Source organism: Chloroflexota bacterium, assembly GCA_026713825.1.
In the GTDB taxonomy this organism is placed as follows: domain Bacteria; phylum Chloroflexota; class Dehalococcoidia; order Lucifugimonadales; family UBA1127; genus UBA1127.
This window is the reverse complement of sequence record JAPONS010000007.1, coordinates 1-54140: the sequence shown is the minus strand read 5'-3', so window position 1 is coordinate 54140 and position 54140 is coordinate 1. Positions and strand designations below refer to the sequence as shown.

Annotated in this window: 57 protein-coding genes, 2 tRNA genes and 1 pseudogene; 30 read left to right on the top strand and 30 right to left on the bottom strand. The window is 64.4% G+C overall.

Annotated features, from left to right (window positions below; translation table 11 throughout):
- From OXC99_00485 to OXC99_00470, 4 genes are all read left to right on the top strand, one after another.
- Window positions 1-478, top strand: a 478-nt coding sequence (locus OXC99_00485) for a hypothetical protein (protein MCY4623476.1), incomplete at its 5' end; no start/stop codon positions are given.
- A gap of 151 nt (window positions 479-629) precedes the next feature.
- Window positions 630-875: a phosphopantetheine-binding protein gene (locus OXC99_00480; protein MCY4623475.1), complete on the top strand. Its 246-nt coding sequence runs from the start codon at window positions 630-632 to the stop codon at window positions 873-875.
- A 19-nt stretch (window positions 876-894) separates the two neighbouring features.
- Window positions 895-1785, top strand: a complete 891-nt coding sequence (locus OXC99_00475) for a 4'-phosphopantetheinyl transferase superfamily protein (protein MCY4623474.1) — start codon at window positions 895-897, stop codon at window positions 1783-1785.
- Window positions 1786-1826: 41 nt separating this feature from the next.
- Entirely contained in the window at window positions 1827-2735 is a 909-nt protein-coding gene (locus OXC99_00470) for an alpha/beta hydrolase (GenBank protein MCY4623473.1), read from the top strand.
- 560 nt (window positions 2736-3295) lie between these two features.
- Here OXC99_00470 and OXC99_00465 read toward each other — a convergent pair.
- Window positions 3296-3371 (bottom strand) — tRNA-Ala (locus OXC99_00465).
- Window positions 3372-3484: 113 nt separating this feature from the next.
- Between OXC99_00465 and OXC99_00460 the strand changes: the two genes are divergently transcribed.
- From OXC99_00460 to OXC99_00445, 4 genes are all read left to right on the top strand, one after another.
- Window positions 3485-4900 (top strand): amidase, encoded by a 1416-nt coding sequence (locus OXC99_00460; GenBank protein ID MCY4623472.1) that lies wholly within the window; start codon window positions 3485-3487, stop codon window positions 4898-4900.
- A 163-nt stretch (window positions 4901-5063) separates the two neighbouring features.
- Entirely contained in the window at window positions 5064-6353 is a 1290-nt protein-coding gene (gene serS, locus OXC99_00455; protein ID MCY4623471.1) for a serine--tRNA ligase, read from the top strand.
- A 48-nt stretch (window positions 6354-6401) separates the two neighbouring features.
- Window positions 6402-6489, top strand: a tRNA-Ser gene (locus tag OXC99_00450).
- 154 nt (window positions 6490-6643) lie between these two features.
- Window positions 6644-7189, top strand: coding sequence for a protein-tyrosine phosphatase family protein (locus OXC99_00445; GenBank protein ID MCY4623470.1), 546 nt, complete (start codon window positions 6644-6646; stop codon window positions 7187-7189).
- Window positions 7190-7195: 6 nt separating this feature from the next.
- On the opposite strand, the gene OXC99_00440 is transcribed toward OXC99_00445, so the two are convergent.
- On the bottom strand, window positions 7196-7579 hold the full coding sequence (locus OXC99_00440; protein ID MCY4623469.1) for a VOC family protein: 384 nt from the start codon (window positions 7577-7579) through the stop codon (window positions 7196-7198).
- Between the two features lie 83 nt (window positions 7580-7662).
- On the bottom strand, window positions 7663-9357 hold the full coding sequence (gene ggt / locus OXC99_00435; GenBank protein ID MCY4623468.1) for a gamma-glutamyltransferase: 1695 nt from the start codon (window positions 9355-9357) through the stop codon (window positions 7663-7665).
- A gap of 529 nt (window positions 9358-9886) precedes the next feature.
- Here ggt and OXC99_00430 point away from each other — a divergent pair.
- On the top strand, window positions 9887-10753 hold the full coding sequence (locus tag OXC99_00430) for an HNH endonuclease (GenBank protein ID MCY4623467.1): 867 nt from the start codon (window positions 9887-9889) through the stop codon (window positions 10751-10753).
- Here the strand turns inward: OXC99_00430 and dcm are convergent, their stop codons facing one another.
- Together dcm and vsr are read right to left on the bottom strand one after the other, a co-directional pair.
- A complete protein-coding gene (gene dcm, locus OXC99_00425; protein MCY4623466.1) occupies window positions 10754-11728 on the bottom strand; it encodes a DNA (cytosine-5-)-methyltransferase in 975 nt (324 codons plus the stop codon).
- On the bottom strand, window positions 11725-12135 hold the full coding sequence (vsr, locus tag OXC99_00420) for a DNA mismatch endonuclease Vsr (protein MCY4623465.1): 411 nt from the start codon (window positions 12133-12135) through the stop codon (window positions 11725-11727). Before vsr ends, dcm begins: the two co-directional genes overlap by 4 nt.
- 315 nt (window positions 12136-12450) lie before the next feature.
- Here vsr and OXC99_00415 point away from each other — a divergent pair, with 315 nt between their 5' ends.
- Entirely contained in the window at window positions 12451-13764 is a 1314-nt protein-coding gene (locus tag OXC99_00415; protein MCY4623464.1) for an MFS transporter, read from the top strand.
- Between the two features lie 86 nt (window positions 13765-13850).
- Here the strand turns inward: OXC99_00415 and OXC99_00410 are convergent, their stop codons facing one another.
- The gene (locus OXC99_00410) at window positions 13851-14018 is read right to left on the bottom strand and encodes a hypothetical protein (protein MCY4623463.1); all 168 of its coding nucleotides are present in this window, start codon (window positions 14016-14018) and stop codon (window positions 13851-13853) included.
- Window positions 14019-14082: 64 nt separating this feature from the next.
- Window positions 14083-14937 (bottom strand): amidohydrolase family protein, encoded by an 855-nt coding sequence (locus OXC99_00405; GenBank protein ID MCY4623462.1) that lies wholly within the window; start codon window positions 14935-14937, stop codon window positions 14083-14085.
- Window positions 14938-15120: 183 nt separating this feature from the next.
- Here OXC99_00405 and OXC99_00400 point away from each other — a divergent pair, with 183 nt between their 5' ends.
- From OXC99_00400 to OXC99_00345, 12 genes are all read left to right on the top strand, one after another.
- The gene (locus tag OXC99_00400; GenBank protein ID MCY4623461.1) at window positions 15121-15843 is read left to right on the top strand and encodes a 3-oxoacid CoA-transferase subunit A; all 723 of its coding nucleotides are present in this window, start codon (window positions 15121-15123) and stop codon (window positions 15841-15843) included.
- 86 nt (window positions 15844-15929) lie between these two features.
- A complete protein-coding gene (locus OXC99_00395; GenBank protein MCY4623460.1) occupies window positions 15930-16604 on the top strand; it encodes a 3-oxoacid CoA-transferase subunit B in 675 nt (224 codons plus the stop codon).
- A gap of 80 nt (window positions 16605-16684) precedes the next feature.
- Window positions 16685-17827, top strand: coding sequence for an acetyl-CoA acetyltransferase (locus OXC99_00390; protein ID MCY4623459.1), 1143 nt, complete (start codon window positions 16685-16687; stop codon window positions 17825-17827).
- Window positions 17828-17867: 40 nt separating this feature from the next.
- Entirely contained in the window at window positions 17868-18290 is a 423-nt protein-coding gene (locus OXC99_00385) for a Zn-ribbon domain-containing OB-fold protein (GenBank protein ID MCY4623458.1), read from the top strand.
- Window positions 18291-19322: 1032 nt separating this feature from the next.
- Window positions 19323-20474, top strand: coding sequence for an ADP-forming succinate--CoA ligase subunit beta (gene sucC / locus OXC99_00380; protein MCY4623457.1), 1152 nt, complete (start codon window positions 19323-19325; stop codon window positions 20472-20474).
- An 84-nt stretch (window positions 20475-20558) separates the two neighbouring features.
- Entirely contained in the window at window positions 20559-21440 is an 882-nt protein-coding gene (gene sucD, locus OXC99_00375; protein MCY4623456.1) for a succinate--CoA ligase subunit alpha, read from the top strand.
- Window positions 21441-21587: 147 nt separating this feature from the next.
- Complete coding sequence (locus OXC99_00370; protein ID MCY4623455.1) at window positions 21588-22763, top strand: DUF4349 domain-containing protein; 1176 nt, start codon at window positions 21588-21590, stop codon at window positions 22761-22763.
- 20 nt (window positions 22764-22783) lie between these two features.
- Window positions 22784-23314 carry an N-acetyltransferase gene (locus OXC99_00365; protein ID MCY4623454.1) on the top strand — a complete coding sequence of 177 codons (531 nt, stop codon included), beginning with the start codon at window positions 22784-22786 and terminating at the stop codon, window positions 23312-23314.
- Window positions 23315-23320: 6 nt separating this feature from the next.
- Window positions 23321-23842 carry an N-acetyltransferase gene (locus OXC99_00360; GenBank protein ID MCY4623453.1) on the top strand — a complete coding sequence of 174 codons (522 nt, stop codon included), beginning with the start codon at window positions 23321-23323 and terminating at the stop codon, window positions 23840-23842.
- A gap of 70 nt (window positions 23843-23912) precedes the next feature.
- Entirely contained in the window at window positions 23913-24335 is a 423-nt protein-coding gene (locus OXC99_00355) for a hypothetical protein (protein MCY4623452.1), read from the top strand.
- Window positions 24336-24377: 42 nt separating this feature from the next.
- The gene (locus OXC99_00350) at window positions 24378-25613 is read left to right on the top strand and encodes an MFS transporter (protein ID MCY4623451.1); all 1236 of its coding nucleotides are present in this window, start codon (window positions 24378-24380) and stop codon (window positions 25611-25613) included.
- Between the two features lie 167 nt (window positions 25614-25780).
- A complete protein-coding gene (locus OXC99_00345; protein ID MCY4623450.1) occupies window positions 25781-26332 on the top strand; it encodes an NYN domain-containing protein in 552 nt (183 codons plus the stop codon).
- A 2-nt stretch (window positions 26333-26334) separates the two neighbouring features.
- Here OXC99_00345 and gatA read toward each other — a convergent pair whose 3' ends face one another.
- From gatA to OXC99_00320, 5 genes are all read right to left on the bottom strand, one after another.
- Window positions 26335-27798 (bottom strand): Asp-tRNA(Asn)/Glu-tRNA(Gln) amidotransferase subunit GatA, encoded by a 1464-nt coding sequence (gene gatA / locus OXC99_00340; GenBank protein MCY4623449.1) that lies wholly within the window; start codon window positions 27796-27798, stop codon window positions 26335-26337.
- The gene (gene gatC, locus OXC99_00335) at window positions 27798-28088 is read right to left on the bottom strand and encodes an Asp-tRNA(Asn)/Glu-tRNA(Gln) amidotransferase subunit GatC (protein ID MCY4623448.1); all 291 of its coding nucleotides are present in this window, start codon (window positions 28086-28088) and stop codon (window positions 27798-27800) included. Before gatC ends, gatA begins: the two co-directional genes overlap by 1 nt.
- An 89-nt stretch (window positions 28089-28177) precedes the next feature.
- Window positions 28178-28591 carry a Holliday junction resolvase RuvX gene (ruvX, locus tag OXC99_00330; GenBank protein ID MCY4623447.1) on the bottom strand — a complete coding sequence of 138 codons (414 nt, stop codon included), beginning with the start codon at window positions 28589-28591 and terminating at the stop codon, window positions 28178-28180.
- A 4-nt stretch (window positions 28592-28595) separates the two neighbouring features.
- Window positions 28596-29246, bottom strand: coding sequence for a hypothetical protein (locus tag OXC99_00325; protein MCY4623446.1), 651 nt, complete (start codon window positions 29244-29246; stop codon window positions 28596-28598).
- Between the two features lie 53 nt (window positions 29247-29299).
- The gene (locus OXC99_00320) at window positions 29300-32302 is read right to left on the bottom strand and encodes an alanine--tRNA ligase (GenBank protein ID MCY4623445.1); all 3003 of its coding nucleotides are present in this window, start codon (window positions 32300-32302) and stop codon (window positions 29300-29302) included.
- A 221-nt stretch (window positions 32303-32523) separates the two neighbouring features.
- Here OXC99_00320 and OXC99_00315 point away from each other — a divergent pair, with 221 nt between their 5' ends.
- From OXC99_00315 to OXC99_00305, 3 genes are all read left to right on the top strand, one after another.
- The gene (locus OXC99_00315) at window positions 32524-33660 is read left to right on the top strand and encodes an amidohydrolase family protein (GenBank protein MCY4623444.1); all 1137 of its coding nucleotides are present in this window, start codon (window positions 32524-32526) and stop codon (window positions 33658-33660) included.
- A gap of 123 nt (window positions 33661-33783) precedes the next feature.
- Complete coding sequence (locus tag OXC99_00310) at window positions 33784-34827, top strand: aminotransferase class I/II-fold pyridoxal phosphate-dependent enzyme (GenBank protein MCY4623443.1); 1044 nt, start codon at window positions 33784-33786, stop codon at window positions 34825-34827.
- A gap of 77 nt (window positions 34828-34904) precedes the next feature.
- The gene (locus OXC99_00305; protein ID MCY4623442.1) at window positions 34905-35543 is read left to right on the top strand and encodes a hypothetical protein; all 639 of its coding nucleotides are present in this window, start codon (window positions 34905-34907) and stop codon (window positions 35541-35543) included.
- 3 nt (window positions 35544-35546) lie between these two features.
- On the opposite strand, the gene OXC99_00300 is transcribed toward OXC99_00305, so the two are convergent.
- From OXC99_00300 to OXC99_00280, 5 genes are all read right to left on the bottom strand, one after another.
- Window positions 35547-36638 carry a cobalamin-independent methionine synthase II family protein gene (locus OXC99_00300; protein ID MCY4623441.1) on the bottom strand — a complete coding sequence of 364 codons (1092 nt, stop codon included), beginning with the start codon at window positions 36636-36638 and terminating at the stop codon, window positions 35547-35549.
- A 75-nt stretch (window positions 36639-36713) separates the two neighbouring features.
- A complete protein-coding gene (locus tag OXC99_00295; protein MCY4623440.1) occupies window positions 36714-36863 on the bottom strand; it encodes a type II toxin-antitoxin system VapB family antitoxin in 150 nt (49 codons plus the stop codon).
- Between the two features lie 21 nt (window positions 36864-36884).
- Window positions 36885-37085, bottom strand: a complete 201-nt coding sequence (locus tag OXC99_00290; protein MCY4623439.1) for a DUF2283 domain-containing protein — start codon at window positions 37083-37085, stop codon at window positions 36885-36887.
- On the bottom strand, window positions 37082-37333 hold the full coding sequence (locus OXC99_00285) for a DUF4258 domain-containing protein (protein MCY4623438.1): 252 nt from the start codon (window positions 37331-37333) through the stop codon (window positions 37082-37084). Before OXC99_00285 ends, OXC99_00290 begins: the two co-directional genes overlap by 4 nt.
- Window positions 37334-37418: 85 nt before the next feature.
- Window positions 37419-38105, bottom strand: coding sequence for a biotin transporter BioY (locus tag OXC99_00280; protein MCY4623437.1), 687 nt, complete (start codon window positions 38103-38105; stop codon window positions 37419-37421).
- Window positions 38106-38294: 189 nt separating this feature from the next.
- Between OXC99_00280 and recA the strand changes: the two genes are divergently transcribed.
- From recA to OXC99_00255, 5 genes and pseudogenes are all read left to right on the top strand, one after another.
- Window positions 38295-39350, top strand: a complete 1056-nt coding sequence (gene recA / locus OXC99_00275; GenBank protein MCY4623436.1) for a recombinase RecA — start codon at window positions 38295-38297, stop codon at window positions 39348-39350.
- Between the two features lie 14 nt (window positions 39351-39364).
- Complete coding sequence (locus OXC99_00270; protein ID MCY4623435.1) at window positions 39365-39826, top strand: thioredoxin family protein; 462 nt, start codon at window positions 39365-39367, stop codon at window positions 39824-39826.
- A 15-nt stretch (window positions 39827-39841) separates the two neighbouring features.
- Window positions 39842-40120: pseudogene (locus OXC99_00265) on the top strand (thioredoxin family protein).
- A 96-nt stretch (window positions 40121-40216) separates the two neighbouring features.
- Entirely contained in the window at window positions 40217-41485 is a 1269-nt protein-coding gene (locus tag OXC99_00260) for a peptidase MA family metallohydrolase (GenBank protein MCY4623434.1), read from the top strand.
- A gap of 59 nt (window positions 41486-41544) precedes the next feature.
- Complete coding sequence (locus tag OXC99_00255) at window positions 41545-42666, top strand: amidohydrolase family protein (protein MCY4623433.1); 1122 nt, start codon at window positions 41545-41547, stop codon at window positions 42664-42666.
- Between the two features lie 562 nt (window positions 42667-43228).
- On the opposite strand, the gene OXC99_00250 is transcribed toward OXC99_00255, so the two are convergent.
- The 13 genes from OXC99_00250 to OXC99_00190 form a co-directional block, all read right to left on the bottom strand.
- Window positions 43229-43354: a hypothetical protein gene (locus OXC99_00250; protein MCY4623432.1), complete on the bottom strand. Its 126-nt coding sequence runs from the start codon at window positions 43352-43354 to the stop codon at window positions 43229-43231.
- Window positions 43355-43466: 112 nt separating this feature from the next.
- A complete protein-coding gene (locus OXC99_00245) occupies window positions 43467-43739 on the bottom strand; it encodes a hypothetical protein (protein MCY4623431.1) in 273 nt (90 codons plus the stop codon).
- Between the two features lie 11 nt (window positions 43740-43750).
- Window positions 43751-44989: a hypothetical protein gene (locus OXC99_00240; protein ID MCY4623430.1), complete on the bottom strand. Its 1239-nt coding sequence runs from the start codon at window positions 44987-44989 to the stop codon at window positions 43751-43753.
- A gap of 447 nt (window positions 44990-45436) precedes the next feature.
- Window positions 45437-45586, bottom strand: coding sequence for a hypothetical protein (locus OXC99_00235; GenBank protein ID MCY4623429.1), 150 nt, complete (start codon window positions 45584-45586; stop codon window positions 45437-45439).
- A gap of 100 nt (window positions 45587-45686) precedes the next feature.
- Window positions 45687-46490, bottom strand: coding sequence for a class II aldolase/adducin family protein (locus tag OXC99_00230; protein MCY4623428.1), 804 nt, complete (start codon window positions 46488-46490; stop codon window positions 45687-45689).
- 56 nt (window positions 46491-46546) lie between these two features.
- Window positions 46547-47563, bottom strand: coding sequence for an ABC transporter ATP-binding protein (locus tag OXC99_00225; GenBank protein MCY4623427.1), 1017 nt, complete (start codon window positions 47561-47563; stop codon window positions 46547-46549).
- A gap of 5 nt (window positions 47564-47568) precedes the next feature.
- A complete protein-coding gene (locus OXC99_00220) occupies window positions 47569-48570 on the bottom strand; it encodes an ABC transporter ATP-binding protein (protein ID MCY4623426.1) in 1002 nt (333 codons plus the stop codon).
- 92 nt (window positions 48571-48662) lie between these two features.
- Window positions 48663-49568: an ABC transporter permease gene (locus tag OXC99_00215; protein MCY4623425.1), complete on the bottom strand. Its 906-nt coding sequence runs from the start codon at window positions 49566-49568 to the stop codon at window positions 48663-48665.
- Window positions 49569-49587: 19 nt separating this feature from the next.
- Window positions 49588-50544 (bottom strand): ABC transporter permease, encoded by a 957-nt coding sequence (locus OXC99_00210; protein MCY4623424.1) that lies wholly within the window; start codon window positions 50542-50544, stop codon window positions 49588-49590.
- A gap of 134 nt (window positions 50545-50678) precedes the next feature.
- Window positions 50679-51506, bottom strand: coding sequence for an SDR family oxidoreductase (locus OXC99_00205; GenBank protein ID MCY4623423.1), 828 nt, complete (start codon window positions 51504-51506; stop codon window positions 50679-50681).
- Window positions 51507-51564: 58 nt separating this feature from the next.
- Window positions 51565-53403: an ABC transporter substrate-binding protein gene (locus OXC99_00200; protein MCY4623422.1), complete on the bottom strand. Its 1839-nt coding sequence runs from the start codon at window positions 53401-53403 to the stop codon at window positions 51565-51567.
- Window positions 53400-53735, bottom strand: coding sequence for a hypothetical protein (locus OXC99_00195; GenBank protein ID MCY4623421.1), 336 nt, complete (start codon window positions 53733-53735; stop codon window positions 53400-53402). Before OXC99_00195 ends, OXC99_00200 begins: the two co-directional genes overlap by 4 nt.
- Before the next feature lie 104 nt (window positions 53736-53839).
- The coding region (locus tag OXC99_00190) for a hypothetical protein (GenBank protein MCY4623420.1) at window positions 53840-54140 on the bottom strand (301 nt) is incomplete at its 5' end.

Sequence of the window (54140 nt, the reverse complement as noted above, 5' to 3'; positions counted from 1 at the left end):
GGCCCTCAGCCTGGAAGACGGGCTGCGGCTCGCGGTGGCCCTCAGCGGCCCCGAGGCCGCCCTGCCGCAAGTCGCCGTCAACCGGCCTTCGACGACGATGGTGAGCAGCGTGACGGGCGTCGTCCTCCAGCCGTCCGACATCCTGGACAACACGCACTGGCGGAAGCTGACCGGCGACACGGCGGCGTTCGAGACGTGCCTTGAAGCGCTCGCGGGCACGGGCGTCGAGCTGGTGGCCGAGATCGGCGGCTCGGACGGTGCAGGCACGGCCGCAGGGCAGTGGCCGAGCGGCGGCCCGGACGCGGCGGCGGCCACCTTCGTCGACCGTTCGAGCAGCTTCCCAGACGCCGTTGCGCGGGCGTACGAGGCGGGGGCGTCGGTCGCGTTTGCCGGGCTGTTCGCGGGAGAAACGCGCCGCCGGGTGTCGATACCAGGCTACGCCTTCCAGCGCCGGAGCCTGTGGGTGCAGAGCCGTTGAGACCACGGCGCGCAACGGATTACTCAACGCTTGTGGAAGGAGGACACGAACAGAGCATACAAGGCAGTCCCAGAGCAAATGAACGTTGACCACGTATATCCGTTCAGGTAGGATAAACTGGCATTCTGATGAAACAAAGGGGGGTAATGTTGTGGCAACGATAGAAGAACGTCTCAGGAAGCTTGTGGACGAGAACCTGGAGGTCGAAGGCCGACCCATCGGCCGGGAACTGGACGCGAACAAGAGCCTGGCTGACGCGGGCGTGTCCTCGGTCGACTTCGTCGCATTCATGAAGGTCGTGGCGCAGGAGTTCAACCTCGATATGAGCGCGGGCGACTGCGAGAATTTCCAGACCCTCGCGAACGTGATCGAGTACTTGGAGAAGGAAGCGGCCTAACCTGTACGCAGGCAAGCGAATGCCCGTCGCACGGCCCCTCGAAGTGAAGCGGAATGGAACGCTGCAGCAAGCCCAGAGGCCGGTGCGACGGGCGCTTGATGTGCATGAGGCGCTGCCGCCCGCACCCGCTATAATGCGGTCCATGCGCATTCCGGCGGCCCAACAGTGGTGGCGCCCGTTCCGGGAGATCGGCGGCGCTGATGTCTTCCACGTCGACCTTGCGCTCGACGGCGCCCGGGAGGCATTGGCGGGCCCGTGGCTGGATGATCACGAGCATGCCCGCGCCGCGCGGTACGTCTTCCCGGAATCGAGCCGGCGGTACACCCTGCTGCGCGCCGCGCTCCGGTCCCTCCTCTGTGAGCGGCTGTCGTGCGGCAACGCGGACCTCTCATTCGAGACCGCGGATCACGGCAAGCCCTACGCCGTCGTGTGCGGTTCCCCCGCGGCGATGCACTTCAACGTCAGCGATAGCGGGCGTCACGGGCTGATTGCGCTGGCTTCCGAAGGGCAGATCGGCATCGACGTGGAGGAACGCTCGGACAAGCGCGACCTGGACGGGCTGGCCGAGACGGTTTTCGGGCGGGACGAGCGGGCTGCGATGGCGTCAGCGGCAGGCCATGTGAAGGTGGAGCGATTCTACCGGCTGGGGACCGTGAAGGAGGCCCTCGTCAAAGCCCTCGGCACCGGGCTCTACCTGGACGTTGCGACCTTTCAGGTGCCCGCCTCTCTGCTTCAGGGCGACCCAGGGGCAGTATTCAGTTTCCCCCACCTGCCGACAGTCCGGTGGTGGGTGGAAGACTTGGGCACAATAGACTTCGCGGCCGCGATTGCGCATGAGATGGCGCCCGGCAGGGAGCGGGCAACCTCGCCGACCGCACATGCCGCTCAAGAGGAGTTGCGTCAGGCCTGACACGGCAGACCCACTTCCATGGGTGGAGAACAGGCACAACGATGACAGAAGCGGAATTTGTGTGGGACGTTCCTGAACCGTTGGAGACGGTGGGCGTTCCCGTGGATGCCGATACCACAATCATCGTGCGGCGCCACGGCAACCCGGACGGCCAGCGGCTGGTGTTGTCTCATGGCAACGGCCTGGCAACCGACCTCTACTATCCCTTCTGGTCCCTGCTGACAGACGAGTTCGACGTTATCATTTACGACTTGCGGAACCACGGCTGGAACGAACTGACTTCGCTTGACCGGCACAACGTGCCCACGCTGGTCGATGATCATGACCGCATTCTTGAGGCCGTTGACGAGGGCTTTGGAAAGAAGCCCAAGATCGGCGTCTACCACTCCCTGTCGTCAATTGCAGCGCTCCTGTCATCCACCATGGGAAGCGGATACGAAGCCCTGATACTGTACGACCCTCCCCTGCGGAAGCCCAACGTGTCCGATGAGCAATTCGACGGAGTTGCGATCCGCACTGCCGCAATGGTCCGCCGCCGGACATCGCGCTTTCGCACCACAGACGAGTTTTCCTCCATCCTGCCCTATATCCCCGCCTTCCAGCGCATGGCGCCCGAGGCCCATGACCTCATCGCAAAGGCAACCCTTCGGGAAAGCAGGGATGGGGAGGGCTTCGATCTGCGGTGTCCGCCGGAGTACGAGGCACAGATTATCGACTACGCGAGAATCTTCTTCCTTGCCGTAGACTTCGAGGCGATGCGCTGTCCCCTCAAGGTCATTGGCGCTGACCCCACGCTGCCGTACTCCTACCTCCCCACGCTGGACCTGAGCGACGTCGCCATAGTCCACTACGACTTCCTCCCCGATACCACGCATTTTTTGCCCCTGGAGAAGCCGGAGGAGTGCGCCAGGGCGCTCCGCGAGTTCCTCTTACACTTGCCGAAGCTTTGACCAGGCCGGCGGAAGGGAGCGCGCGCAGCCCGTTTGACGGGCACGGCAAGAGGAATCACTGCGCAGAAGCAGAGGCGGAGTCATTTGGGGCATGGCGCCTGAGGCGTCTGGATCATCGGTATCTTCACAATGGGTCCACCACACAAATTCATTTCGGAACACTTGGAAGCGGTCGATTGGACGGCCATGTTGAACCCTTCGCCCTTGGCGAGGGTGACGACTAAGGCAAGCAAGGGCGCCGGTCGCGAATGCCGGCATGTATACACGACCTGCTTGCAGAGTCGTTCCCGCTGCGAGCCGAAGATCCTCGGGCTGCGGGAGTCACGATGCCGTCCTGGTCCTCAACACCGTTCAGCTTACCCACAAGCGCCGCGCCCTCAGCCGCGTCGCCAAGAGTGCCATGGCATCCCCCTCCGTCGTGATCCGTTCCCACATATATTGCCACACTTGACGTGGAAACTTGGGGGATGCATGGGACACGACAGAGTACCACTTTGGCGTTTCTCAGCTACAAAATAGGGGATTCCTGGGCCAATGAGGGATGGGCGAGGATTGGCCGGTGGTGGAGATAGGGGGATTCGAACCCCCGACCTCTGCGTTGCGAACGCAGCGCTCTTCCAGCTGAGCTATATCCCCTCGACTCCAAATTATAGCACGACTCCGCCACGCGACGGCACTCGCCGCGTCTTGCCACCCAAGGGCGCGCCATCCTATGCTTGGGCGCGAGTCGTCCAATGAGGAGGAACGCCATGCCCGGGACGGAACTGCACCTGCTCAGCGTCGCAGAGGCCAGCGGGGAGATCGCCGCCGGGCGGATCTCGCCCGTGGAGATGACGCAGGCATACCTCGAGCGAATCGAGGCGCTGGAGCCGCGCATCAACGCCTACATCACCGTCACCGGCGACCTCGCGATGGAGCGAGCGCGGCAGGCGGAGGCGGAGATCGCGGCGGGGCGGAATCGCGGGCCGCTGCACGGCATTCCCATCGCGCTGAAGGACCTCTATGACACTGCGGGCATCCCCACCACCGGCGGCAGCAAGATTCTGGCGGAGAACGTGCCGGACGAGGACTGCCCCGCCGCGGCCAAGCTCGCAGAGGCGGGGGCCGTGCTGCTGGGCAAGCTCAACATGCACGAGTTCGCTTTCGGCATCACAAACAACAACGCCCACTATGGGCCGGCGCGAAACCCGTGGAACACGGACTGCGTGACCGGCGGCTCCAGCGGCGGGTCCGGCGCGGCCATGGCCGCCGGCCTCTGCGCCGCAACGCTGGGGTCCGACACAGGAGGCTCCATCCGCATACCCGCGGCATTCTGCGGCATAGTCGGGCTGAAGCCGACGTACGGGCGGGTCAGCAAGCGCGGCGTGCTGCCGCTCTCGACGTCGCTGGACACCGTGGGGCCGATGACCCGGAGCGTGGCCGACGCGGCCGTTGTGCTGCAGGCCATCGCGGGCTACGACGCGCTCGACCCCAACAGCGTCGACGCGGCCGTGCCCAACTTCCTCGACGCGATGGCCGGAGGGGCGGGGGGCCTGCGCATCGGCGTGGTGCGCGGCGACTACCGGCTGCCGATGGACGACGAGCTAGAGCAGGCAGTGGAGGAGGCGTTCGCGCACTTGGGCAGCCTCGGCGCGACGCTCGTCGACCCGGTGGAGCTTCCACTGCTGCGTGACGCGCTGCCGCACAACTTCGTCATCATCTCGTCGGAGGCCGCAGCGTACCACCGGGAGTGGCTCGATGCGCGCTCCGGCGACTACGGCGAGGACGTCTTCGGACGGCTGTCGGGCGGGCGCAACAACACCGCGACGGACTACATCCTCGCGCGGGAGGCGCAGTCGCGGATACGCGGGCAGCTTCTGGCGGCCATGGCGGAATTCGACGCACTGGCGCTGCCGATGCTGCCGCTGACGGCGCCGCCTATCGGGCAAGACCGGGTAACCGTCGGCGGCACCGATATGGACCTGCGGACGGCGGTCACCTGGTACACGCAGCCGTTCAACCTGACGGGGTTTCCTGCCATCTCGGTGCCCTGCGGCTTTACGTCGGCGGGCATGCCCATCGGCTTCCAGCTTGTTGGCAAGCCCTTCGCTGAGGGAACCCTGCTTCGGCTTGCCCACGCCTACGAGCAAAGCACGGACTGGCACAAGCGGACGCCGGCGCTGTAGGGCTTTGCAGGCAAGGGCTAGTCATTGAGAGCGCCGCGACGCACCGGGTTCGCGCCGTGTGCCGCAAAGGCCCGCCCTCTTCCACCACCGTGGCCGCCAAGCTATGATTAATTGACGCACTTCCATCTTCGCCCCAATCCCAACCGAAGGACCGCCTGCAGCCATGCTGAACATCGACCAAATCCGCCGAGCGCCCGACGAGGTCGCGGCCGCACTCGCGCGTCGTGGGGAGGAGCCGGACTTCGCGGAGCTGCTGCGGATGGACGAGGAGCGCCGTGCCGCCGTCACAGAGCGCGACACGCTCCGGGCGACGCACAACCAACTGAGCCGCGAGTTCGGGCAGCTCATGGCGGCCTCCCGCAGCGGCGGCGGTGATCCGGCCCGGCTGGAGGAGCTTCGGTCGGAGACGCAGACAGTCAACGAGCGGGTGGAGGCCCTTGGCGAGACCATTCGAGAGGCAGAAGCGACCATCGAGACGCTCATGCTGGAGCTACCCAACCTGCCACTGGACTCGACGCCGGACGGCCTCGACGAGTCAGCGAACACCGTCGCCAACTCGTGGGGTGAGGCTCGGTCGTACGGCTTCACGCCGTTGGCGCACTGGGACCTGGGCGAGAAGCTGGGCATCATCGACATGGAACGCGGGGCCAAGCTGTCGGGCGCGCGCTTCTATGTGCTGACGGGCCCGGCCGCTCGACTGGAGCGCGCGCTCATCAGCTGGATGCTGGACGTGCACACGCGTGAGCACGGCTACACGGAGATGGCCTTGCCCGCGATGGTGCGCGAGCAGGTGATGCTGGGATCCGGCAACCTGCCCAAGTTCGGCGACAACCTGTACCGCGACGTGGAGGAGGACCTGTGGCTGCTTCCGACGGCGGAGGTCGCGCTCACGGGGCTGCACCGGGACGAGATCCTGGGGCCGGACGCGCTGCCGATCAAGTACGTCGCGCAGACGCCATGCTTTCGCCGTGAGAAGGCCGCCGCGGGCCGCGACACGCGGGGCATCAAGCGCGTCCACCAGTTCAACAAGGTGGAGATGTACCAACTTGTGGAGCCGGAGCAGGGGGAGGCCGCACTGGAATCGCTGGTGGAGGACGCGTCGGACCTGCTGCGGCGGTTGGAGCTGCCGCACCGGGTGCTGTCGCTGTGCGCGGGCGACATGGGGTTCCAGTCTGCCATGACGTTCGACATCGAAGTGTGGTCGCCGGGCTGCGAGGAGTGGCTGGAGGTGAGCTCATGCTCGACCTGCACGGACTTCCAGGCGCGGCGGTCGAATATTCGCTACCGGCCGGAGGCGGGCGCGCGGCCCCAATACCCGCACACGCTGAACGGCTCGGGGCTGGCGCTGCCGAGGGTGATCATCGCCGTGATCGAGACGTACCAGCGCGAGGACGGGACGATCGAGACGCCGTCGGCGCTGCGCCCGTACATCGGCGCGGACACGATCGTGTGACGCGCGCGGCGAGGGCGAGCGGGCCAGGCTGGACCGGGGCCGCAACGCGGAGGGATGGCCGAGCGGACTATGGCGCCTGTCTTGAAAACAGGTGTGGGGCAACTCACCGTGGGTTCGAATCCCACTCCCTCCGCCAAGCAGCAGCCCTCGGCCATGAGCATTTCACTTCACAGACTTTCACCTTTTTACTGATTTCGTCATACGTTAACGTTCCGTTCGTTGACCGGCCCCTTTCGTGCGTCACACTAGAAGCAGGAGTGCGCACATCCGTACAAGAGGAGGCAGGCAACATGCCCACAGTCGAGACGCTGGTCCGCCCCATCGCCAACAGCTACTGGGTGATCCCCGGCCGCTTCCTGGCAGGCGAATACCCCGGAATGACCCCGCGCCGCCCGTCGCTGGAGAACATGCACGCGCTCCTCAATGCAGGGGTCACGCACTTCGTCGACCTGACGGAGAGGGGTGCGAACAAGCCCTACACCTACGACCTTGTGAAAGAGGCACGGCGCAGGGGAGTAGTAGTTGGGTACGAGCGGCACGCCATCATCGACATGGACATCCCGACCTCACCGGGCCAGATGACGGGCATCCTTGACTCGATTGACAATGCCATCGACGCCGGCGAGACGGTGTACGTGCACTGCCTCGCGGGGGTCGGACGCACCGGCACGACCGTCGGGTGCTGGCTGGTGCGCCACGGGCACACGGGCGAGGATGCACTCGCGCTGATCGCCGAGTGGTGGCAGGGCGCCGAGAAGTCGGCCCGCATCCTGCGGACGCCACAGACGGACGAGCAGCACGACTATGTGCGCAACTGGGGCGAGCCGACCGCCTAAGCCCCCCTACCCGTCATACCCCTTGTAGAGGAGCTGAAGGCCGTGGCCGTCCGGGTCGTCGAAGTAGATGCAGGTGTCGTCGCCGGGGCGGCCGTGGACGTAGACGCCGGCGTTCTCCAGGCGGGCCTTGGTGGCCTCGTAGGACTCCGGCGCCATCTTGAGGGCCATGTGGTTGAGCTCAATGCCGCCTTCGGTGACCGCGCCTCCCCGGGTCTTGAACAGCGCCACCTGGTCGTTGCCGCACCAGAGGAAGCAATTGCCCCCGCCCTCATGGTTCACCGTCATCCCCAGCAGGTCGACGTAGAACGCCTTGGCCCGCTCCAGGTCGTTGACCCACAGCACCACGTGGTCAATGCCCGTGGTCTTGATCTGCATCTCCGTCTGCTGCATCTCGTCACCTCCATTGTCCGGTCCGTTCGTGCAACCCTTCGAAAAGCTCAGGGCGAACGGTTATGTCTGTCCCTGGGCGCAGTCTACCACCCTACTGCGTAGCCGTCGCGACGGGGGTCCGCCGCGCCGTAGAGGGCGCCGGTCTCCGTGTCCACCTGGATCATCACCTCGCTGCCGGTGGCCGCCCAGTCGCCGATGACTGAGACGGGGTGGCCGCGGCCGCGGAGGCCGTCGAGCGCCTCGGCGGGGAAGCGGCCCTCCATGCGGAGCTCGTCGGGCGCGGTGTGCGGTATCGTCGACTCCGTGCCGTCCTGCACGTGCCGCCATCGCGGGGCCTCGACGGCCTCGGCGACGGTCATGCCGAAGTCGAGGACGTGGGTGACGACCTGGAAGTTGGTCTGCACCTGGGTGTCGGCGCCGGGGGTGCCGCAGACGAGGGCGAGCTTGCGGCCTTCGTCGGCGTCCTTGAAGACCATGACCGGGTTCATCGTGTGACGCACGCGCTTGCCGGGCTCCAGGACGTCGATATGGTTCGGATCCAGGTGCCAGTAGGTCATGCGATTGTTCAGCAGCACGCCGGTGTTGCCCGCGATAATGCTGGACCCGAAGGCCGTCTGCAGGCTCTGGAGCATGGAGACGGCGTTGCCCCACTGGTCGACGACGCAGAAGCAGGTGGTGTCCTCACGCGGCGCGGAGACGCCTGCCGTGGCCCTCGGCGGCTGCGAGCCCTGGTAGCGCCACGGGTCGCCGTGCGGAACGCCGTCCATGGCGCGGGCCGGGTCTATGAGCTTGGCGCGCTCGGCGGCGTACTCCTTTGAGATCAGGCCGGGGACGGGCACCTCCACCCACTCCGGGTCGGCCATGTAGACCTCGCGGTCGGCGAAGGCGAGGCGCTTGGCCTCCACCATGACGTGGACGCTCTCGGCGGTGTTGCAGCCGAGGGCGCGGAGGTCGAACTGCTCGGCGAGGCTCAGCTCCTGCAAGAGCACGTGGCCGCTGGAGTTGGGCGGGGCCTCGTAGACGGTGTGGCCGTGGTAGGTCGTCGAGATGGCGTCAGACCAGCGGGCGCGCTGGTCGGCGAGGTCGCGCATCGTGATCAGCCCGCCCTGCTCCTCGATGAAGCGCACGATCTCCTCGGCGACATCGCCCTCGTAGAAGACGCCCTCGCCCTCGGCGGCGATGCGCTCGAAGGTGCGGGCGAGGTCCTCCTGGTAGAGCATCTCTCCGGCGCGAACCGGCCGGCCCTGCCGCGCGTAGACCGCCGCCGACGTGGGGAAGACGGTGAGCACCGGGTCCTCGGCGATGTTCTTCGCAAGCAGGTGCGACACGGGGAAGCCGTTGGCCGCGAGGTCGATGGCGGGGGCGAGGACGTCGGACAGGGGCAGCGTGCCGTAGCGCTGGTGCATCGCCGTCCAGCCTCGGAGCAGCGAGGGCACGGAGGTGGAGAGGACGCCCTTCATGGGGATGCCGGTGGCCTGGTAGCGCTCCAGCGTGGCCTCATAGGGCGCGGAGCCGGTGGCGTTGATTACCTGCAGGGCGTCGTCCGCGCTGGTGTAGACCATGATAAAGCCGTCGCCGCCGATGCCGGACATGAGGGGCTCGACGACGCTGACGGCCGCGGCGACGGCCAGCGCGGCGTCGACGGCGTTGCCGCCCCGCTGCAGCGTCGAGATGCCGGCCTGCGATGCCAGCGGGTGACCGCTGGACACCATGCCCCGCCGGCCCATGACGACGGGCCGGTTGGACGCGAAGAGCTGACCGTGGGGCGTGGTCGCCATGTCGGGCCTCCTGCGGCGAGAGTGCGTTTGGGTGGACTATAGGGGATGTGTGCGAGTGGGGGAAGGGGTGCATCCATTCAGTGCAAGAGATGCTTCTTGCACTCGAGACCCTGCAACAGTTAACTTTCACTTGACCCGGTTGCCGTAAAGGAATCGTTTCTGAATCGGCATCCATCTAGAATTGGTTGCACCAAAGAAAGCATGTGACGGGAGCAAAATGCGTATCAGTAGAAGGACGAGTGGGGGAAGGGGCGAATACGAAATCAGTGAAGAGTGCAATGGCACTACTCCTCATGACATTGTAGGGCGAAGGATTCATTTGGCCCTCGGAGGAGGACTTACCCTAGATACTGCAACCGAATTACGTCAACAAGGAGGCAAGCTACGTATACGGAGAATTGAGAACAGCGGAATTCAGATCCAACGCCAAGTTGCAGCTGCTCTCCTACTCCCTCACCCTGTCAGAGCAAACAATAGCCTGGGTGGCGGAACCCCGGTCGTTAGACGTAATCAATACGCCATTGACCATTTGCAGGTTGCCGAAGTTGAGCTTGCTGTGGACAAGGCAACACTTCGATTGGATACGATTACTCTACGCAACCAGATGTTTGAGGCTGACGAGTTACACCTTGAACAGCGTTTAGCGGCACTGAAGAATGTTTGGGATAAGAAAACCCATTTGCCGGATGATGTTGCAGTGCTGCTTGCAGAGCACGAATCATCCATACAATCACCTACCCCTGTAGGTACCTCAACTGAACGTGTCGTAACCTCCTTAGAGGAATTAATTTCTGAACAGGCAAGTGACCTTGGCCTTCCTTATAGTGGAGGCACAGATGTTCTCCAATACTTGACCCAAGTTCTTGAGCTTGAAGTGCCTGAGCCTTTGTCACATATGAATGATATTGATCCCGAAGAGCCCGAACTACGGCGAAGGGTCATTAGAGAATGGAAACGGTGGGCTAACAGTCGGGGAGCAGCCAGCGCAAAATTCAGGGCACTAGTAAGGAAGGCCTATAACTCCACTTGTGCGGTCTGTGGTCGACACTTGCCAGCAACAAAAAGGAATCGGCTACCTGGTGTCGACGCCGCGCACATATTGCCTTGGTCAGAGTATGAACTTGATGTTGTCTTCAATGGAATTTGTCTATGTAAACTTCACCATTGGGCATTTGACGAGGGTTTAATTCGCATAACCGCAAATCATGGTCAATTCTCGGTCGAAGTCCCCGGAGACATAAGCGACTACTTCATCCAAGAAGTGCCAGCCTTTAGTCTCGAATGTTTGAAGGACCATATTGGCCCAATTCCGGAAGGAAGACTACCTGTAGAGGCTGCTGCCAGACCCAACCAATCCCTGCTTCAGCAGCTTAACCAGGAGTTAGACATGATTTAGCTATACAGCTGCCGGCGCTTCTTCTTCTTGCATCAAGGGTGTAGCAGATTGGTACAGATAATGCGCTATTCTCGTAGCAAGCCATTGGGCCACCGGGACTGTAACTGCATTGCCCAGCGCATGATATCTCAAGCTATCAAGCTTGTCTGGGTCACCATAAGCATCTTCAGGCATTGTCCAACCGTCAGGAAAACCTTGTACCCTTTCCGTCTCTAACGGCGTTAGTCTTCGTACTCTTCCATCCGGGTAACTCACATACGTGCGACTCCAGTCTGTCCCCGTATGCCTAGCTGAGCACGCATAAAGGCAATAGGCTATTCCTTGAACAACTGGCCCCTTGATAAGATCTCCAAAGATCTTCTTAAAGGGGGAAACAGGTTCCGCCCCATTCGGTCGGCCCGTCGAATCATTCCCTTGGCTGCGTTGGGGCTCAAAAAGTATCTGTCCGGGACCTCTCCAGTCTCCACGACATCCAACAATATAGACTCTTTGGCGAGATTGGGGGACTCCGAAGTTCTTGCTGTTAAGCACACGCCATCCCACGCCATACCCGAGTTCGGCCAACGACCGGATGACGATTCCGAAGTCTCGCCCTGAGTGGCTAGATAGCAAACCTGGAACGTTCTCGATGACGAAAACTCTGGGGCGTCCTTCTCTAAGTAAGCGATAAAATTCAAAAAAGAGAGAAGAACGCTTTCCTCCAAGCCCTGCTCTTGGGCCCATTGCTGCCAGAGAGACATCTTGGCAGGGGAAACCTCCAACCCAGACATCGGCAGTTGGTAAGTCTTCATTTCGAATCTCCCTGATGTCTTGTGTTCGCCATACTTCGGGCCAGTGTCGTTCCAGCAAAGACCTACAGAAGCTGTCAATCTCACATTGGTAGACAGTTTGGTAAGCTCCGGTCAACTCAAACCCTAACTCAATACCGCCGATCCCACTAAAGAATGATGCCAACGTATATGTTGAGGGGCTCACGATGCTCTAGCCTCCCCTTGCGACCTCTGTAAGGTAACCTGCAGCCGATTCTTCAGCGAATCCTGATCCTTCACCTCACACTCCCACACAATGACGGGATTCCACCCAGACTTAATCAAGGCATCGTAATTCTTGCGATCGCGTTCCTGATTTCTTTGGATCTTAGGCAACCAGTAAGACAGATTTGACTTAGGCATTCGACCCCGTCTACAGCCGTGCCCATGCCAAAAGCACCCATTGACAAAAAGTGCCGCTCGATAGCGAGACAAAGTGACATCCGGGCGACCTGGCAAATCACTTCTGTGGAGCCGGAAGCGATACCCAAGCCCATGAAGCAGTTTTCTAACAGATAACTCCGGCGTCGTGTTGTAAGCCCGGATTCTCTTCATATTTTCACTGCGGCTCAACGGGCAGATGGCATGCCCCCTTTAGACAGTGTGCCTCACTCACAGGATAAGTCTAGATAAGCCTTCTTGGGGGACGGCAGAGACGATGCCAGTACTCTCGGCTTCTTCGGACGTAACAACCGCTCTTAACATCGCCATGCTTTATTCTTGTAATCCTCACTGTACCCAAAAGTCAATACCCTCGACATAGATTCTTGTCCCGTCCTCCCCCCCATTTGACGCCCCTGCCCCCACCCCCATACACTCCCTAGCTACCGCCCGTCGGCGTGCCGACGCCGACAGCTCCGACGCCCGCAGCTACACCGAAGGGGACGCATGCGCAATCCTCGGCCACGGTTCTTCTACGGCTGGTTGGTGGTCATCGCATCCATCCTCGCGGGGGCCGTGCAGAGCGGCGGGAGCGTCTGGGGCGCCAGCGTCTTCGCGTCGCACATGACGGACGAGCTCGGCTGGGCGCGCTCCGCCTTCTTTGGGGCGTTCACGCTGCGGGCCATCGTGGGGGGCGTCCTCTCGCCCTTCATCGGGCCGATGCAGGACACCCGCTCCGGCCCCCGCATCCTCATGCTGCTCACCGGCCTCACCATGGGCTTTTCGCTCATCACCCTCAAGTGGGTCGACAACATCGTGCTCTTCTACGTGCTGTTCGGCGCGCTGGGGGCGCTCACGATGGTCGGCGGCGCGGAGATGCTGACGGTGGCCATCGTGCCCAAGTGGTTCGTGCGCATGCGCGGGCGGGCCGTGGCGATTGCCTCCACCGGCACGGCGATGGGGCCGCTGTTCTTCCCCTTCCTGGTCCACGGCATCATCACGCTGGTGGGCTGGCGCGACGCCTGGGTGGTCCTCGGCATTGGGTCGATGGCGATCATGGTGCCGCTGGCGCTGATGGTGCGGTCGAGGCCCGAGGACATCGGACTGCTGCCCGACGGCGCGAGGGAGCCCGAACCGGCGACCCTTCGACAGGCTCAAGGCGAACGGGCGGGGGCGGCGCAGGGCGAACGACGCATCGCGTCGAGGGCGGAGCAGAGCTTCACTCGGCGACAGGCGATGCGCACGTACGCCTTCTGGCTGCTGATCCTGGCGTTCTTCCTCTCCATGCTGGGCATGGGCGGCTTTCACGCCAACTGGATCCCGTACTTTGAGGACATCGGGTTCTCGCCGGCCGTCGGGGCGTGGGCGGCGACGGCGTACGGCGTGTGCTCCATCAGCGTCCGGCTGGTGTGGGGCGTGGTGGCCGAGCGGTACCCGGTGCGCTACCTGCTGGTGATCCAAGCGCTGCTGACGGCGGTGAGCATCATGCTGTTCCTGAACATCACCAATGTGCCGACGCTCATCATTGCCGGGGCGTCGCACGGGCTGGCGCTGGGCGGGTTCTTCATCATGCGCCCGCTGATCATCGCGAACTACTTCGGCAGGCAGAACTTGGGGGCGATCAACGGCGTCCTGCGGCCCTTCGTGACGCTGAGCGGCGCCGTGAGCCCGCTGTTGATCGCGGGGATGTTCGACATCTTCGGCACGTACCGCGAGGCGTTCCTGCTGGCGACGTTCACATGGGTTCTCGCGGCGGGCGTCGTGTTCCTGGCGGCGCCGCCGAGGCGGCAACGCACGGCGAGCGAGGCGGTCGCGGGGTAGGATACCGCCGGGCAGTCCTTCCCGGCAACGCCGAGGCAGCGGCAAAACAACCTGACAGGATCTGTAGCCAACACGGCACATTTCAGCTACAAGACAAAGATTTTTTCTTGAGGTGCAACCTCCTCACCGACCCGCCGCACCGGCACCCTGGCGGGACGAGAGATCGCGTTGGCATCGAGCTCGCCTGCATCCACATAACCTGAGGGCCACTTGGCGATGCCAACCGTTACGTAAGGGCGTGCAGCGTTTGCCATGCAGTGAACGTAGCGGGCGCCGCGACGTTCGGGCAAGTGAGCTGTGTCAGGGCGTAGCGATGGGCTAGGCTGGCGCGCCGGGGGACCAGCTGTAGATCTTCGACAGGGTGCCGCCCATGAGGGCGGCGCGCTCCGCGTCCGAGAGCTCGTCGGCCACGCGGAAGGCGTCGACGCCCTGCTTGTAGGTGAGGAGGCCGACGGTGCGGGTCCAGTCGGTGCCCCACATGCAGCGGTCGATGCCGAAGGCGTCAAACAGGATTCGCAGGGGCTCCCAGATGTCCGGGTACGGGAAGGGCTCGTGGGACAGCGTGCAGGCCGCGGAGATCTTGATGGCGATGTGGTCGAGCTCGGCGAGGGAGGCGACGATAGGGATGTCCGCAAAGGGCTCGTCCGGGATGGGCGGATAGTTGTACGTGACCAGACCGACGTGGTCGATGACCAGCTGGGTGTCCGGGTGGCGCTCCGCGTAGGTGCGGAAGAGGGGCAGCTGGCCGGACGCCATGACGTTCAGCGGCACGCCGGCCCGTCCGGCGGCGTCGAAGAGGCGGTCTATGCCGGGGTCGCCTTCCTCATAGGGCGCACGGGTGAGCATGAGGCGGACGCCGACAACGCCCGGGTTGCGGACCCACTCGACAACGTCTTCCTCGACGGACTCGGAGTGGGGGTCGAAGGGCTTGATGAGGCCGAACCGTGTCGGGTGCTTCGCGCCAACCTCAAGGGCGTAGGTGCCGTCAAAGCGGTACATGGAGTAGGGCGAGACGAGGAGCGCGGCGTCGACGCCGGCGGCGTCCATGGCCTCGACCATCTGGTCGCCGTTGATCTCGGCGGGGCCGTCGAGGCTGCCGACCCAGGGGCGTTCGGGGCTGTTACGCTCGTAGGAATGCACCTGGGAGTCGATGATGGGGGTACGCGTTGCCATTGCTCTGCTCCTTGTCGTTGACGCCGACGTGGAGGCGCCAGAGTGCCTCGTCGACGCCCGTCAGTTTACACCTGAACGGCGGAGCGCGCACCGTCAGTGGCGGGGCTGTGCTGGACACGACACCCGCCTATGCTAGAATGAGCCCGCAATCCGAATTTTCCTACGCATGGAGTCTGTGCGGCTATGAAGAACAAGGTCTATGCGAGCTTCGACGAGGCCGTCGCCGACGTGCCGGACGGCGCGACGTTCATGTCAGGAGGCTTCGCGGGCATCGGGGTGCCGAGGAACCTCATCATGGCGCTGGTGCGGCAGGGCGCGAAGGACCTGACGGGCATCTCCAACAACACCGGCGGACAGGGCGAGGTCGTCGACGTGGGCAAGCTGGTGGAGAACGGGCAAATCCGCAAGATGGTCTGCGCCTTCAGCGCCGCGCCGCACCCGTCGCGGGCAAATCTCTTCGAGAAGCTGAACGAGCAGGGGCAGGTGGAGGCTGAGCTGGTGCCGCAGGGTACGCTGGCGGAGCGTATGCGGGCTGCGGGCGCGGGCGTCGCGGCGTTCTACACGCCCACGGGCGTCGGGACGGAGACGGCCGAGGGCAAGGAGCACCGCGTCTTCAACGGGCGCACCTACGTGCTGGAGTACCCACTGCACGCCGACTACGCCTTCGTGCGGGCGTACCGCGCGGACACCTTCGGCAACCTGCAGTTCCGGCGGTCGCAGCGGAACTTCAACCCCGTGATGGCCATGGCCGCGAAGATCACGATCGCTGAGGTCGAGCAGGACATCGTGGAGCTGGGCGAGCTGGACCCGGACAGCATCCACACGCCGGGCATCGTGGTAGATCGAGTCGTGAAGATACCGCCGCCGCCGGAGGGGATCTGGGACACTCCGAACCGGCGAGCGTAGGGGGCAGCACAGGTTCATATAGCAGGGTCCGTTCGCCCTTCGATTTCCCTCAGGACGAACGGACGCTGAGCGCAGCGAGGATGGCAATGGCTGAAGAAAAGACGCCGCTGGACCGGCAGACGATGTGCAACCGCATCGCCATGGAGTTCCAGGACGGCTGGGTGGTGAACCTGGGCGTGGGCATGCCGACGCTGTGCTCCAACTACGACTTCGGCGACACGGACATCCTGTTTCAGTCGGAGAATGGGGTCATCGGCTACGGGCCGCTCTCGCCGGAGGGCGAGGAGGACATCCACCTGGTGAACGCGGGCGGGCAGCACGTGACGCTGGTGAAGGGCGCCTCCATCATCCACCACGCAGACTCGTTCTCGCTCATCCGCTCGGGCTACATCGACGTGACGGTAATGGGCGCGTACGAGGTGGCGGAGAACGGGGACTTCGCGAACTGGAAGACGGCCGGGCGCAAGGGCGGCGGCATCGGCGGGGCGATGGACCTCGCGGTGGGCGCGAAGCAGGTGTTCCTGGCGCTCGAGCACACGACGCGCGAGGGTGCGCCGCGGCTGCTGAAACGGTGCACGCTGCCGGTGACCGCCGTGGGCGTGGTCACCAAGGTGGTGACCAACCTGGGCCTCTTCGACATCACGCCCGAGGGGTTCCTCATGCGGGAGGTCGCGCCCGGCTACACGCCGGAAGAGGTGCAAGCCGTCACGGAGGCGACGCTGACCATCTCGCCTGACCTGAAGGAGTTGCGGGTTGCGTAGGGTCGCGCCCTTCGACGGCACGGCTAGCGGTGGGGTTCCCCCCTTCGCGGGAACAACGAATCTGAGTGCAAGGAGCGCATATGGCAGACCTCTCCAGAACTGCCGCCATCGTAGGGGTGGCGGAGTCCGACGAAATCGGGACGGTGCCGAACAAGTCGTCGCTGCAGCACCACATGGAGGCGGCGGCCAACGCGCTGGATGACGCCGGGCTGTCGAAGAGCGACGTGGACGGGCTGTTCACGGCGGGCTACTCGACGTACATGACCGGGGACTACCTGGGCATCAAGCCGCGCTTCACGGACAGCACAACGGTCGGCGGGTCGTCGTTCATCATCCACATCGCGCACGCCGTGGCGGCCATCAACGCGGGGTGGTGCGAGGTGGCGCTCATCACGCACGGGCAGGCGGGCCGCAGCAGCCGCGCGCCCGTGCCGCAGGACCCGATCATGCCGACGCTGCAGTACGAGATTCCGTACGGGTTCATCGGCCAGCCCATCAACTACGCGATGGCCGCCACCCGCTATATGCACCAGTACGGCGAGGAGCGCACCCGGCAGGCGCTGGCGGAGATTGCCGTCTCGACGCGGAAGTGGGCGCTGATGAACCCCAAGGCGGCCATGAAGGACCCGATGACGTTCGACGACTACCACAACTCGCGCTGGATTGCCTGGCCGTTCCACCTGTTCGACTGCTGCCTGGTGACGGACGCGGGGGCCGCGGTGGTGGTCACGTCGGCGGAGCGGGCGCGCAGCACAAAGAAGCCGCCGGTGTGGGTGCTCGGCGCGGCGGAGAGCCACGACCACCTGGGCATCTCGACGATGCCGGACCTGACGTCGACGGTGTCGCGGCACACGGGCCCGGCGGCGCTGAGCATGGCGGGGCTGACGCACGGCGACATCGACCTGGCGATGATCTACGACTCGTTCACGTACACGGTGCTCATCACGCTGGAAGGGCTCGGCTTCTGCGGCCCGGGCGAGGGCCCGGACTTCGTCGCCGGGCAGCGGACGGCGCCGGGCGGCGACTTCCCGATGAACACGAGCGGCGGCGGATTGAGCTACACGCACCCCGGCATGTACGGCATCTTCCTCATCATCGAGGCGGTGCGGCAGCTGCGGGGCGAGTGCGGCGAGCGGCAGGTGCCGGACTGCGGGATCTCGCTCGTCAACGGCACGGGCGGCGCGCTGTCGTCGACGGGCACGGTGGCGCTCGCGCGGGACTAGCGGACATCGCGGACACGAAATCGAAGCAACGGAGACAACGATGACGCAGCAGCCATACAGCAAGCCTTTACCAACACCGCAGCCGGAGTCCGACTTCTACTGGGAGAAGACCAAGGAACACGAGCTGTGGCTGCGCTCCTGCAACGACTGCAACCAGGCGTACTTCTACCCTCGCGACATCTGCCCCATATGCTTCTCACGCGATACGACGTGGGTGCAGGCGAGCGGCAAGGGCACGCTGCACACCTTCGCGATCGTGCACCGGGCGCCGACGCCGGCGTTCCGCGACGACGCGCCCTTCGTGGTCGCGATCGTCGACCTGGAGGAGGGCCCGCGGATGCCGACAAACCTGGTGGAGGTGGAGCCGGACCCGTCGGCGATCCACGTCGGCATGCCGGTGGAGGTGGTCTTCGAGGACGTGACGGAGGAGATCACGCTGCCGAAGTTCAAGCCCGCGGGGTAGGGGGGAAGTAGTCAGACACGGCAGTTGACGAGGCGATGATGTGTGTGTAAACTGAAGGCACTGTCTAATCACTGGCCTCTGCTAGTGTGTGACAGTTCCAAGCCCTGCGGTTGCCGCAGGGCTTTTTTATTTGGGAAAGGTAAGGATGCCAACTGCTCCAGTATTGTCTGTATTGACTTCTCGAATTCTTGGGTCACCAGCCGCACCGTTCAATGACTCCCAGAGCCTATCTGTCCCCCTTGCACCTGCATCGATTCCAGGTGCTCTGTGGGCCGCATATGCATTCAAATCTGCTAGCTGAACAAAATATGAGTCATGGGAGTGTCTATCGCTTGGATCCTCAAGTATGCGCTCTATTGACAGAGGAACGGCAATAGGACTCAGGCTTAACGATGTCTTGCCTTCACGCCTTAAATCCCTGACACAACGCCGAATGAAGTTTCCGTGTCCCTCGTCCGGGTAGAGCACAGCCCAATCATCTTGTTCCAAGCAGAATTGACTTAGCGCCTGCAAACCAAAGGCCCACGCTGCGTATCTTGGGTCCCATCCTTCTTGTGCTGCTCGGCGCTTCGCTACAGCAATCGAAAATGTTTGGATCCCAAGCTGAAATTCCGCTGCTAGAATCTCATGATATATCTGCATTCGCCGTACGCGGCCAAGGCCAAGAGAACGAAACGCCCCCCTTCCATTCCTGAAGTGAATGGCCTTTAGTTCGTCCCTTGAAGAAAGCCGATACTTGGCACGCAAGTTCCGACGGAGTGCGACAAGTGAAGCTCGTGACTTTAGCCACACCGTCTCGTGCACCAACACCGCATTGAGGACAAACCAATCAGTCGGGGAGTTGGTGACGCCTGCGTCGCCCGATTCGTCGAAATAGGTGAGGTACATAGCTTCTAGAGGTTAATTCACCTGTTCGGCCCCAACCAAGGCGCTCCTTCGACCATTTTCCAGCAATTCTTACCCCTGTGCTACAATAGCCGTCGCGCCCGCAATACATAGCGTTGCCGGGCGCGGCTTTGTGAAGGAGTCCGTATGAAGATCCATGAGTATCAGGCCAAGGAGCTTATGGCCAAGTACGGCATTCCCGTGCCTCGCGGCGGCATGGCGGCCTCGCCAGATGAGGCGCGGAAGGTCGCCGGGGAGCTTGGCGGCAGCGTCGTCGTCAAGGCGCAGGTGCACGCCGGGGGGCGGGGCAAGGCGGGGGGCGTCAAGGTCGTCGACAACCCGGACGACGCGGCGGAGTTCACCGGGAGCATCCTCGGCAAGCAACTGGTGACGTTCCAGACAGGCCCGGAGGGCGTGCCCGTCAACTCCGTGCTGGTCGAGGAGACGATGGACATCGCGCAGGAGCTGTACGTGGCCATCGTGCTCGACCCGAGCGAGCGGCGGCCAGTGGTCATCGCGAGCGCGGCGGGCGGCATGGAGATCGAGGAGGTGGCCGAGGAGACGCCGGAGAAGATCATTCGCGCCGTCGTCGACCCCACCGTTGGCCTGCAACCCTTCCAGGGGCGCGCGCTGGCCTACGGCATGGGCGTGCCGGCCGAGCTGGTGCGGCCTACGGCGGACCTCATTGTGAAGCTGTACAAGCTGATGACGGACCTGGACTGCTCCCAGGTGGAGATCAACCCGCTGGTGGTCACGGGCGACGGCCGCGTGCTGCCGGTGGACGCCAAGCTGAACCTGGATGACGACGCCATGTTCCGCCACAAGGACCTGACGGACCTGCGGGACGCCAGCCAGGAGGACCCGCTGGAATCGCGGGCGCACGACATCGGCGTGATCTATGTGCGGCTGGACGGCGACGTTGGGTGCCTGGTGAACGGCGCGGGGCTGGCAATGGCGACGATGGACATCGTGACGGCGGTGGGGGCCTCGCCCGCCAACTTCCTAGACGTGGGCGGCGGCGCAGACGAGGACCGCATCCGCGCGGCAGTCGGCATCCTGCTCTCCGACCCGAATGTGAAGCGGGTGCTGGTCAACATCTTCGGCGGGATCCTGCGCAACGACGTGCTGGCGCGGGGGCTGGTGGGCGCGTACGAGGACACGGGGTCTAAGGCGCCCATCATCGCGCGGATGCTGGGCACCAACGTCGAGGAGGGCAGGCAGATACTGCTGGACTCGGGCCTCGACGTGACCGTCGTTGAGACACTCAAGGACACGGCGGAGGCGCTGCGCGCGGCGTAGGCGCCTTCGGACTGCCCGGCCTTCGTCTTCCCTGTGGCCGTGCGGTCAGCGACTCAATCAGACCAGACTTGGAGCAGGCAACGCATGAGCATCTTGGTAGACAGGAACAGCAGAGTCTTGGTGCAGGGCATCACGGGCCGCGAGGGCAGCTTCCACACGCTTCGGTGCATTGAGTATGGCACGAACGTGGTGGCCGGCGTGACGCCGGGCCGCGGCGGGCAGAAGTTCGCGGAGACGGACATCAACGTGTACGACACCGTGGCGGAGGCCGTGCGGGAGACGGGGGCCATCGTGTCCCTGATCTTCGTGCCGGCGCCGTTGGCGGCGGACGCCATCCTGGAATCGGCGGCCGCGGGCGTGGCGCTGGTGGTGCCCATCGCCGAGGGGATCCCGCCGCGCGACATGGTGCCGGTGGCGCGGGCGCTCGAGGGGTCGAGCACGCGGATGCTGGGGCCGAACTGCCCGGGGCTCATATCGCCGGGCGAGCGGTGCAAGGTCGGCATCATGCCGGGGGCGATTCACACGCCGGGGCGCGTCGGGGTCGTCTCGCGCAGCGGGACGTTGACGTACGAGGCGGTTGGGCAGCTATCGGCGCTGGGGATCGGGCAGTCGAGCTGCGTCGGCATCGGGGGCGACCCGGTGAGCGGGACGACCTTTGTGGACGTGCTGCGGCTGTTCAACGAGGACCCGGAGACGGACGCGGTAGTGCTCATCGGCGAGATCGGCGGCACGAAGGAGCAGGAGGCCGCGGAGTACATCAAGGCGGAAATGACGAAGCCGGTGGCGTCGCTCATCGTCGGGCAGAGCGCACCTCCAGGGAAGCGCATGGGGCACGCGGGAGCGATCATCACGGGCTCGGCGGCGCGCGCGGAGAACAAGGTGGCGGCACTGCGGGACGCCGGGGCGGCGATCATCCCGTCGCCGGCGGACATCGGGACGACGATTCAAAGCGTGCTTGGAGGGTAGTCGTCTCGTAGATTCGCCCCAACTTTCTGTCCCATTGGACAACAATGGCGCCCTGCGAGGGGCCCCTTACGACCCGCATTCGGAACCGTGCCCGTCCCAACCGCGTCTCAATTAGGGAAGGCTATTCCGAATTGGAGGACACACCCCATGGCTCGCTTCATCACCGTCATCGCGCTAATCCTTGTGTTGCTGGCAGTCTCCGCATGCAGCGGAGACGACTCTGAAGAAGGGGGCTTCACGACCGCATCAACCTCCGCTGATTCGTTCGACTTCGCGACGGAAGATACCGCAATGGCGATGGCGTCCGCGCCCACCGCTCCCGCGGCGATGCAGCCGGAGGCGGCGATGGAGAAGGCGTTTGCCGACGGCAACGCAACAGGGGAAGCCGGCGGGGCGCTGCAGATTTCGGACCGGAAGATCATCTCCACGGGCAATATCACCGTCGAGGTGGATGACGTACAGAGCGCCGTCACGGCGGTGGAGGCTCTAGCAGAGAGCATGGGCGGCTATGTCGAGGTGCTGTCGAGCAGCGGTGGGGACGAATTCAGCCGGGCATCGCTGACCATCCGGGTGCCCCAGGGCCAGTTCGCGTCGGCGTACGACCGCATCCGGGAGCTGGGCGAGGTGCTGAACGAGCACCAGGGCAGCGAGGACGTCTCCGAGCAGTTCATCGACCTGGAGGCGAGGCTCAACAGCGCCAAGCGGGAGGAACAGAGCTTCCTGAACCTGCTGGGGCGCGCCACCTCCGTCAGCGACGTTCTCACCATCGAGCGGGAGCTGGCCCGCGTACGCTCGGACATCGAGCGGTACGAGGGAAGGCTGGACTTCCTGTCGAGGCAGGTGGACCTGTCCACCATCTGGGTGGAGCTGGTGCCGGAGGAGGGGCCCTTCGTCGAGAAGCCCTTCGGGGATCTGCGGATCACCGTTGACGACGTCCAGGGCAGCCTCGACACCGTCCGCCGGATCATCGCCTCGTACGACGGCGAGATCCGCGGGGGCACGATCTTCGACAACGACGACGGTCGAAGTGCCAACGTCGAGGCCCGAGTCTTCTACGCGGACTTCCGCACGGTGCTGAACGAACTGGAGCGCGTGGGGGACGTGGACGAGAAGTCGATCCGGGAGCCGGTGCTGGACGCCAACGGGGGTGAGGAGCGGAAGCCCAGCTCCGAGATCTTCGTCACGCTGGAGGAGCCGGACTACTCCTGGATCTTCGTGGTGGCCGCCATCGCCGTGCTGGGAGCACTGCTGCTGGCTATAATCGCGGTGGGCGTACGGGGCTACATTGGCCGTCGCCGACGGGCAGCACAAGCGGAGGCGTAGCCCCCGGCTCAAAGGAGAACATGCTAGAGAAACTGATTGTGCGGCCTGAGACCGTTGACGATTTCCCCGCTGTGAGGGAAGTCGCCGACATGGCGTTCCAAGACGACGAAGAGAGCATAGCCGACCTCATCGAGGCGCTCCGCAGCGAGCCGGGCTACACCCCCGAGCTGTCGCTGGTTGCCGAGGTGGACGGGGCGATCGTTGGTCACATTATGTTCACCGACGCGCGCATCGAGACGGATTCCGGCGCAGTGCCGGTAAAGTCGCTCGGGCCACTGGCAGTGCACCCCGACTGGCAGCAGAAGGGCATCGGGACGCAGCTTGGCAAAGAGGGGCTGGAGGCGTGCCGGCGGCTGGGGCACCGCATCGCTGTGGTCATCGGCCACTCGACGTACTACCCGCGCTTTGGCTTCCAGCGGGGACGACCCCTTGGCATCGAGATGTCGATCGGCCGGCTGGAGCAATCGCGCATGATTGTCGAACTTGTGCCCGGCGCGCTCGATGGCGTGCGGGGCATGGTCTATTTCTCGCCATTGTTTGGAGAGGAGTAGCAGGCCATGACTTCCATCGTCGTGAGGCCGGAGGGGCCTGAGGACTACCCCGCCATTCGTGAGGCGCTTACGCTGGCCTTTCCCGACGAGGACGTCGCGGGGCTCACGGAGCTGCTGCGCAACGAGCCCGGTTACACGCCGGATCTCGCCCTGGTTGCCGTAGCCGAGGGGGAGGTTGTCGGACACATTCTCTTCAGTCCTGTACACGTCGAAACGTCCTCCGGCGACGTGCCCGCGCTGATGCTGGGTCCGCTCGGCGTCGTGCCGGCATGGCAGAACCAGGGCATTGGGACACGCCTTGTTTGGGATGGCCTCGACGCCTGCCGGAGGCTGGAACATCGCATTCTGACGGTGCTTGGGCACCCCAGCTACTATCCACGCTTCGGGTTCGTTCTGGCGAGCGCGCAGGGCATCACCATGGACTACAGCGGACCGGACGAGGGCAAGATGGTCATGGAACTGGCTCCCGGCGCGCTGGATGGTGTTCATGGGCCTCTGCGATGGCCGGCGGCGCTCGATGAGGTGTAGGGCATTCCGGGCAGCGACTTCCGCGATACAATAGGGCCGGGGTCTCAACGCCGAGTGAGGAACAACTGATATGCTCGTTATGTTCGTTTGCCAGGCCAATGTGGGCCGGAGCCAGGTTGCGGAGGCCTACTTCGAGCAGCTCTCGCAGCATGAGGTGTGCAGCAGCGGGCTGCGGGTCGACGAGGAGATGGCGCGGAACAAGCCGGCGTCGGCCAAGATGAAGGACAACTCGCGGCACTCGCTGCCGTACCTGCTGGAGCGGGGCATCGACATCTCGGAGAAGGAGCGGACGCAGATCACGCCCGAGCTCGTCGCGGCGACGGACCGGATCGTCGCCATCCTGCCGACGGAGGAGGTCCCGGCGTTCCTCACGGAGTCGGGCAAGCTCACGATCTGGGACTTGCCGGACCCGGTCGACCACCCGGACGCCGCGTGGAACATATTCGACGTCATCCATGAGCGCGTGCGGGAGCTGGTGGGCGAGATAGGGTAATTCCGCGCATCCCGGCGCGGGCCGCGCTATACTTCTCCCACTTTGGCAGACGCACACCCTCCGCCACCGCGGCCCCGCTCGTCGGGCGTTTTCAGCGCGCGCACCCTGCCCATCTATGCCGCATTCCTGGTCTGGGGCACGGGAACGGGGGCGCAGAACCTGGCACGCCCCCTCTTTGCCTTTGAACTGGAGCAGAGCCTCTTCCTGGTCACCGTGCTGCTCGCCTTCAGCGCCATCGCGCGGCTGGTGGCCTCGCCGATCACCGGCTTCATGACCGACCGATGGGGGCGCAGGCCGCTGCTCATAATCGGCGCCGGCATACGTGGGGCCACGGGCATTCTGTCCTACTTCGCAACCTCCTACATGGAGTTCTTCGTGCTGGAGTTCATTGGCGGCATCGGCATCGCCATGTGGAACACCAGCGCCAACATCCTGATCGCGGACGTGACCGAGCCGCACGTTCGCGGGCGTGTCGTCGCCATGCGGGGCATGTCCATGCGAGCCGGACAGGTTACGGGGCCGCTCCTCGGCGCGCTGATAGCGGCGTTCTTCGACATCAGGACCATCTTCCTCGTCAACGGGGTCGCCAAATTCGTGACGCTCTTCATGGCGCTGTATCTGATCAAGGAGAGCCGCGCGGAGGACCAGGCGGGCGCGGCCCGGCGGCGGCCGATGCGGCTGAACCTCGAAACCCTCCGGCCGTTCCTGTCGCGGGCGTTCATTCTCGTGATACTTGCGACCTTCGCGGTGAGCATGATGGGGCAGGGGGTGTTCAGCGGGCTGCTGCCCATCTACGCGCAGGAGCTGGCGAACCTTGACGAGGCGAGCATCGGGACGCTCATCGGGCTTGGCGGGCTGATTTCCGTGTTCGTGGCATTCCCGAGCGGCATGGTGAGCGACGGGTACGGGCGGAAGTTCGCGCTGGTCCCGGGGCTCGTGTTGCTGGCGGTGTCGGCGTACCTGCTGAGCCACGGCGATAACTATACGATGCTGCTGATCATGGTGTCCGTGTACGGCGTCGCGTGGGGCATGAGCCAGGGGACGGCGCAGACCTACGCCATGGACATCTCACCGGCGCAGCAGCGGGGGACGTTCCTCGGCGTATGGTCGCTCTTCCAGGCGGCGGGCGGATTTGTGGCGCCGCTGGCCGTCGGCGGGATGGCGGAGTTCTGGAGCTTTTCTGGGACGTTCGTTGTCGTGGCGGCGTGGTTGGCGGCGAGCGCGCTGCTCATCATGCTGTTCGCGCCGGAGACGCGGTGGCGGGGCGGGCGGGTGTAATAGGGCAGAGTCACGGATTATTGGGAGGTTGACATCTCCGGCCCCAGTGATATGATGGCTATGTGATATTCCCTGGCGTCCGCGCATGCGCACGTCAGGTTGTTATGTACGACAGTGGGATGCGGACATTTTGACGCATCCCACTGTTTTTGTGTGGGAGGTCGATCTTGCCAAATCGAGTTGCCATTTTCATCGATGCCGCTTACTTCCTAAACGTACTGAAGGAGCAATTTGCGGGAGCCAAAGTGGATTATCTGGCCTTGTCCCGAAAACTCGCGGCAGATTCAGAAATTCTAAGAACCTACTACTATGACTGCCCAGTGTACCAAAGCAATCCGCCGACTGAGGACGAGAGGCGGCGATACTCTGCGCAGCGCAAATTCTTTGACGCTTTGGAGCGGTTACCGCGCTATGCAGTTAGGTTGGGTAGGCTTGCACGTAGAGGTCCGGATTCGACGGGAACATACAGATTCGAACAAAAAAGAGTGGACATCTTGCTAGGAGTGGACTTAGTTCTATTGGCAGCCAAACAAACTATCCAAGAAGCGATCATCGTTGCAGGTGACAGCGACTTTATTCCCGCAATTTCTGCAGCCAAAGGTGAAGGCGTTTTGATACGGCTGTATCACGGGAACACGTTTCATTCTGATCTCTGGCAGGAAGCTGACGAGCGAGTGCCGATTTCCCAAGAATTCATCGACTCGGTTCTCATGTCGTAACTCTAACCCCCAAGCCCCTCCGGGCGGCGCGTGTGCCAGTCAGTGGCCTGCTGGTAGGCGTGGGCGATGCGCAGGATTGTTTCCTCGCCGAGGGCTGGGCCCATGACCTGCATGCCGATGGGCAGGCCCTCCGAGAAGCCGCACGGCACCGAGATGCACGGGATGCCCGCGATGTTCACCGGGATTGTCAGCACGTCGCTCTTGTACATGGCGACGGGATCGTTGGTTTTCTCGCCGATGCGGAAGGCCACCGTCGGGGTCGTCGGCGTGATCAGCGCGTCGAAACGCGAGAACGCTTCCTCGAACTCCCGGCGGATCAGCGTGCGCACCTTGAGCGCCTTCAGGTAGTAGGCGTCGTAGTAGCCGGCGGAGAGGGCGTAGGTGCCGAGCATGATGCGCCGCTTCACCTCCGGGCCAAACCCGCGCGACCGGGTCCGCTCCTGCGTCTCCCATGCCGTCGAGGCGTCGTCGACGGAGTAGCCGTACTTCACGCCGTCGTAGCGCGCGAGGTTGGTGGAGCACTCGGACGGAGCGATGATGTAGTAGACGGCGAGGGCGTACGACGTTAGCGGCAGCGAGCACTCCTCCACGACGGCGCCGGCGTCCCGCAGCACGCCGATCGCCTGCTTCACGGCAGCGTCGATGGGGGCATCGATGCCGTCGCCGAAATACTCGCGGGGGATGCCAAGGCGCATGCCCTTGATGTCGCCGGTGAGCGCGGCCGTGTAGTCGGGACGGCCGCCGGGGATGGACGTCGAGTCGCGCGGGTCGTGGCCGGCGATGGCGTTCAACACCGTCGCGCAGTCCTCCACGTCCCTGGTCAGCGGGCCAATCTGGTCGAGCGAGCTGGCGAAGGCCACGAGACCGAACCGGCTCACAAGACCGTACGTGGGCTTGAGGCCGGTGATGCCGCAGAGGGCGGCCGGCTGGCGAATGCTGCCGCCGGTGTCGCTGCCGAGGGAGAAGAAGGCCTCGCCGGCCGCTACGGCCGCGGCGCTGCCCCCGCTGGAGCCGCCGGGCACGCAGTCGAGGTCCCACGGGTTGTGCGTGACGTGGAAAGCGGAGTTCTCCGTCGACGAGCCCATGGCGAACTCATCCATGTTGCCCTTGCCCATGAGCACGGGGCCGCGCTCGTAGAGGCGCTCGACGACCGTGGCGTTGTAGAGCGGGACGAAGTTCTCCAGGATGCGCGAGGAGCAGGTGGTGCGGATCCCCCGGGTGGACATGACGTCCTTGATCTGCATGGGGATGCCGGTGAGGGGCGTCGTTGCGCCGCCTGCAATGCTGCGGTCGGCGGCGGCGGCGGCCTCGCGCGCGATGTCCTCCGTCAGGGTGACGAAGGCGCCCACCTGCGGCTCAACGGCCTCGATGCGTCCCAGCACGGCCTCCGTGAGCTCGGCGGCGGAGAGTTGGCGGGAGTCCAGCAGGGCGCGGGCCTCGTGGATAGTGAGGTCGAAGGGTTCCACTAGTCCTCCAGCACCGTGCGTACCTGAAAGTACTGTCCGTAGGTATCGGGGGCGTTGCTCAGCACCTGTTCTGTGCTGTAGGGGTCACGAGGGACGTCCTCCCGCATGACTGTCGTGAGCGGCACCGAATGACTCGTAGGGGTGACGTCGTCCGTGTCGAGCTCGCTCAGGACCTGGAACTGTTCCAGGATGCTGGCGAGCTGCTCGCGCATCACCTCCACCTCATCGTCGGAGAGGTAGATGTGGTAGATGTCGGCCAAGTGGAGCACTTCCTCGCGTGAAAGGGCCATGAAATCCCCCATGAAAGCGTTTACGGGAACAGTATCCAGTGTAGCAAAGCCCTATCGGGGCTTCAAGGAGAGGTCCCGGCGTCCAGTATCTACCGCCCGGTGTCCAGCCACTCCTGCAGGATGATGGCGGCGGCGAGGGCGTCGACGCGGCCGGGGTCCCGCGAGGGTTCGACGCCCACGTCGCGCAGGCGGCGCTCGGCCTCCGCCGAGGTGTACTGCTCGTTGACGGTGTGGAAGGGCAGGGGGCAGGCCTCGCGGAGCGCCTCAAGGAAGGACTGCACGGCCTGCGCCTGCGGGCCGATGCTGCCGTCCAGCGAAAACGGCATGCCGACTACGATGGCCTCAGCGTCGTTCTCGCGGGCCAGTCTGGCGACGGTCTCGATGCCGCCCTGCGCGGCGCGCCGGTCGATGGCGGCGAGGGGCGTCGCGAGGGTGCCCGTGGGGTCGCTGAGGGCGACGCCGATGCGGCGATCACCCACGTCAAGGCCCAGTGCGCGGGCCACAGCGTTAGCCGCTGTCCGCAGCGGGGGCGGCGCTGGTCTGCGCGCGCTGCAGATTGCGGAGGCCCTGCAGACCGTAGTAGGTGTAGGCCCAGCCAAGAGCGGCGAACAGGCATGGGGTGCCCACCACACCCGTGCTGGCGTACAGCTTGGTTATGTCGCCGGTAAACAGCCACGGGCCGACCATTGCCACGATGGGCACGGGCAGGAGGGCCCACGTCTGGGTCCACGGCTTGTCGCGCAGGAATACGGTCGCCAGGTAACCGAAGATCATCGCGGCAAGGGCAATAAGCGACCCCCTGACGAGTTCGGGGTCCCGGTCCTGTTGCAGGGCAAACTGGTCGTTGATGCCCTGGGGGTTGATGGCGAAGGAGGCATAGATGAGGGCGAAGAAGACCCCGATACCCAGACCGAACCGCATCATGGTCCGCCCGCGGCTGATCCACCGGCGGTAGGGGACGCGCGGGTCGAGGGGAATCTCGACGCGGGGCATGGCGCCCTCCGGCGGCGGAAGGGTCTTTCGCCACCACAGGTCCATCAGGATGGAGATGCCGCCGAATATGAGGGTGGCTCCCACAGTGAGGAAGAAGGGCCAGTACTCAAACACCTGGCCCCAGAAGCCCTCAAAGACCGCCAACGCAATCAACGAATCGCTCATGTCCACTAACCCCCGAATACACGCGAACGCGCCGCATTGATACAGCAGGGAAATTATCCACCCTGGCCTATCGCCTTGCCAACCAGTTGAGGCGCAAGCGCGAGGGCCTCGTCCAGCTTGTCCGGCCTGGAGCCGCCGGCCTGCGCCATGTCGGGCTTGCCGCCGCCTCCGCCACCGACGACGGCGGCAGCCTCGCGGACCAGCGACGCGGCGTTCAGTCCGCGCTCCACCAGGTCCGGCGTCACCATCGAGATGAGCATGGGCTTTTCATTGGCGACGGCGCCCAGCATGACGACGCCGCTGCCGAGCCTGTCGCGGAGGTGGCCAGCCATTTCGCGGAGCACGTCCGCCGAGGGCGCGGTTACTCTGGCCGAGACGACGTTGACACCACCGACATCCTGCGCCTCAGACACGAGTCCGCCGGCCTCGGCGCGGGCGTTGGCGCGTTCCAGTGACTCGGCGCGGCGGCGTTCGGCGTCGAGCTGGGCCTTCAGCGCCTCGATGCGGGTCTCGATGTCCGTGGGGGTGGTCTCGAGCTGCTGGGCCGCCGACTCCAGCGTCGCGAGGCTGCTGCGCGCCATCGCCTCGGCTGCGCGCCCGGTCACGGCCTCCACGCGGCGTATGCCGGAACCGATGGAGCTCTCGCTCGTGATGAGAAACAGGCCGACCTCGCCGGGTCGATCGAGGTGGGTGCCGCCGCAGACCTCTCGGCTGAAGGGCTCGGCGCTGGACGCGTCCGGGTCGTCGAGGCCCATGTCGATGACGCGCACCGTCTCGCCGTACTTGTCGCCGAAGAAGGCGAGGTAGCCGTGCTCCAGCGCGCTGGTGTACGTGAGCTCGTTGCGAACGGAGGCGGCGTTGCGGCGGACCTGCTCGTTGACGAGCGCCTCCACCTCGCCGACCTCCTCGGGCGTCATGGCCTGCAGGTGGGTGAAGTCGAAGCGCAGGCGGTCGGGCGCGACCAGCGAGCCCGCCTGCCGCACGTGGCTGCCGAGGACGCGGCGCAGCGCCTCATGCAGCAGGTGCGTGGACGAGTGGTTGCGGGCGACGTCCATCCGCCGCTCGCGGTCAACGCGGGCCTCGACCTCGTCGCCGGACGCGATTGCGCCGCTGCGGACGCGGCCCTTGTGGACGATGAGCCCGTCGATGGGCGACTGCGTGTCCGACACGTCGACGTGGCCGCGGAGGGACAGAATGGCGCCGGTGTCACCGACCTGGCCGCCCCCCTCGGCGTAGAAGGGGGTCTCGCGAAGAACCACCTCGACGTCCTGCCCGGCTTCCGCGCTGTCGAGGGCGTCGCCGTCGGGCGTAAGCAGGGCGAGCACCTCCGACTGCTGCGACAGGCGGTCGTAGCCAACAAAGGTGACGCGGCCGACGCCGAGGTCGCGGTACCTGAAGATCTTGGCCTCGCCGCCACCGCCAAGGCGGGCCTCGGTGGCCGCGCGGCCCCGCTCGCGCTGCGCCTCCATGTGCTGCTCGAACGCATCTATGTCGACGGTCAGACCGTGCTCTTGGGCGATCTCCACAGTTTCTTCCACAGGAAAGCCGTAGGTGTCATACAAATAGAATGCTTCCCCCCCACTAACGGAATCGCCCCAGTGAGACAATAACTTGGCCCACTCCGCCGTTTCGCTTTCCTCGCCACGCTCTATGCTGTTAAACGTCTCAAACGCCAACTCTGATACAGCGTTCGCAGCTATCTCTTGGCCATGTCGCTCCTCAGATGGTGCTTCAGGATCATAGGCCACGAAACCATACGCTTCCAGCACAGAAGCAGCATTCTCTGCACCAGGATTTCGGAGATTAGCGAACTCAATTATTTCAGGAATGGCTCCCTTATGTTGGTTGCGATATGTGAGCATTCCAGTTAGTACGCCAATGCCCCTCTCAACGGTCTCTCTAAAGCGATCCTCCTCAAGAGTAATCACCCGCAGAATAAACTCGCGGTTCTGGACCAGGTCCGGGTACGCCCCGCCCATGCGCTCAATGACGACATCAGAGACCTCCGTCAGGAAGGGGTCCGTCAGGCCGAGCTTCCGGCCGAAGCGGACGGCTCGCCGCACGAGCCTTCGCAGCACGTAGCCGCGGCCCTCGTTGCCGGGGATGACGCCGTCGCTGATGAGGAAGACGGCGCCGCGCGTGTGCTCGGCGGCGACGCGCATGGGCACGTCGGTGTCGTGCGACGCGCCGTAGCGCGCGCCGGCAAGCTCGGCCACCTTACCGATGATGGGCTGGTAGAGGTCGGTATCGTAGATGTTGCTGGCGCCCTGCTTGATGATGGCTATCCGCTCCAGCCCCATGCCGGTATCGACGTTGGGCTTTGGCAGCGGGCTCAACTGTCCCTCGATGTCCTGGTAGAACTGCATGAACACCAAGTTCCAGAACTCCACGAACCGCTCGCAGCGGTCGCAGTTGGGGTGGCAGCCGGGCTGGTCCTCGGGCTTCATACCGGCGGCGACCCACGCGGCGACCTCCGCCGGCGGCGACAGCGGCGCGCAGCCGAGCGCCTCGCCGAAGTCGTAGTGGAGCTCGGAGCAGGGGCCGCAGGGGCCCTCGGCGCCGGGCGGCCCCCACCAGTTGTCGCTCGCCCCGTAGCGGTACATGCGCTCCGGCGGCGTGCCGGAGGTGTCGCGCCACAGGGCCTCGGCCTCGTCGTCGTCCGTGTAGACGGTCAGGTAGAGCTTCTCTGGCGGCAGCTCCAAATGCTTGGTGACGAACTCCCACGCGAACTCGATGGCGCCCTGCTTGAAGTAGTCGCCGACGGAGAAGTTGCCCAGCATCTCGAAGAAGGTCAGGTGCTTGTGGTCGCCCACCTCCTCGATGTCGGTGGTGCGAAAGCACTTCTGCGCGGAGGTCATGCGGCTGCGCGGCGCGGCGGCCTCGTCGAGGAAGTAGGGCTTGAACTGCACCATGCCGGCCGTCGTCAGCAGCAGCGTGGGGTCGCCTGCGGGCACCAGCGAGGAGCTCGGCACCACCAGGTGGCCGCGCTCCTGAAAGTAGTCCAGGAACCCCTGTCTCAGTTCGTCGACGCTTCGCATCCGCGTTGGTTGCTCCATTGCCGGCAGTTTCAGAGGATGTCGCCGTTGGGCGCACAACGCCTCAATTGTAGCAAAAACTCAAGCCCGGTGGCCCATCCGCCCTCGCGCACGGGCGAGAGGGCATCGTGCGGGCCGCGCTTGCGCGTGGGGCGACAAGCGTGATACAACAATCCGCACTCTCAATATCCTATCGAGCAGGGTCCGGGACATTCGAGGCTCGGACATGGAGGAATAGAGCGATGGCTGCGAAGATGATTTCCGCAGACGACCACATCGACCTGGGGTATCTGCCGTCGGACCTGTTCCTGGAGCGGCTTCCCGCCAAGTACAAGGACCGCGGCCCGAAGGTGGAGGAGCGCAACGGCAAGGAGATGTGGGTCTGCGACGGCGCAGTCTGGGGAGACTGGCGGCGCGGCCGGTGGTACCAGGACAAGAACCGCATCAAGGTGGCGCTGGACCGCGTCCCGTTTGACGGCAACTACGGCGCCCGGCCGACGACCACCGAGCTCCGGCTGGAGGACATGGAGCGGGACGGCGTGAAGTTCTCCGTCATGTACCCGCCAATCTTCGGGATGCGGCTGGAGGACAAAGACCTGGGCATCGCCGTCATTCAGGCGTACAACGACTGGGCGGCGGAGTTCGAGGCGTCGGCTCCCGACCAGTTCCGGGTCGTCGCGCAGCTGCTGCCGGACGACCCCGACGGCTCGACGGCGGAGATGCTCCGCTGCGCCGAGATGGGCATCCGGCAGGTCAACTTCCTGGTCGGCACGGTGTCCAGCCACATGTACCAGCCCGATTGGGACGTCTTCTGGGACACGGCGGAGGCCAGCAACATCACGGTCAACTACCATGTCGGCGGGCCGGGGCGGTCGGGCAGCTTCATGTCGCGGACGTCGCCTGAGGAGGAGACGCGGAAACCGGCGTTCGGCATGGGCCTCGGGGAGGGCGCGACGGTGTTCTTCGCGCCGTTCATCGGCCTTTTCAGCTACGGTGTGCTGGAGCGGCGCCCCAACCTGCGCATCTGCCTCGCCGAGTCGGGCACGGGATGGATCCCGTTCCAGGTGCAGGAGATGGACTACCGGATGGACCAGGCAATCGACCGGCGGGGCGCCGACAACTACCCGCTTACCAGGTGGCCGAGCGAAATCTTCAAGAAGCAGGTGTGGGCCACCTACCAGCAGGACCTGGTGGGCCTGAACCTCATTCATTTCTTCGGCGAGGGGCACATGATGTGGGCGTCCGACTACCCGCACCCGGACAGCACGTGGCCGAACTCGATGGCCGTGGTGGACCGGGAGATGGCCCACCTCTCGGACGAGATGCGGCAGAAGATCACGCACGACAACGCCAAGGCCTTCTACAACCTGACGGCGTAGTCGAGCGCAGCGGTTTCACTCGAAACCCGGAGGGCCGGGGCTGCAGTGGCCTCGGCTCTCGCTATAATGTCTGGTGGGCGCGATGACAGTCGCGGCTACGCCAATCACAACATGGAGCGTGCCATGAGGACGATCGACCTGCGCAGCGACACGGTGACCCACCCGACGCCAGAGATGCGTCGCGCGATGGCGGAGGCGGAGGTGGGCGACGACGTCCTGGGCGATGACCCCACGGTGAAGCGCCTGGAGGCCATGGCCGCCGAGCGGATGGGCAAGGAGGCCGCGGTCTACGTGTCCAGCGGCACCATGGGCAACCTGCTGGCCGTGCTGGGCTGGTGCGACCGCGGGGACGAGGTGATCCTGGGCTCCGAGGCGCATATCCTCTGGCACGAGTCGGCGGGGAGCGCGGCCATCGCGGGGACGCTGCTGCGCGCCGTGCCCAACGACGCGCGCGGCAGGCTGGACCCGGACGACATCGAACACGCCTTCCGCGCGTACCGCCCGGGCGTCTCGCCGACGGGGCTGGTGACGCTGGAGAACACGCACAACCGGTGCAGCGGCGCAGCGCTCTCGCCATCGGACACGAAGGCGGTGGCGGACGTCGCCCACGGGCACGGGTTGCCGCTGCACCTGGACGGCGCACGCATCTTCAACGCCGCCGTAGCACAGGAGGTCCCCGCCGACGTCCTGGCCGGCCACGCGGACTCTGTGACGTTCTGTTTCTCGAAGGGCCTCAGCGCGCCCATCGGCTCCGCGCTGTGCGGCCCGGCCGACTTCATTGCCAACGCCCGCATGTGGCGCAAAATGCTGGGCGGCGGCATGCGGCAATCGGGCGTCATCGCCGCGGCGGCGATCGTGAGCCTCGAGTCGATGGTGCCGCGGCTGGCCGAGGACCACCAGAATGCCAAGCGGCTCGCGGCCGGGCTGGCGGGCATCCCGGGCATCTCGATTGACCCGGAGCGCATCGAGACGAACATCGTCATCTTCGAGTGGGTGGGCGGCCCGCATGCGGCCTTCATGGCCAAGCTGGCCGAGGCGGGGGGGCTGGCGTCGTCGTCCGGCGCGCCCAAGGTGCGCATGGTCACCCACTACGGCATCAACGCGGAGGACATCGACGACGCGCTGGAGGGGATCCGCGAGGCCGCGCTGGCAGCGGCCGCGGCGTAGGGGCGATGTCCAGCCACGTCGAAGGAGCGATGCCTCACTCGGCTCGCCACCGCGCCGCTCGGCGAGCGGGTGTGTGGTTGCTGCTGACCGCCGCCGCGACGGCGGTGATGGTCGTTGCGCGCGTTTCCTCCGACACGGACCAGGCAACCATCGCGGAGTCGCTGCGGTCCGTGGCTGAGAACCGTGAGCTGTTCGGCATTACAGCCTTAGCCCGTATGGCGTCCGGCGTAACCCTGCTTGTTGCGGGCTGGTACATGCTGAAGGCGGGGGCATCGAACGGTCATGGCGCCAATTCAGCGGCAGCTTACCTGTTCATGGTGTCCGGCGGCTTGACGGTTGTTTCGGGAGCGGCTGCCACGGTGATCGCACTCCACCCATCGCTCGACTCGGGCGTCGAGGCACCTGCCACGGCGGAGGCGGCGTATCACGTGCGGTGGGTCATGGGCAAGGCCGGGTTTTCGGTTGCAGGGAGCGCGCTTGTATTCGCCTCCTTTGCTCAGTGGTCGTCCGGATCGATTGTTCGCTACGTGGCGCTGGTGTCAGCGGTCCTGGGATTCGCCATGCAGTTCATCTGGTGGGACGCCGCCACGGTTGTACACCGTGCGGTGGGGATGCTGTTTCTTGTCTGGTTGGTGGTCGTGGGGGCGGCGTTCATCCGAAGAGCGCTCGACGCGCGTGCCTCGAACCACGGCGATGCGACGGCCGGCTCGGGGTAGCCCCTAGCCCCAGACCTTGCGGGCGGTGTCCACGATGAGCTCCAGCTTGCGCCATTGCTCGTCCATGGTCATGTGCGCGCCGTCACGCTCCGACGCTCCCTGGAACCCGCACTGCGGGCCGATTCCGAGCTGGTCAAGAGCTATGTGCCTGGACGCCTCGTCGATGCGGCGGAGGAGCGCGTCCTGGTCCTCCAGCGCGCCGTTCTTGGTGCTGACCAGCCCCAGGTGCACGAACTTGCCCTTCGGCACGAAGCGCAGGGGTTCGAAGCCGCCGGCCCGCTCCGTGTCGTACTCCAGCAGAAAGCGGTCGGCGTGCAGGTCACCGAAGGCCTGCTCCGCGATGGCGTCGTAGGCGCCCGCGCCGCCCTGCCACCACGTGCGGCTGCCGCGGCAGAAGTGCATGGCGAAGGTCACGCCCTCGCGCCGGGCTGCGTCGTAGCACTGGTTCTCCAGCGCGACCTCCGCCGCGAACTCCGCGTCCGGGTCGAGCCCCTGCGCGCGCATCGCGTCCCGCGCCTCCGGGTCGACAAAGCGCGTGGGCACCTTGTCGAGCTGGAGGTACGTCACACCCTCGTCGGCCAGCGCGACCATCTCGTCGCGGAAGATGGCGGTGATGTCCTCATTGATCTCGGCGAGGCTCGCGTAGGGCGCGGGGATGTTGGGCTGCGAGGCGGGGACGCGCACCGGCGTCGGCATGGTGACCTTGAACGGACGCGGCGCGTGCGCGAGGAGGAAGGACGACTCGTGCTCCGTGAGCCGGCGTAGCTGACGAAGCTTGCCGACGACCGGCTTGGTGTGCATTTGCACCGTCACCACCGTGCCGTCCGGCCGCGTACTCGGCGCCTTGGGGTACTCCGGGGCGAATCCCTCGATGGCCTCGTACTGGTCCGTGGTGTACGACTGGCGGCGGAACTCGCCGTCCGAGAACACCTCTATGCCGATGTCCTTCTGGCGCTGGAAGACCTCAAGGATGCACTCGTCCTCGACGGCACGCAGATCTTCGAGGGGCAGGCGGCCGGCCTTGAACGCCTCCCGTGCGACGAGCAGCCGCTCGGGTCGGAGCAGGCTGCCGACGTGGTCCGTGCGGTAGGGCATGGCGTGGGCCCCCTTTTGATTGGACGAAAGACGGTCGCTTCGCAATGCAGCTAAATCGCCGGCCCAGCCGGAACCTCACATGGCGCGCGCCTCGTCAAGCGACATCGGCTCCTCAGCCAGCTTCCTCAATGCGAAGCTCACGGCCTCTTCTTTGGTCGCGAAACCGTAACGGCGCATAGTCTTCGCACAGGCGACGTCCTCTTTGTCAATTGTGATTCGCGCCATGGCAGAATCCATGCTCGGCGACTAGGCCGTCTCAAAGAGGACAGAGGAGAGATTCAACGTCTGAGAGCGCTTTGAGAGACGAAGCAGCTCCACGCCCACAACTTCATTGTCCGCGTTGTAGTCCAGCACAACGCCGGGCGACACCTCTTCCGACTCCACAATCTTGGACTCGTCCAAGCGCAAGTAGAGGGCGTCTGCGGCCTTATCCACGCTCAATTTCATAGCCGTCCTCCAGCGTTCCTATCAAAGAATACGCTCACTACTTTCCACGGCGCAACGTTGGTGTTCACTACGACCCTCAATACCCGGTCGCCAAAGGCCGGAATACGACGATAGAAGAGTTCCACATCCGGGTCCCTGCCGTCGGACACGCGCAGTATGGGCTCATTCAACACTGATTCAATCCACTCGAGGGAGATCTCCCGCTCAACAATCACCTGCTCGGCATGTTCAGAAAAGACCAACTCCATTGAATCTGTCACCTAAAGCAAATTGCGAATGCGCAAACCCCATCGCACTTTAGCGAGGACCGAACGCGATCACAATTACTTTGCCTTAGGTATCGCCTCCGCCATCTCCCCGCCCGCGCAGCTTGGCCACCAGCACCCACGCCGCGGGCAGCGTCAGCGATGCGAGGAAGAGCTTCATCATGTCACCTACGATGAAGGGGTACAGGCCCCACTCGAGGGTCTTGGCCCAGTCGCCGTCGGCGGCGTCGATGTTGAGCCAGATGAGGCCGGGGATGTAGAGGACGGCGTTACCGAGGAACATGGAGAGGTGGACCCACTGCTTGCGGTCCCATCCTCGCTCGGCCAGCCAGCCGACGAGGGCAGCCGCCGCGATGAAGCCGACGATGTAGCCGCCGCTGGACAGGCTCCAGACCAACCCGCAGGAGCCGCTCCAGGGCAGGATAAAGTGGGCGTCCCAGGCGCCTCCTGTTGCCTCAGCCCCCGGCGCGAAAACCGGCATGCACATGCTCCCCATGAGCATGTAGATGGTCAGGGAACCAGCGCCTCGCCACGCGCCCAGCGCGCCGCCCGTCACCAGAACGGCGAAGGTCTGCCCTGTAATGGGCACGGGCGTCCAGGGCAGTCGAATGGCGATCTGTGCGCAGAGCGACACGAAGAGAGCGAAGCCCACCATGATCGCGATGTCGCGGGCGATGGCGTAGACGCGGTCGTCGGGCCGGTAGTGCGGGACGATGGCGTCGATGAGGGTCCGGGGGTTGGCTGCGGCTTGCATATGGACTCCTTTAGGTGTTGTCTGGGTGGGAGTCTAGGTTTGGGTTCCCTGCCGTGTCAACGCGCAGACGGCCATGTCGGCAAAACGTGCTCATTACATGCCGAGAAACCACGCCGTGCGACCCTTGACGGTGTAGAATGGGGGAGACTAGAGTACCCCCAATTTCACCCGCCGCAGACTGAGGTGTGCATGACCACTGCTGAGAAGCAAAAGGCCCTTGACGTGGCAATGAGCCACATAGAACGGCAGTTTGGCAAGGGCTCCATTATGAGGCTGGGCGAGGTCGCGGCGAGGATGGAGAAGGACGCCATCCCAACCGGCTCCCTGGCGCTCGACCTGGCGCTGGGCGTCGGCGGCGTGCCGAGGGGCCGCGTGGTCGAGGTGTTCGGCACGGAGGCGTCGGGCAAGACGACGCTCACGCTGCACATCGTCGCGGAGGCGCAGCGCCTTGGGGGCGTCGCGGCGTTCATTGACGCCGAGCACGCGCTCGACCCGTCCTACGCCGGGCGCATCGGCGTCAACGTCGACGAACTGCTCATCTCGCAGCCCGACTTCGCCGAACAGGCGCTCGAGATCACCGACTACCTGGTGCGCAGCGGCGCCGTCGACATCGTCGTCATCGACAGCGTTGCCGCGCTCGTGCCGCGCGCTGAGATGGAAGGCGATATGGGCGATACGCACGTCGGCCTGCAGGCGCGGCTGATGTCGCAGGCGCTGCGGAAGCTGACGGCGTCCATCAACCGGTCCCACACCGTGGTCGTATTTATCAACCAGCTCCGGGAGAAGGTGGGCGTCATGTTCGGCAACCCGGAGACGACACCGGGCGGACGCGCGCTCAAGTTCTACTCGTCCGTCCGCATCGACGTGCGCCGCATCGAAGGCATCAAGCACGGCACCGAGGTGCTGGGCAACCGGGTGCGGGCCCGCATCGTCAAAAACAAGGTGGCGCCGCCCTTCCGCGTGGCGGAGTTCGACATCATGTTCAACCATGGCATCACCAAGGAGGGCGACCTGCTCGACCTGGGCGCGGCCCAGAACATCGTGAAGAAGAGCGGGGCCTTCTACTCCTACGGCGACATGCGGCTCGGACAGGGGCGCGAGGCCGCCAAGGACTTCCTGCGCGACCACCCGGAGACCGCCAACGAGATCGAGCAGCTGATTCGCGCGGCGGCGGAGCCCACCGTCGAGCTCGTCACCAACGGCCTCGGCGACGCCGACCCGCCGGAAGAAGAGGAAAACGCTTAAGGTTCAGGTGCACTATGCCCCTTCTCTCTGATCAGGACCGCAAGGCGCTGGAGGCGCGCTTCAGGAAGGACGTGAAGCGCGACGTCAGCATGACGCTCTACACCGTGCGCAACGTCGGCGGCCTCATTTTGCCCGGCCGCGAGTGCCCCACGTGCCCGCAGACGGAGCAGTTCCTCACCGAGGTGGCGGCCGCGTCGAAGCACGTGCACCTGACCGTCAAGGACTTCTACGCCGACGCCGACGCCGCCCGCGAGCACGGCGTCGAGCGGGTGCCGTGCATCACGCTCCATGGCGAGGGCGAAGAGTCCTCCAACCTCCGCTTTTACGGCATCCCGGCCGGCTACGAGGTCATGACGCTCATCGAGGACATCATCGCAGCGGCCAAGGGCACCAGCCCTCTGCAGCTGACGACGCGCAAGGCGCTCCGGCGGCTGGAGAAACCGGTGCAGCTGCAGGTTTTCGTGACACCTACCTGACCGCACTGCCCTGTCGTCGCCAGGCTGGCGCACGCAATGGCAATGGAGACCCCCATGGTGCAGGCGGAGGTGGTCGAGGCGCAGGAATTCCCCCACCTCTCGCAGATCCATCAGGTCCGGGCTGTACCCAAGACCATCATCAACGGCGTCTCGGAAGTGCTGGGCGCCGTGAACGAGCGGACCCTGCTGCAAAAGATGCTGAGCGTCGTTGGGCAGGAAGACCTGCTGGAAGAGAAGGGCAAGCCATCGGGCGGCGACGCCGCGGGCGGCCCCACCAGCATCTTCGGCCGCTAGCCCCGAATGCGCCGCACTCTCCTTCTTCTCGCTGTCCCGCTGCTTGCCGCAGCGCTTGTGCTGTCGAGCGCCAACACGGCATCCGCGCAAGTCGGCGTGCAATTCACCATCCAACCCCAAACCGAATTCCCTGACGGCCTTCGCTTTGACATTACCCTGGACGCGCCGGTTGAGATCGTCGAGGCGCGGCTGCGGTTCCGCGTGCTGGGGGAGCAGGTGTCGCGCAACGCGCCGCTGGAGTTCGACCCGGCGAGCCGCGTGACGACAAGCCTGCTGGTGCGCACGGACACGGCCGCGCGCTACATCCCGCCCGGCGCGGAGATCGAGTACTCCGTGGAGGCGACGGACGCAGCGGGCAACGTCATCGCGTCCGAGCCAGAGCGCACCATCTTCCTGGACCCGCGCTTCGAGTGGTCGCGTATCGACGCGCCGGGCGTGTACCTGCTCCACTACGGCGGGCAGGAGGGCCGTGCCCGGCGCGCGCTGGAGGCCGCGCAGGAGGCGCTCGAGCGCATGGGCGCGCTCATGGGCGTCGAGGAGCGGGACACGCTGCGGCTCACGGTGTACAACAGCATCGGGGACATGCGCGATGCACTGCCTCCGCGGAGCGAGGTGCAGGAGGGCACGCTGGTCACGGAGGGCGTCTCCTTCGGCGACACGGGCGTCGTGCTGCTGCTGGGCGGCAACCCCGATGTGGAGGGCGTGGCGGCCCACGAGACGGTGCACTTCCTCATGCGGTTCGCCGTCGGCCGAGGCGCCCGCTCTGTGCCCGCCTGGCTGAATGAGGGGCTCGCCGAGTATGCCAACCCCTTCCCAAGCTTCAGCTTCGAGAACGTGTTTTCCCGGCGCCTCTACGACAACACGCTGCTCCCGCTCACCTCGCTCACGAGCCCGCCTGGCAGGCCGGAGGACGCCCTGCTGATGTACGGGCAGTCCGAGAGCGTCGTGACCTACATGATTGAGACCTACGGCGAGGGGCCGCTGCAGGACCTGCTCCGGGAGCTGCGCGACGGCGCACCCATCGACGAGGCGCTGATGGCCTCCTACGGCATCGACCGCACTGGGATCGAGCAGGAGTGGAGGACGCGCATCGGCGCGATTCCACTCGCGGCGACGCCTAGCCGCTCGGCGCTGCCCACGCCCATCCCGCGAGCGACGCTCGTGCCCTTCGGCGTGGGCTCGACGCCCTTTCCCACCGCCGCGCCCGGGGAGCGGTCGGATGCGGCGTCACCGGCCGTCGCGACGGAGCCGGAGTCGACGCAGGCCGGCGGCTGCAACCGCGCCGAGGGTGGTGGGCTGGATCTCGCGGTTGCTGTGCCCGCGCTGCTGCTGGTGGGGTTGCTGGCGCGCCGCCGCAAGCCGTAGCTCTCGCGGTTGACACTCGCAACCCTGCCCCGTATCTTCACTGCCTGGGAGGGACCACCATGAAAGCCGGATTCAAGACGATTGACTGCGACCGCCACGTCGTCGAGCCCATCGACATGTGGGACAACTACCTGGAGAAGCGGTTCCAGCACTACAACGTGCAGATGGGCGGACGGTTCACGCTGGCCACGCGCATCGGCGGCGTGCTGCAGAACGACGACTCGCTCGGCTCGCCCGGGGCCGGCATGGCGACGGACCCCATCTGGCGCAAGCAGTTCAAGCACGGCATGACGCACAACTTCGAGCCGCAGGCGTACCTGGAAGACATGGACGCCGAGGGCGTCGACATCGCCGTATGCTTCACGGGCATCGGCCTCTACGCCACCTGGGGAGACACTCTTGACCCTGACCTCTCTGCGGCCATGTGCAGGGCGTACAACAACTGGCTGTACGACTTTATGTCACACAACCCGGACCGGCTGAAGGGCGTCTGCCTGCTGCCGCTCCAGGACATCGAGCTGGCTGCGCAGGAGCTGCGGCGGTGCGCGACGGAGTTGGGCATGGTGGGCATCTTCTGGCGCCCGAACCCGCACATGGGCCGCCTCATGTCCGACCGCGCGTACGACCCCATCTACGCCATCGCCGAGGAGTACGGGGTCAACATCTCGGTACACGAGGGCATCCAGAACCGGCTGCCGTGGTTCCCACAGGGGCGGGTGAACACGCACTTCGCGCACCACGCGGCGTGCCACCCCATGGAGCAGATGGCTGCGTGCCTCGCAATGACCAGCGGCGGCGTCCTCGACCGCTTCCCCAAGCTGACCGTGTCCTTCCTCGAGTCGGGCGCGGGCTGGCTGCCCTACTGGATGGAGCGGCTGGACCAGCAGGTGTCCAACCCGATGCTGAACGAGGGCTACGGCGGCGCGCACAAGCCGTCCGAGTACTTCCGGCGCGGCCAGGCGTTTGTCTCCTGCGAGGCGGGCGAGGAGGCGCTGCCGATGATCGAGCGCTCGCTGGGCGGCGGCGTGACCATGTGGGCGTCGGACTACCCGCACAGGGACGCGATGATGGACTTCCCGCGCGGGCTGGACATCCTGACCAGCGTCGAGGGTGTCACGCCCGGCTTCATGAAGCAGCTCCTGTGGGACAACCCATCGCGGTGCTTCAACCTGAAGGTGTAACCCCTTCCCTCGTTCCTGCGAAGCCTGCCCCGCACCCCGATACGGGGGCAGGAACCCCGACGCCAGCCACCCGCCTCCACCTGCCCGTTTGCCCTGAGCCCGTCGAAGGGTCTCCCGAACAGAAGGACAACCTCCTGGTTGCCCCGTCTTGTGATTCCTAGACTTCGCCACTGAAATTGCTTCCGGGCGGAACGGCTTTATGGATGGCGCCCGTCCTGTTGGTCACAATACCTTTCGTATGCAGCAAATGCTTGATTCGCGCGTTCTTCTGCCAAAAGCCACTCTTCCAGCGTGCTGGTGAGATTCCCGTCAGGCCCAAGCACAATTTCAGTCTGGAGAATTGTGGCACAAGGTGAGTCGACGACTAACTTCTCCTTGGCCCGCTGTTCAGCCTCAAGACTCTCGTGCATCTCGTGGGCAAGTCTTTGGCCGTCAGTTTCTTGGCGAATTCCGTCCCTCGGTATTCTCATTGTAGACTCCTTCACCGTTAAGTTTCGTTCACCGTACATGTGTTCTGAAATTCTGTCAATAGAGTACGCCAACCGGTAGTGTTACAGCTTCGTTATGGCAGTCTTTGGAGAAACCACTTCCACGTGAGCGGGTGGTCTATGAGGCCCGCCACCATCGCGGGAGTCGTCAGAAGGCCGATGCTCATGTGGATGGGCTTGTCTCGTGGTAGTTGATTCACATAGGAATTATAGCTGAAATTGAACGAAAAGCAACATTTGGTAGTCTTGGATCGGAGGAACCCATGGATACGTTTGCCAAAATATACGAGGAAACTATGTTATTGCCAAGGCTTAGGGTTTCGGACGTCGTCTACGGCGCACTAGCACTGCCTGAAGCTGGGCAAAAAGACGCTCCACATTGGACACGTCTTCTGCTGTCAGACGAGGATTTGAACGTACTTGCGGCATTAGTAGCGCCTCGACTTGCCTTGTCCATTCCGCTGCATCAAGAACACCCCGTTCCTCAGCATCCAACAGCCCATCTGCCAAGGCAATCGTGAAAAGTGCGATAGCCCACGGCGTTACTCCTGCAGCCTCAATGTTCGTGTTCGGGTCGTCCACCATCTCCTCCCCGCTTAGCAGGTATGTGGAATGTGCCCCGGATACTTGGAGTCCACGGCGTTCTGATACCAACAGTCGTAGTAGTTCCACGCATCCTTCCATGCCCGATCTAATTGCATCCACTTCGTGTACGCAGTGCCGGAGAAGTAGCAAACCACATCGGGGTTGTGGCACCCATTCGCTTCCCGGTGGGCAATGGCAGCGTCATACGCGACAACTAGGCGGGCTTTGGCCGTGTTCACGTTGTTCCGCAGCTCCGCGTTCTCCGGCCGTGTGTTCTTGAAGATTGCAATGATGTAGCCGTTGACTGCGGTATGGGGAACCCAACAGTCGCCGCTCAGGTTGGCGTCCCCCTTTGGCCAGAAGTAGTAGGCGCCGGAGCTGTACCGGATATCCACAACCCGATGCATTGTGTTTGCATTCGGCGGGGCATCGCTCCAGCACGCGCGGCTTCTGAAGCTGATGGAGGCGCCCAGGGTGATATTCTCTGGCTGGAAGTCCGCCAGGAACTCCGCCTCGTCAAGGCAGGTTAGGCGCGGCTCCATGCTGCCCGTGCATTGGAAGCCGGTCACGTAGGTGTCGTTAGCGGAGAGGATGAGGGGCTTGCGCCGGTCCTCCAGCACGGAGATCTCCGCGCGTATCCGACTGGCTCTGCGCTCCAGCTCTTGGACGCTGCCCATAGAGGCGCGCAACTCCGTCAGGTCACGGCGCGCCGTATCTCGTTCCCGTTCCGCTACGTCTACACGGGCTTCCATCCGTTCGTTGCTCGTAAGAAGCGCACCATTTTGCTGCTGCAGGTGGTCATGCTGCCCCTGGAGCACGATCTTCTCATGGGTGAGGGTGCGTTTCTCGTCGGTCAACATCTTGTTAGCCGTGGAGAGGCGGTGCGCCTCTGCTTGGTAGCGGTCCCGCTCCTCTTGGGTTTGGGTCAGTTGCTCGGCTACGGCGTTACGTTCCTCTGTGACCTCGTTCATATCTGTACGGGTCTGCACTAGGTCCGCCCGGGTGTCATCCAGCGTGGCCTGCGTTTCGCCTAGAGTTGTCTCCGTCGACGTCAGGACGTCTTTGGTCTCCTGGAGAATGGTCTCGGTTTGCGCCAAATCATCCTTGGTATTTGTGAGCATGGCCGTAGTTACGGCCAGCTCCGCAGTGAGAGAGGCGCGCTGTGTCCACAGGTAGCCTACAGCAGAGAACAGCAGCAGGACAAGTAAGCCGGAGACGCAGGCAACGGCAATGACGGTACGGCGAGACATAGGAACCCCCTTGCGGAAGAGTTAGGGCCATGCTCTGACAAGCCGCCGTCACCCTGTCTTTGCACCGCAAGGGGGCATAAAGGCCCCACTCGCAGACACAAAGCGACTGCGTTGGCTTGTCAGAGCTAGGTCAGGCTAGCAATCCGCATGGTGTATGTCAAACCGAGGAGGGTATCACCCACACAAAAAGATACTCTCCGACCGCTTCCTAGCCGGGGAGTATCTTCCTGAGATTCTACTTCTTGGGTGGCGGCTCCGGCACGACTTCCACGATGAACCGCGTCGTGGGCTCTTCCTCTATTTCCCCCGTGATGATCTTGGCTACAATCACGGCAGCGCCCATTGCATTCTTGGGACGCTTCGGCTTCGCCTTTATGCTCTTCGCCCTCACTCCCTCCTGAACCTCGTAAGCTCATCAAACAGAACGGGGTGTGTCAAACTGTAACACTACCGTCGCAATGCGCCCTCCCCCCACATCCGCCCCAGCACCTCCAGCCCCGGATAGCCGTTGCCGCCGAGGTTGGTCTCCAGGATGGTGAGTACGAGCGGCGATTGCCCCGCTGTCGTCAGCGAGAGTATGTCCCGCTCGACTTCCACACAGAAGACAATGTCGCCAACGGAGACCGTCGCCTGCGTGACGTTCGGCCAGCCTCAGACGTCATCCGGCGTTGTAGTCGGCCGAGACCGAAAGCGCTGCCTACAGCGGACTGATAGGCGGATTCGCCGACGGATCGCCGGTGACCAGCCGCGTGTAGTACTCCCAGACCCCTCCGACGCGTGGAGCGCGCCCACCCGCGGGCATGTAAGGCTTGAAGTGCGGGAGCTCGTGGGCCGGTGTGCGGTTCGTCATCTCGTCGATGAGCGCGTCCTCGATGTACGCATGATCCTCGCCGGCGACGGAGTAGGCCCAGTAGTTCATCTTGGCCTGCTCCTCCAGCTGGAGCATGTTCATCACAGACTCTTCCAGGGAATTGCCCACGGTCGTGGCGCCATGCCCGCGAAGCAGAATGGCCTTGCCGTCGCCCAGCAGGGCCGCGACCTCCATGCCCTCGTCGTCGGTCTGGACGGTCTTCACGTGGTCCCACACCGGAAGCTCGTTGCGCACAAGCTGGATGCCTTCCTGGTTCATGGGGCGCAGCCGCTTGCGCAGCGTCGTCGCCAGGATGGTGTAGTGGGGGTGAACGTGGACAACGGACTTCACGTGGGGGTACAACTTGTAGATGCAGGAGTGCATCTTTACTTCCATGCACTGGGTGGTGCCGAGGGGCCCGTCCACCTTGTTGCCCTCCAGGTCGCAGACGATCATCTGCTCCGGCGTGATGCTGAAGAGGGCGTCGACCTCGTAGCCGCGTCCCTTGACGATGAACTTGTCCGGGTCCGTTGGCAGGCGCAGGCTGGCGTGGCCGAGGGACGCCCGGAACCCGGCCGCCAAGCCGGTTTCCGCCAGGATGCGGTTGGCTACCGCCACGTGGTATTTGACCTCTTCCCACTCTCTCTTCATGGCTCCTTACCTCCAATTCTGGATTGAGACGTGCTTGGAGCGCCGCCGCGTACCGCCTACACGCGGATGCAGGCGGCCCAGTGGTCCGGGGTGATCTCCCGCAGCTCCGGGACGATGGTCTTGCACTCGTCGATCGCCATGGGGCACCGGGTGTGGAACACGCAGCCGGACGGCGGGTTCGCGGGGCTCGGGATGCCGCCCTGCAGGATGATGCGGTCCCGCTCCGACTCGATGTCCGGGTCCGGAATCGGGACCGCAGAGAGCAGCGCCGTCGTATACGGATGCAGGGGCGTCTCGTAGAGGTCGGTCCAGGAGGCCACCTCCATCAGCTTGCCGAGGTACATCACCGCGATCCGGTCCGACACGTGCCGCACGATGGCCAGGTCATGGGCAATCATCAGGTACGAGAGCCCCAGGTCCTGCTGCAGGTCCTTCAGCAGGTTGATGAGCTGCGCCTGAATGGACACGTCCAGCGCCGAAACAGGCTCGTCGGCGACGATGAACTCAGGCTGCACGGCCAGCGCCCGCGCCACGCCGATGCGCTGCCGCTGCCCGCCGCTGAACTCGTGCGGGTAGCGGTTGGCCATCTCCGGGTTCAGCCCCACCTGCTGCAGCAGCTCACCAACACGCAGCCGGTACTCTCGCCTACTCTTGACCAGTTTATGAATGGTCAGCGCTTCGCCGACGATGTTCAGGACCTTCATTCGCGGGTTCAGGGAGCTGTAGGGGTCCTGGAAGATGATCTGAATGCGGCGGCGGAGCGCTCGCAGTTCTTCCCGGCTGACTCTGGTGACGTCCGTGCCCTCGAACATCACCTCGCCCTGCGTCGGCTTCTCCAGTTGCAGGATGCAGCGACCGATGGTGGTCTTGCCGGATCCGCTCTCACCCACCAGTCCCAGCGTCTCGCCGCGCCGGACGAAGAAGCTGACGTCATCCACAGCCTTGATGTCGCCCACCCTGCGCTGGAGGATGAATCCGGACGTGATGGGGAAGTACATCTTGAGGTTGCGCACGTCCAGAATGTTGTCGCGCGGGTCGGCCGGGTGGCCGTTGGCGGGCGCCGCTGCAGTCATTTCAGTCATCGCTGCTGTGCTCCCTTTGCGAGCTGGTAAACGGTCTCGCTCGCCCAGCACGCCGCCAGGTGGCCCCCGGCGACGGGTTCGAGGGGCGGCACCTCCTCCAGGCACCGGTCCATGCGGAAAGGGCACCGCGGATAGTAGGCGCAGCCCTTCGGCAGAAGGTCCAGTTCGGGCGGAAGGCCCTCGATGGCCTCGAGGCGCTCCCTCCGCGTCACGTCCAGACGCGGCACCGAACGCAGCAGGCCCAGCGTGTAGGGGTGCGACGGCTCATGGTAGATCTCGCGGGCCAGTCCCCGTTCGATGATCTTCCCGGCGTACATGACGTTGACCCGGTGGGCGTACCGCGCCACGACGCCCAAGTTATGGGTGATCAGAATGACCGCCGTGCCAAGCTCCTTGCACAACTCCTGGACGAGCTCGAGGATCTGGGCCTGGATGGTGACGTCCAGCGCCGTCGTGGGCTCGTCGGCGATCAGCAGCTTGGGGTTGCAGCTCAGGGCCATCGCGATCATGACGCGCTGGCGCATGCCGCCGCTGAACTGGTGCGGGTAGCTCTTCAGCCGTTGCCGGCCCTCCGGAATGCCCACCATGTCGAGGAGCTCGACTGCCCGGTTCCGCGCCTCGGAGCTGGTCATCCCCAGGTGCAGCTCCAGCGCCTCCGTCAGTTGGCGGCCGATGGTCAGCACCGGGTTCAGCGAGGTCATCGGCTCCTGGAAGATCATGGCGATCTCCCGGCCACGCACCGTCCGCATCTGCTGCTCGGAGAGCCGGACCAGGTCTATGTCGTTGAAGATCACCTCGCCGTTGACGATGCGGCCAGGCGGGTCAGGGACGAGCCTCATGATGGAGAGGGCGCTGACGCTCTTGCCGCAGCCGCTCTCGCCCACCAGCGCCAGCGTCTCGCCCTCCTCCAGGTCGTAGCTGACGTCGTCCACCGCTCGCACGGTGCTGTCTTCCTGGAAGAAGTAAGTCGAGAGGTTCTTCACTTCCAGAAGGTTCATGCACGCTCATCCATTCTTTGTGTCTCGGACCCCCGCGCCGGCGGCAAAGCGCTGACCAACGCGGCCCCGGTCGAGCGATTGCGCATCTCGCCTTACCGGTTCCGCAGCCGCGGGTCCAAAGTGTCCCGCAGCGAGTCGGCGAATAGGTTGAAGCCCAGCACCGCCAGGGCAATGGCCATTCCCGGGGCCAGGGCCAGCGTCCAGGACACGTCGTAAGGACGCGCCGCCGCCGTCGACAGCATCGAGCCCCAGGACGCCGTGTCGGCGCCGACGCCCGCTCCCAGGAAGCTCAGGGACGCCTCGCCGATGATGGCGCTGCCGATGGAAACGCTGACCAGAACCAGGTACGGCGATATCGAGTTGGGCAGCACATGCAGGAACATGATGCGGGTGCTGGAAGCGCCAAGCGACCTTGCCGCCTCGACGTACACCCGCGCCTTCTCCCGCAGCACCACGGACCGCGTCACCCGCGCGGACGTCGAGATATAGTTGACGGCAAGGGCGATGATCACGTTCGTGACGCTCGGCCCCAGCACGGCGACGATCACCAACGCCAGCACGATGCCCGGTATGGCGATGTTCGCGTCCACGAGCCGCTGCATGAGCAGGTCGAATACCCCTCCCACGTACGCGCTGACGAGCCCCAGCAGGAGGCCCGCTGTGACGCCCATGAACACCGCCCAGAACCCGACGGCCAAGGAGACCCGTGCACCGTGAAGCAGCCGGCTGAAGATGTCGCGGCCAACGAGGTCGGTCCCCAGGTAGTGCGTCGACGTCGGCAACTCGTTGATGTTGCCGGCGAGGTTGTTGGGCTCGTGGGTGGACGCCACGTCCGCGAACGCCGCCATGGCCAGAAGGATCATAATCAGCACCCACCCAACGACGCCGACGGGGTTCTTCCGGCACCATCGGGCCAGCTTCGTTGTAAAGGACGGTTGCGTCCGCAGGACGATTCCTTCCTCCGCCCTGACAGCAGCCGCGTCACCTTCCATCGCCATGCGCCGGCTCCCTCACGTACTACGAGTAACGGATGCGTGGGTCAATGACCGAATACAACAGGTCAACAATGAGATTGATCATCAGCACCATCGCGATATTGAGCAGCACCAACCCCTGAATGATGGGATAGTCCCTGTTTCCGATGGCCTCCACCATCGCCCTGCCCATGCCCGGCACCTGGAAGATCGTCTCCGTCACCACGACGCCGGTGACCATGACGCCCATGAGACCCCCGAACTGCGTCAGCACGGGCAGGAGTGCGTTTCGCAGGGCGTGGCGTATGAGGACCATCTGGAAGCCGAGTCCCTTGGCGCGGGCCGTGCGCACGTAGTCCTCCCGCAGCACCTCCAGCATCTGGCTGCGCGTCATGCGCAGGATCGACGCGCCGGTCGAGGACGAGACGATGATCGCGGGAAAGATGATGTGCGAGAGGTTCGCACCCAGGTCCTCCGTGGGGCTGTGCCAGCGAAGCGATGGGATCCAGTTGAAGTACGCGGCCAGGACGAATATGACGAGCGTTCCCAGCCACACGTTGGGGATGCTCAGCCCGGAAATGCTCAAGACCCGCAGCACCTGGTCCGTTAACTTATTGTGTTGCACGGCCGAGATAATGCCGCCCGGCACGGCCCATATTGCGGTCAGGAGCACGATGAGCGCGCCCAGCTCGAGCGTCCTCGGCAGCCGCTCGAGCACGATGTCCCGGACCGGGCGGTACTGCCAGATGGACTCGCCAAACTCGAAGCGCACAACGGAGCCAAGCCAGTTGATGTACTGAATGGGCAGAGGCTTGTCCAGCCCGAGCTGCGCCCGGATCTGCGCTTCCGCCTCCGCCTCCTGGCTGATTACGTCCAGGTCGGCAAGAATTGCGGTTGCAGGGTCACCCGGCGCGATCTTCATCAGAGTGAAGACGATGAGCGTTGCCAGAATGGCAGTGGGCACCATCAGCAGAACACGCTTCGCTATGTACTCGCGCATTGACCGCTTCCTCTACCGCCAAATGTGTCTTCACGCAGAATAACAAGACTGGCGCTGACACAGGATACCCGTGTCAGCGTCCCAAGCAACCCCCATTGGTTGAAGACTGGTGAAACGCTTGTGTCTAGCGGCAGCTACAGTCCCCAGACGGAAATCGGTTGAGGCGCCTCTATGTCGGGGCCCTGCCAGCGCCAATGCTTCGAACTCGCCGCACCATCGATCTTGATGTCGATCCCGGAAATCATCAGCGACTCGTCGGATGCCAGGAACACGACGGCGGGCACGTAGTCGGTCGGGGTTGGCTGCCGACCCATCGGGGTGAACAGCTGGCGAGATCCGCCTCCGGCCTGCGCCTGCCGCTCGTTCCACTGCTCCACGATCTCCGGGTTGTCAGGCTGGGTGGCGATGGGCGTGAACCCGTTTACGCGAATGCCGTATTGTGCAAGCTCAACGGCGCACGAGCGGATGAAGTTCACGATGCCGCCCTTGCCCGTGCAGTAGCCCACGCTTCCAGTGCCCGACCATGCGGCCGTCGAAAGGGTGCAGATGATGCTGCCGCGTATGCCCCGCTCGATCATCGAGTGGGCCACGTATTTGGTGTTCAGGAAGTTGCCGGAGGTGATGACGCGCACCTGCCGCTCGTAGGCGTCATAGGCGTACTCGAGCACGCCCCGTCCGCCCAGGATTGCCGCGTTGTTGACGAGAATGTCGATCTTGCCCCACTCGTCCTCAACCTTCCGGACGTACTCCCGGACTTCTTCTTCGTTCGTAACGTCGCCAGGGAGCGCCATGGCCTCGCCGCCATCGGCCCGGATACGCTCCGCGGCCTTCTCCGCCGCCTCCGGGCTCAGGTCGTTGCATGCCACCTTGGCGCCATGCATGGCCAGACCGTAGGCGAGGCCGCTGCCGATGTTGGGTCCGGAGCCCGTTACAAGAGCGACCTTTCCCTCAAGACGAGCCATGACGCCCCCCTTTAGTATCAGACTTCAAACAGTCTTCTGTTAACTGTCGGCGCGCACGCTAGCGCGTTGGCGAATTCTCATCGACCCACGTCCGCTCGTCGTACTGCGCGAACCAGGAGGAGACGAAGCGGCGGCCGTGGACGTAGCTCTGCTCCAGGAACTGCACGCCACCGAAGTAGACGAAGAACATGGCGTTCTTGCCTTCCCTGAGGTAATTCTCAAGCGCGGTAATGTTCTGGCGCCTCTCTTCCTCACTGGTGGCGCTGGTGATACTCAAAGCCAGAGTGTCGATGGTGTCATCGACCAGGCCCGAGTAGTTCCGCTGGCCGGTGCTGGACAAGTACCGGTTCAGCATGGACTCAGGCGCCGGGTACGGGAGCGCGCTCGTGTAGACGGTGGCGTTCCAGCCCTCGCCGGACCTGAGCGCCTCGACCGCAGCCAATGACTCCTGGGCGCTAAACTCGACGTCGAAGCCCACCTCGGACAGCTGCTGCGACAGGACCTGGCCTCCGAGGAACGTGGAAGCGGTTGGCGAGTTGCCCCGTGAAATGACCGTCAGCTCGATGCCCCTGGGGTCAACGCCGGCCGCTGCGAACAGCTGAGTGGCCTGCGCAATCGCCTGCGTCTTGTCAGTCATGTAAGACGGGTCCGACTGCCTCAACTCGTCCAGAGACGTGCCGTAGCCGCCCGAGAAGGTGTTGGGCTCAAACCACGTACCGATGAAGCCCGGGGCTCCCTGCAGCATCTTGCTTGCCAGTTCATCACGGTCAATCAGCAAGTAGATGGCCTGCCTGACACGGACGTCGTCAAATGGCGGCTTGGTCGTGTTCAACATGACCCAGGCGGGCGAACCACCGGGGCCCTCAACGACGCGGACCTTGTCGCCGAGCTTGCTAAGAATCTCGTCGACGTTTCCGACGCCAGCGGCGGTGGTCACGTCAATGGCCTGGGTCTCAAAGGCCGCCCGGAGCAGCGAGGAAGACGAAATGATGGTGTACCGCTTGCCGTCCAGGTAGGGCAGCCCATCCTGCCAGTAGTTCTCATTCTTTTCAAGCTCGAAACTGACGCCGCGCTCCCACTTATCAGGCACCCACTGGAAGGGGCCGGTTCCGTTGGAGTTGGTGACGAACCATTCCAAGCCGTTCTCGTCAATGTCCTTCTTGGAGACGATGTTCGCCCATGCAGCAGACAGGTTTTGGAGCAACACCGCAGCCGGCGCGTTCAGGTTGAGCACCACGGTGTAATCGTCCGGGGCTTCGACGGTCTCGACGAAGGGACCCACGTACGACCGAGCGGGCGGACGGAAATCAATCTCGCCAGCGGCGGACGCAACGTAGTGGTCGTAGGTGGCCTTGACGTCCGCGGAGGTCAACGGCGTGCCGTCGTGGAACACGACGTCATCACGCAGCTTGAACGTCCACTGCGTTCCGTCGTCGCTCACTGTCCAACTGTCGGCAATGCCGGGGGCGATCTCCTTCCACGTTCTCTCGCCACCCTCGAACTTCCAGATAACCAGCCGGTCGTAGACCCCCTGCAACACTCCTCCGGTTCCGGCGGAGACGTTGTCGAGGAAGTTCAAGGACCTCGGGTCCTCGCCGGCGCTCAGCTGGAGATAACCGCCGTATTGAGGAATGCCCTCATCCGGCTCCAATTTGTACTGCCCTTCCGCAACCGCAGATGGGAACGACTCCATGGCGTCCGCCGCCGGGGCGGCGCTGCCGGTGTCCGTCATCGCTGCGGCTGTCGTTGGGACTGCTGCAGCCGTCGTGGAAGACGAGTCGGTGGTGGTGGACGTCGTGCCATTGTCGTCGTCATCCCCACCACAAGCTGCCACTAACGAGAGCAGCATAAGCAGAGCCCCAAAGATTATGAACGCGCGCATGATCCGCCGTTTCATGACTGTAATCCCCCTCCTGCTAGTATGTAGGCCTCTTCCCACCCCTGGACGACGGTGACCCCCGGCAGGCGTTGCCAGATATTCTCCGCCTCAGGGGCCACCACAATGATTGGTTTGCCTAACGCCATGGCAATGCCGAACTCCACATGGCGGTGTCCGCTGTCCCCCCGCTCGTCGCCGAGCAGGATGTACACGTCGGACTGCTCGATGTCCTCCCGTGACATCTGCGCGATGTTGCCGGACTGGCCCAGGCCGTCGAGCCAACGGGAGGTCACCTTGAGGCCCGCCGCCTCCAACCGCTCCCGAGCTACCAGAAGTTCCGGCCTTCGCATATGACGGGCTGACAAGTAAACGCTCCCGTATTTCGTCAATACTCGCCCCCCGCCTCTATCTGTGTGCCGTGTTAAAGAGTGTCCAGTAGGAATAGTCCCTGACTCTATGTCGTCGGGACCAGGTCCTTCAGCGCCTCTCGCAAGATCTCCATCATCGGCTTGTCCTTTGGCGCCGAGACGTTGCCGCTTCGCACCTTGAACAACTCCGGCCGGTGGGGGGCCGCCGGTTCCTGCCCTTCCTGCAGGTCGCGGGCCGCCTTGATCAGCTGGTGCCGGATGTGGATGTTCAGCGTGTCCTGGCTTGTCAGCCGCTCCCGCGTCCGGTCCATGATCGGCCCGCCCTGGTCCTCGATCTGGCAGATGTCCTGCAGCGGGAAGTTGTTGATCCCCGAGTAGTTGTAGCTC

Coding starts and splice junctions, on each gene's coding strand:
- OXC99_00475 (MCY4623474.1), top strand. CDS start 895: ATGCCCGTCGCACGGCCCCTCGAAGTGAAGCGGAATGGAACGCTGCAG.
- OXC99_00470 (MCY4623473.1), top strand. CDS start 1,827: ATGACAGAAGCGGAATTTGTGTGGGACGTTCCTGAACCGTTGGAGACG.
- OXC99_00460 (MCY4623472.1), top strand. CDS start 3,485: ATGCCCGGGACGGAACTGCACCTGCTCAGCGTCGCAGAGGCCAGCGGG.
- serS (MCY4623471.1), top strand. CDS start 5,064: ATGCTGAACATCGACCAAATCCGCCGAGCGCCCGACGAGGTCGCGGCC.
- OXC99_00445 (MCY4623470.1), top strand. CDS start 6,644: ATGCCCACAGTCGAGACGCTGGTCCGCCCCATCGCCAACAGCTACTGG.
- OXC99_00440 (MCY4623469.1), bottom strand. CDS start 7,579: ATGCAGCAGACGGAGATGCAGATCAAGACCACGGGCATTGACCACGTG.
- ggt (MCY4623468.1), bottom strand. CDS start 9,357: ATGGCGACCACGCCCCACGGTCAGCTCTTCGCGTCCAACCGGCCCGTC.
- OXC99_00415 (MCY4623464.1), top strand. CDS start 12,451: ATGCGCAATCCTCGGCCACGGTTCTTCTACGGCTGGTTGGTGGTCATC.
- OXC99_00410 (MCY4623463.1), bottom strand. CDS start 14,018: ATGGCAAACGCTGCACGCCCTTACGTAACGGTTGGCATCGCCAAGTGG.
- OXC99_00405 (MCY4623462.1), bottom strand. CDS start 14,937: ATGGCAACGCGTACCCCCATCATCGACTCCCAGGTGCATTCCTACGAG.
- OXC99_00400 (MCY4623461.1), top strand. CDS start 15,121: ATGAAGAACAAGGTCTATGCGAGCTTCGACGAGGCCGTCGCCGACGTG.
- OXC99_00395 (MCY4623460.1), top strand. CDS start 15,930: ATGGCTGAAGAAAAGACGCCGCTGGACCGGCAGACGATGTGCAACCGC.
- OXC99_00390 (MCY4623459.1), top strand. CDS start 16,685: ATGGCAGACCTCTCCAGAACTGCCGCCATCGTAGGGGTGGCGGAGTCC.
- OXC99_00385 (MCY4623458.1), top strand. CDS start 17,868: ATGACGCAGCAGCCATACAGCAAGCCTTTACCAACACCGCAGCCGGAG.
- sucC (MCY4623457.1), top strand. CDS start 19,323: ATGAAGATCCATGAGTATCAGGCCAAGGAGCTTATGGCCAAGTACGGC.
- sucD (MCY4623456.1), top strand. CDS start 20,559: ATGAGCATCTTGGTAGACAGGAACAGCAGAGTCTTGGTGCAGGGCATC.
- OXC99_00370 (MCY4623455.1), top strand. CDS start 21,588: ATGGCTCGCTTCATCACCGTCATCGCGCTAATCCTTGTGTTGCTGGCA.
- OXC99_00365 (MCY4623454.1), top strand. CDS start 22,784: ATGCTAGAGAAACTGATTGTGCGGCCTGAGACCGTTGACGATTTCCCC.
- OXC99_00360 (MCY4623453.1), top strand. CDS start 23,321: ATGACTTCCATCGTCGTGAGGCCGGAGGGGCCTGAGGACTACCCCGCC.
- OXC99_00355 (MCY4623452.1), top strand. CDS start 23,913: ATGCTCGTTATGTTCGTTTGCCAGGCCAATGTGGGCCGGAGCCAGGTT.
- gatC (MCY4623448.1), bottom strand. CDS start 28,088: ATGGCCCTTTCACGCGAGGAAGTGCTCCACTTGGCCGACATCTACCAC.
- OXC99_00325 (MCY4623446.1), bottom strand. CDS start 29,246: ATGAGCGATTCGTTGATTGCGTTGGCGGTCTTTGAGGGCTTCTGGGGC.
- OXC99_00320 (MCY4623445.1), bottom strand. CDS start 32,302: ATGGAGCAACCAACGCGGATGCGAAGCGTCGACGAACTGAGACAGGGG.
- OXC99_00315 (MCY4623444.1), top strand. CDS start 32,524: ATGGCTGCGAAGATGATTTCCGCAGACGACCACATCGACCTGGGGTAT.
- OXC99_00310 (MCY4623443.1), top strand. CDS start 33,784: ATGAGGACGATCGACCTGCGCAGCGACACGGTGACCCACCCGACGCCA.
- OXC99_00300 (MCY4623441.1), bottom strand. CDS start 36,638: ATGCCCTACCGCACGGACCACGTCGGCAGCCTGCTCCGACCCGAGCGG.
- OXC99_00295 (MCY4623440.1), bottom strand. CDS start 36,863: ATGGCGCGAATCACAATTGACAAAGAGGACGTCGCCTGTGCGAAGACT.
- OXC99_00290 (MCY4623439.1), bottom strand. CDS start 37,085: ATGAAATTGAGCGTGGATAAGGCCGCAGACGCCCTCTACTTGCGCTTG.
- OXC99_00285 (MCY4623438.1), bottom strand. CDS start 37,333: ATGGAGTTGGTCTTTTCTGAACATGCCGAGCAGGTGATTGTTGAGCGG.
- OXC99_00280 (MCY4623437.1), bottom strand. CDS start 38,105: ATGCAAGCCGCAGCCAACCCCCGGACCCTCATCGACGCCATCGTCCCG.
- recA (MCY4623436.1), top strand. CDS start 38,295: ATGACCACTGCTGAGAAGCAAAAGGCCCTTGACGTGGCAATGAGCCAC.
- OXC99_00270 (MCY4623435.1), top strand. CDS start 39,365: ATGCCCCTTCTCTCTGATCAGGACCGCAAGGCGCTGGAGGCGCGCTTC.
- OXC99_00255 (MCY4623433.1), top strand. CDS start 41,545: ATGAAAGCCGGATTCAAGACGATTGACTGCGACCGCCACGTCGTCGAG.
- OXC99_00245 (MCY4623431.1), bottom strand. CDS start 43,739: ATGGTGGACGACCCGAACACGAACATTGAGGCTGCAGGAGTAACGCCG.
- OXC99_00240 (MCY4623430.1), bottom strand. CDS start 44,989: ATGTCTCGCCGTACCGTCATTGCCGTTGCCTGCGTCTCCGGCTTACTT.
- OXC99_00230 (MCY4623428.1), bottom strand. CDS start 46,490: ATGAAGAGAGAGTGGGAAGAGGTCAAATACCACGTGGCGGTAGCCAAC.
- OXC99_00225 (MCY4623427.1), bottom strand. CDS start 47,563: ATGACTGCAGCGGCGCCCGCCAACGGCCACCCGGCCGACCCGCGCGAC.
- OXC99_00220 (MCY4623426.1), bottom strand. CDS start 48,570: ATGAACCTTCTGGAAGTGAAGAACCTCTCGACTTACTTCTTCCAGGAA.
- OXC99_00215 (MCY4623425.1), bottom strand. CDS start 49,568: ATGGCGATGGAAGGTGACGCGGCTGCTGTCAGGGCGGAGGAAGGAATC.
- OXC99_00210 (MCY4623424.1), bottom strand. CDS start 50,544: ATGCGCGAGTACATAGCGAAGCGTGTTCTGCTGATGGTGCCCACTGCC.
- OXC99_00205 (MCY4623423.1), bottom strand. CDS start 51,506: ATGGCTCGTCTTGAGGGAAAGGTCGCTCTTGTAACGGGCTCCGGACCC.
- OXC99_00200 (MCY4623422.1), bottom strand. CDS start 53,403: ATGAAACGGCGGATCATGCGCGCGTTCATAATCTTTGGGGCTCTGCTT.
- OXC99_00195 (MCY4623421.1), bottom strand. CDS start 53,735: ATGCGAAGGCCGGAACTTCTGGTAGCTCGGGAGCGGTTGGAGGCGGCG.